Here is a 50,606-nt window from a genome sequence, read left to right as displayed (position 1 = left end):
CGCCGTCGGCCACGCCGGCACCGGCCGCCGCCGAGCCGGCGCCGCCGCCCGCGCCGGCCACGACGGAAGCGGTCGAGAATCCGTACGGCCTGGGCGCGCTATGGAAGAACGGCGACTTCGTCGCGCGTTTCGTGCTGATCCTGCTGGTGATCATGTCGATGGGAAGCTGGTACATCATGATCACCAAGTTCCTGGAACAGTTGCGCGCGAATCGTCGCGCAAAGCTGGCGGACGCCCAGCTCTGGACCGCGCCGTCGCTGGCGGAGGGCGCCAGGCTGCTCGACGAGGCATCGCCGTTCCGCTTCATCGCCGAAACGGCGATCGAGGCCGGCGAGCATCACGAAGACGCACTGCTGGAAGCAGTGGATCGCAACACGTGGATCGACGTATCGGTCGAGCGCTCGATCACGAACGTGTCAAACCGGATGCAGGACGGGCTCGCTTTTCTGGCCACGGTAGGCTCGACGGCCCCGTTCGTGGGGCTGTTCGGCACGGTCTGGGGGATTTATCACGCGCTGACGGCGATCGGCATCGCGGGCCAGGCGTCGATCGACAAGGTCGCGGGCCCGGTGGGCGAGGCGCTCATCATGACCGCAATCGGCCTTGCCGTCGCGGTGCCGGCGGTGCTCGGCTACAACTTCCTGGTCCGGCGCAACAAGTCCGTGATGGAACGCGTCCGCAACTTCGGCGCGCAACTGCACACGGTGCTGCTGGCCGGCAACCGGCGCCCGGTGCGCGCGTCGGCGCCGGCGGCATCGCTCGCGAACTGATCGGCTGACGGAGACGCGCGATGGCCATGAACGTCGGGCAGGACGATAGCGACGAGGTGATCGCCAACATCAACACGACGCCGCTCGTCGACGTGATGCTGGTGTTGCTGATCATCTTTCTGATCACGATTCCGGTCGTGACGCACACGATCCAGCTTCAGCTTCCGAAAGAGACGGTGCAGCCGCTGCAGACGACGCCGAAAAGCATCGAGATCGCGGTGAACCGCGATGGCGAATTCTTCTGGGGCGAGCAACTGGTGGATGCGTCGACGCTGCTCGCGAAGCTGAAGGGCGTGTCGCAGCAGCAGCCGCAGCCGAGCGTCCACGTGCGGGGCGACCAGAACACGCGCTACGAGTTCATCGGCCGGGTGGTCACGATGTGCGAGCGTGCGGGGATCGCGAAGCTGTCATTCATTACGGAGCCGCCGGCGCGCGGTGGCTAGCGTCGCACGGGAATTGCTGCGAAGCATGGGATCAGATGCGAAGCATGGGGCAGGAGTAAGTGCTGAAGCACCAACTCGGATCGACAGGAGTCGACGATGGGAATGAACGTGCCTTCGGGCGGAGGCAATGCGGAACCGGACGTGATGGTCGACATCAACACCACGCCGCTGATCGACGTGATGCTGGTGTTGCTGATCATGCTGATCATCACGATCCCGATTCAGATGCATTCGGTGAAGATGGATTTGCCGGTGGGCAATCCGCCGCCGCCGGCGACACCGCCGGAAATCGTGCAGATCGACATCGACTTCGACGGCACGACGACGTGGAACGGCGCGCCGGTGCCGGACCGCGCGGCGCTCGAGGCGAAGCTGACCCAGGTGGCGGCGGAACCCGTGCAGGCGGAGATCCATCTGCGGCCCAACAAGCTGGTGCCATACAAGGACGTGGCGGCCGTGCTGGCATCCGCGCAGCGCGTGGGTGCGACCAAGATCGGCCTGATCGGCAACGAGCAGTTCATGCAATGACGAAACGGACGAGCCGATGAACCAGCGACGATGGAAACGGATGATGGCGGTGACCGCGCTCGGCGCGGCATGCATGCTCGGCCGGCCGGCGCTGCCGGCGGACGCGCTGCGGCCGGACGTGGCGAAACCGCTGGCGGCAGCGCAGGAGCTGTACCGGGCGCACAAGTATCGCGAGGCGCTCGGCAAGATCGCCCAGGCCGCCGCCGTGCCCAGCCGGACGCCGTACGAAACGTACATGGTGGAAGAGATGCGCGGTGCGGCGGCGATGGCGGCCGGCGAGTCCGGCACGGCCGCGCAGGCGTATGAGACCGTGCTGAACTCGGGGCGGCTGTCGGGCGAGGACGAGCAGCGGACGACGGCGGCGCTCGCCGGCATCTACTTCCAGCAGAAGAACTACCCGCTGGCGATCCGGACCGCGCAGCGCTACCTGAAGGTCGGCGGGGCGGATCCGGAAATGCGCACGCTGCTCACGCAGTCGTATTACCTGTCGAACGATTGCGCGCCGGTCGTGAGCCAGTTGAAGGCGAGCACGGACGCGCAGGCGAATGGCGGACACGCACCGGATGAAGGGCAGTTGCAGATGCTCGCGACGTGCGCGCAGAAAGTGAAGGACGGCAGCGCATACCGTGGTGCGCTCGGGCTGCTGGTGGCCTACCACCCGAGCCCTGCGTACTGGGACGAAATGGTCACGGCCATTCGCGGCAACCCCGGGTATCTGTCGTCGCTCGACCTCGACATCTACCGGTTGCGCCGGGCGACGGGGTCGCTCGCGACGGCCGACGCGTACATGGAGATGACGCAGCTCGCGCTGGTTGCAGGGTCTCCCGCCGAAGGCAAGCAAGTGATCGACCAGGGGTTCGCGTCCGGCGTACTCGGCAAGGACGCGCAGGCGGACCGCGAGAAGCGGCTGCAGGCGCTCGCCGCCAAGCGCGCGCAACCGGGCGGGGACGCCGCCACGCCGGCGGCGCCGATCGACGCGGGCATGAACCTCGTCTTTGCGGGCCACGCGCAGCAGGGCTTGCCGATGATGGAGCAGGCGATCGCGAAGGGCGGGCTCGAGCATCCCGACGCGGCGCGGCTGCGGCTCGGCGAGGCGTACTACGTGGCCGGTCAGAAGGCGCGCGCGGTCCAGGTGCTGCGTACGGTCAAGGGAGCCGACGGTTCCGGCGACCTGGCAAAACTCTGGACGGCGGTGGCGTCCCGGTAACGCAACGGAAGGGGGCGACGGCGCGCAACACGGGCGAGGTCGAAAAGCGGCGGGCCGCCGCGGCAGTACGGCAGCACGAGTGCCTGACGGTCAGGTTAACGAAGAAAAGGGGCAGCCTTGTTAGTTAGTAAACCGAATGAAATATCCGAAGGCCGCTCGACCGTGCGGCGACGGTGCCGCGCTGCGCCGCGCGCCGCCTGCACGCAGCGGCAGCGCGCAGCCGGGTATCGCGCCGGGCCGATCGCGTCATCGCATCGGTCAAGGATCGCCGACATCAAATCGATTTCGACTGCGAGGCTCCGACTTTCCATGGTTTTGCCCCCTGATGAGTCGGTGCTCGTCGCCGTGTCGCTCGGCAACAAGATCCGGGCGCTGCGCCAGCGCCTGAAACTCACGCTCGACGAAACGTCCACGATCGCCGGCATTTCGAAACCGTTCCTGTCGCAGGTCGAGCGCGGGCGGGCAACGCCGTCGATCACGTCGCTGGTCCGGATCGCGAAGGCGCTGGGCGTGACGATGCAGTATTTCATCGACACGCCGACGGAAGCGCGCTCGGTGTGCCGCAGGAACGCGCTGCAGTATTTCCAGTTCGCGAACTCGGCCAGCCAGTTCGCCAGGCTGACGAATCTGGTGGATGGCCGCAAGCTCGAAGCGATTCTCGTCCGGATGCCGGCGGGGCAGTCGCCGTCCGAGATGACGACGCATGCGGGTGAGGAGTTCGTCTATGTGATGCGCGGGCAGGTCGCGCTGACCCTCGAGGATTGCACGCTCACGCTGAACGAGGGCGATACCGCGCATTACGAATCGACGATGCCGCATGCGTGGCGCAACACGGCCGATGAAGAGGCGGTAATCGTCTGGGTCGGCACGCCGAGGTTGTTCTAGCCGGGGGCGGCCGGCGCTGCGCGCCGCGATGAAGGAGAAGTACCCGATCGACAGTGGATGGCATGCGGTACGGCGCGCGAGACATGCTCGTCGCCAGCAGGATTCGCCGTCCATCGAATCGGGAGGTAGCAGGGAAGTGCGCTCAATGTAGGTAATAAGTATGACGAAACAAAATCATAAAAGACGGTGGTGCTGACAGGCACGGGTGCCCCGAGGCCGATCCGTTGGAGTCGTGGCAGTCGGAAGAGTGGCAATCGCGGGTTCCGATACACCGGCGCCCAGGACGCGCAAGGAATTCACAAGGTTCCGGCGCACTGCAGGTGGGGTCTTACTACGAGCGAGAGGGAACAAGATGAAGCAGAGAGTTTTGGCGTTGGCCATCAAGAGGATAGTCTGGGCGGAACTGGCGCTGACGGCCGCACTGGTGCCGCCGGCGTTCGCCCAGAGCCAGCCGGCGCCGGGCGCCGTCGCGATCGCGGATGCGGTCGCGAACGGCGCGCCCGTGACCGTCGCACAGGAAGCGGGCGGCACGCCGGATGCCGCCGCTGCAACGGGTGCCGCGGCGTCCGGTGCGGCACCCGAGGCGACGCCTGCCACACCCGGCTCGAACGGGCAGGGCAAGGTCGCGCAGATCAAGCGATTCGAAGTGACGGGTTCGCTGATCCGGCAGGCCGACAAGACCGGTTTCCAGCAGGTGCAGACGATCACGCCGAAGGAAATCCAGAGCAGCGGCGCGGTGACCGTCGCCGACTTCCTGCGCAATGCGACGGCCAACTCGGCGAACAGCTGGGGCGAAGGGCAGTCGGGCAACTTCGCGGCCGGCGCGGCCGGCATCGCGCTGCGCGGCCTGTCCGAGAAATACACGCTCGTGTTGATCGACGGCCAGCGTGTGGCACCGTATGCGTTCTTCTCGAACAGCGTCGATTCGTTCTTCGACCTCAACACGCTGCCGCTCAACGACATCGAGCGCATCGAAATCGTGAAGACGGGCGCGGTGTCGCAATACGGGTCGGACGCGATCGGCGGCGTCGTCAACATCATCACGAAACACAATTTCCGCGGGCTGCAGCTCGACGGCAGCATCGGCAGCGCAATCAACGCCGGCAACGGCGACGGCACGACGAAGTTCGGCGTGCTCGGCGGCTTCGGCGACCTGAACGCCGACCGCTTCAACGTGACGGCGGCGCTCAGCTACTACAAGTCGAACGGTTTTACCCTTGCTGATCGCGATTCGACCCGCAACCAGGACTTCACGGGCAAGCCGGGCGGCTTTTCGCTGCTCGCACCGTCCTACTGGAACATGCCCGACGGCAGTGCGCAGGCGCTGAGCGGCTGCCCGTTCGGCGGGGCGGTCCGACCGGCCGCGCCGAACTCGCTGTCGGCCGGCCTGCCGGGCACGATCTGCTCGTACAACACGGCCGAAAGCACGTCGATCCTGCCGATGACCGAACGTCTGAATGCGAAGCTGCATGGCGACTTCAAGATCAACGACACGACGACGGCCTTCGCGGATTTCCTCGAGAGCTACAACACCACCACGACCAACAACGGCCTGTGGAACAACGTGATCGGCAACCCGCAGAATCCGGCGCTGGTGTGGAATCCGCAGACGCAGTTGCTGTCGCCGTTCAACACGGTCGTACCGGTGACCAACCCGTACAACACGACGGGCGCGGCGACGCCGTTGACCTACGCGTTCCCGAACACGGTCGCGCAGAAGACCTGGGCCAACTACTGGCGCGCGTCGGCCGGTATCAAGGGTTCGTTCACGCTACCGTACGGCGACTGGGACTGGGCGACCTCGGTCAGCCATTCGCAGAGCACCGTATCGAACGTGTTCACGAACCAGCTGAACGTGAACGCGTTGAACAACATCTACCAGAACGGCACGCTGAATTTCGCGAATCCGGCGGCGACGCCGAACGCGTTCAACGGCCTGTACCAGGAAGCGAACAACCTCGGCATCTCGAAGCTCGACACGATCGACGCGACGCTGTCGACGCCGAACCTGTTCCACCTGCCGACCGGTGACGTCGGCATCGGCTTCGGCGCGCAGTTCACGCACCAGAGCGAAACGCTGACACCGGGCTCCGAATACCTGAGCGGCGCGGTGATCTCGCCCGATCTGCAGACAGTGAACGGCGCGCGCAACGTCGCGGCCGTCTATTACCAGATCAACGTGCCGATCCTGGAGAACCTGACGTTCAGCCAGGCAGGTCGCTACGACCACTACACGGACGTGGGCGGTGCGTTCTCGCCGCGCTTCGCGCTGCGCTACCAGCCGATCAAGGCGCTCACGCTGTATACGTCGTACAACCGCGGGTTCCGTGCGCCGACCTTCGTCGAGGACAGCAAGTCGCAGACGCTCGGCATCCAGATCGACCCTGCCACCGGCCAGAACTACACGTCGATCACGGTCGGCAACCCGAATCTCGCGCCGGAGCGCACGCGCAACTTCAACATCGGCTTCCAGGTCTCGCCGGCCCGCTACACGGATATCGGCTTCGACTGGTACAAGATCCGCATCGACAACGTGATCGGCCAGGGCAAGCCGTCGCAGGTCGTGACCGATCCGACGACCGGCCAGCTGCTGTACAAGGTGATTCCGTACCAGAACCTCGGCTACCTCGACACGAACGGCTTCGAAGGTACGTTCCGCCAGGGGTTGCCGCTCAAGGGCTGGGGCATGCTCACGCTGTCGGGCGACTGGGCGTACATCAACAGCTACAAGATCGGCTTCCCGGGCGGCGCACCGATAAACGGCGCGGGCAACAACTTCACGATCACGCAGCCGTTCGGCGGCAGCTTCCCGCGCTGGCGCGGCAACACGACGCTGGACTGGAACTATCGCAAGTTCGATGCGGCGCTGACGTGGCAGTTCACGGGCCCATACGCGCAGAACCTGCTGCCGGAGCCGCCGAAGGTCGGTTCGTACAGCCAGTTCAACCTGATGCTGACGTACACGGGCTTCAAGAACTGGACGATCTACGGTGGCATCGACAACATCTTCAACCGCACGCCGCCGTACGATCCGATCTTCGCGAACGGCACGCTGAGCCAGAGCGGGTACGACACGTCGGTGTATTCGTACATCGGCCGGTTTGCGCAGATCGGCGCGACGTACAAGTTCTGACGGCGATCGCGATGCACTGACAGGCTTTAGACCGGCCGCTCCACGTCCACACCCCCCTTTCTTTGGAGCGGCCTTTTTTCGCCTGGCGCCACGACGGTCTGCGAACGGGACTGCGACGGCGCAGCTTGACGAATCGTTTGCAGCACGAATTACCAGCGGGACGCGGGCGGCATGCCGTGTCCGGCACAGGCATCGACCGCGCGCAGGCATTGCGCCCGCACGCTTCCGGACAGACTGACCATGACACTGTTGAAATGGCGAGGGGCACATGTGCCGCGCCATGCATACCTGATGGGCAACGGCACGCGCGCCGCGCTGCTCGCATGTGCTGTGCTGCTCGCGTCGGCCGGCGCCATGCCGCGGGCCGCGTTCGCGGTGTCGGCGATTTCGCAATACGACCAGCCGAAATATCCGCCGGACTTCACGCATTTCGATTACGCGGATGCGGATGCGCCGGACACCGGCACGCTGAATTTCGAAAACTACGACGAAGCGCAAAGCTACGATTCGCTGAATCCGTTCCTCGTGCGCGGCTCGCCCGCGCCGGACATCAAGAACCTGATGTTCGACACGCTGATGCAGCGCAGCTGGGACGAACTCGCGTCCGAATACGCGCTGATCGCCGACGATGTCGAGGTCGCACCGGACCGGCTGTCCGCGACGTTCCACATCAACCCGGCCGCGCGCTTCTCGAACGGCGACGCGATCACCGCGGCAGACGTCAAGTATTCGTTCGACACGCTGACGAGCCCGCAGGCGTCGCCGATCTACAACGCGCAGTTCTCGATCATCAAGCGTGCGGTCGTGGTCGACAGTCATGCGATCCGCTTCGAATTCAAGCACGCGGAGCGCGACGCGGCGCTGATCGCGGGCGACCTGCCGGTGTTCTCGCCGAAATGGGGGCAACGCGCGGACGGCACGCGGCCGCCGTTCGACCAGCTCGCGACCGTGCCGCCCATCGCGAGCGGTCCGTACCTGATCGAGCAGCGCAAGAACGACAAGCAGATCCGCTACGTGCGCAACCCGCACTACTGGGCCGCGAACCTGCCGTCGCGGCGCGGGATGTTTCGTTTCGCCCACGTGTCGTTCAAGCTGTACCTGGACCAGTACACGTCGCTCGAGGCGTTCAAGGCCGGCGATGTCGACGCGCGGATGGAATACAGCTCGACGCAGTGGGCGCGCAAGTACGTCGGCAAGAATTTCCGCAACGGCATGCTGAAGAAGGGGGAATTCCCGGACGGCCCCGCGCAGATGCAGGGTTTCCTGATGAACATGCGCAAGCCGATGTTCCAGGACGTGCGTGTACGGCATGCGCTCGCGCTGGCGTTCGACTTCGACTGGATGAGCCGGATGATGTTCTACGGGCAGTATCGCCGCACCAGCAGCTTCTGGGAGGCGAGCCCGTTCGCGGCGTCCGGCGTGCCGAGCGCCAAGGAGCTCGCGCTGCTCGAACCCTTCCGGTCGACGCTGCCGCCGGCGGTGTTCGGGCCGATGGTCGGCCAGCCGTCGACGCTGCCGCCCGGCTCTCTGCGCGCGAACCTGAAGGAAGCGCGCGACCTGCTCGCGCAGGCCGGCTGGCGCTACCGCGACGGCGCGTTGCGCGACGCGAACGGCACGCCGATGACGATCGAGATCATCGACGACCAGCCCGGCATGGACCGCCTGATCCTGCCGTACACGCAGGCGCTCGCGACGCTCGGCATCCACGCGTATCTGCACGAGATCGACAGCGCGCTCTACCAGAAGCGGCTCGACAATTTCGAGTACGACATGACGACGTACATCTACTTGCCCGTGACGATCCCTGGCGCGGAGCTGACGCGCCGTTTCGGCAGCGCGGCCGCATCGCAGCCGGGCTCGGAGAACTATCCGGGCGTGAAGTCGAAGGCCGTCGATGGGCTGATCCGGGCGGCGCTCGCGGCCGACACGCTAGACGATCTCGAAACGGCCACGCACGCGCTCGACCGCGTGCTGATCAACCTGTACGCGCTGATCCCGCAGTACTACCTGCCGAACGCGCGGATCGCGTACAAGGCGACGCTCGGCCACCCGGCAATCGTGCCGGACTCCTATCAGTACGAGGACTGGATCATCGACTACTGGTACGTAAAGAAGCCGGCGGCACAACCCGCTCCGGCGGCCTGACGGGGAGCAACGATGCTGGCATACATATTCAGGCGGCTGCTGCTGATGATCCCGACGCTGATCGGGGTGGTGACGATCACGTTCGCGGTCACGCAGTTCGTGCCGGGCGGCCCGGTGGAGCAGGTGCTCGCGCAGTTGCGCCACGGCAGCGCGCATGGAGGCGAGGCGGGCGGAGGCGGGGGCGGCTACCACGGCAGCCAGGGCGTCGACCCGCAGCAGATCGAGCAGATCCGCAGGCAGTTCGGCTTCGACAAACCGCCGCTCGAGCGCTATCTGCTGATGCTGAAAAGCTATGCGACCTTCGACCTCGGCCAGTCGTACTTCGCGCACCGCAGCGTGTGGGCGGTGATCCGGTCGAAGCTGCCGGTGTCGATCACGCTCGGGCTGTGGACGGTGATCCTCACCTATCTCGTGTCGGTACCGCTCGGCATCGCGAAGGCGGTGCGCAACGGCTCGCGGTTCGACACCGTGACGAGCGTGCTGGTGCTGACCGGTTACGCGGTGCCGGGTTTCGTGCTCGGCGTGCTGCTGCTGATGCTGTTCGGCGGCGGCACGTTCTGGCAGGTGTTTCCGATGCGCGGGCTCACGTCGGACAACTTCGACGACCTGACGCTGATCGGCAGGACGCTCGACTATCTGTGGCACATCGCGATGCCGGTGACCGCGGCGGTGATCGGCAATTTCGCGATCGTCACGATCCTGACGAAGAACACGTTCCTCGAGGAAATCGGCCGGCAGTACGTGCTGACCGCGCGCGCGAAGGGAGCGCCGGAGCGCGACGTGCTGTGGAAGCACGTGCTGCGCAATGCGGCAATTCCGCTGCTCACCGGGCTGCCGGCGGCATTCGTCGGCGCGTTCCTGAACGGCAACCTGCTGATCGAGACGCTGTTCTCGCTCGACGGGATGGGGCAACTGTCGTACGACTCGGTGATCCGCCGCGACTATCCGGTCGTGCTCGGCTCGCTGTTCCTGTTCACCCTGATCGGTCTGCTGACCAAGCTCATCGCGGATATCTGCTATGTCGTCGTCGACCCCCGTATCCAGTTCAGCCGCCTGGACCACTGATCCCGCGTGCGCGCCGTCGCCGTCGCCGTGGCGGCGCACGTGGCAGCGCTTTCGCGCGCAGCCGCTCGGCTATGCAAGCCTCGTGATCTTCGCGGCGCTGTTCGTGCTCAGCCTGTGTGCCGACGGCCTGTCGAACGACCGGCCGCTGCTCGTGCGCTACGACGGGCACTATTACTTTCCGATCGTGAAGGACTATCCGGAGACCGCGTTCGGCGGCGACTTTCCCGCGAAGACGAACTATCTCGATCCCTACATGCGCGCGAAGCTCGAGTCGCACGGCAATTTCGCGGTCTATCCGCCGAACCGCTACCGCTACGACACGATCGACTACTTCGCATCGCAGCCGTATCCGGCGCCGCCGTCGGCGAGCAACTGGCTCGGCACCGACCAGTTCGGGCGCGACGTGCTCGCGCGGCTGCTGTACGGGTTCCGGCTGTCGGTGCTGATGGCGTTCGCGCTGACCGTGTCGGGGGTGCTGATCGGCGTGCTGACGGGCGCGCTGCAGGGCTTCTACGGCGGCCGCGCCGACCTGGTCGGGCAGCGCCTGATCGAGATCTGGAGCGCGTTGCCGGACCTGTACCTGCTGATCATCTTCGCGTCGATCTTCACGCCGTCGCTGTGGCTGCTGTTCATCCTGCTGTCGATGTTCGGCTGGCTCGTGCTGTCCGACTACGTGCGCGCGGAGTTCCTGCGCAACCGCGCGCTCGACTACGTGAAGGCCGCGCGCACGATGGGGCTATCGAACTGGCAGATCATGTGGCGGCACGTGCTGCCGAACAGCCTGACGCCGGTGATCACGTTCCTGCCGTTCCGGATGAGCGCGGCGATCCTGTCGCTGACGAGCCTCGACTTCCTCGGCCTCGGCGTGCAGCCGCCGACGCCGAGCCTCGGCGAGCTGCTGCAGGAAGGCAAGAACTACCTCGACGCGTGGTGGATCTCGATCTCCGCGTTCGCGGCGCTGGTCGTCACGCTGCTGCTGCTCACGTTCATGGGCGACGCACTGCGCAACGCGCTCGATACGCGCTCGCGCGGCTCGGCGTTCGGCGGGGGGCGATGATGGCGAACGCGTTGCTGCAGATCGACGGGTTTTCGGCACGCTTCGGCGCGAAGGCGGCCGTACAGGACCTGAGCCTGTCGATCGGGCGCGGCGAGCGCGTGGCGCTCGTCGGCGAATCCGGGTCGGGCAAGAGCGTGACGGCGCTGTCGATACTGCGCCTCGCGCAGCACGCAACGCTGTCGGGACGGATGCTGTTCGACGGCGAGGACCTGCTCGCGAAGTCCGAACAGCAGATGCGCGGGATTCGCGGCGCCGACATCGCGATGGTGTTCCAGGAACCGATGACCGCGCTGAATCCGCTGTATACGATCGGCAAGCAGATCGCCGAGAGCCTGAGGCTGCACGAGGGGCTGCGGCCGGGCGACGCGCGCGAGCGGGGGATCGCGCTGCTGCGGCGCACCGGTATCCCGGAGCCGGAGCGGCGTATCGACAGCTTTCCGCATCAGTTGTCGGGCGGGCAGCGGCAGCGCGCGATGATCGCGATGGCGCTGGCGTGCCGGCCGCGGCTGTTGCTGGCGGACGAGCCGACGACGGCGCTCGACGTGACGGTGCGCCAGCAGATCGTCGATCTGCTGATCGAATTGCAGGAGCAGGAGGCGGCCGCGCGCGGGATGGCCGTGCTGCTGATCACGCACGACCTGAATCTCGTGCGGCGCTTTGCACAGCGCGTGGCCGTGATGGAGCAGGGCGTGCTCGTGGAGACGAACACGACCGACGCGCTGTTCGCCGCGCCGCAGCACGTCTATACGCGCCGGCTGCTCGACAGCGCGCCGCAGCGGAACGTCGAGCCGGTCGCGGCTGGCGCACCGACGATCCTCGACGTGCAGGACCTCGCCGTCGACTACCGCATCGCGGCGAAGGGCTGGCGCGCGGTGCTCGGCAAGACGACGTTCCGCGCCGTGCATGACGTGAAGCTGAACCTGAGGCGCGGCGAAACGCTCGGGATCGTCGGCGAGTCGGGCTCGGGGAAATCGACGCTTGCGGCGACGGTGCTCGGCCTGCAGCGGCCGGCGGCCGGCTCGATCGAGATCGACGGCATGCCGCTGGACGCGCTGCGGACGACGGGGGGCAGGCGCGCGCTGTACGGCAGGATGCAGGTCGTGTTCCAGGACCCGTTCGGCTCGCTGTCGCCGCGGATGACGGTCGAGCAGATCGTCGGCGAGGGGCTCGCCGTGCACCGGCCGCAGGTGGCCGGGGAAGCACGCCGCGCGCGAATCGCCGTGCTGCTTCAGGAGGTCGGCCTAGCGGCCGAGTCGATGCTGCGTTATCCGCACGAATTCTCCGGCGGCCAGCGGCAGCGGATCGCGATCGCACGTGCGCTGGCGGTGGAGCCCGAATTGCTGGTGCTGGACGAACCGACGAGCGCGCTCGACGTGTCGATCCAGAAGCAGGTGCTGAATCTGCTGACGAATTTGCAAAAGAAGTACAAATTGAGCTACCTGTTCATCACGCACGATCTCGCGGTGATGCGTGCGATGGCCCACCGGGTCGTCGTGATGAAGGCGGGGCGCGTGGTCGAGGAGGGCGATACGCTCGACGTGCTGCATGCGCCGTCCCATCCGTATACACGCGCGCTGCTTGCGTCGTCGATGCTGGCACCGGAACCGGGGCCGCAGCAGAGGGAAGGGGACGCAGATGATTGACGTGAAGCGGGCGCGGGGCGCCCGTGCCGCCCGGGCGTCGTGCTGCGACGCCGGTTCGATGCGGTGCGACGACGCTTGCCGCCGGCCGTTTGGCCGCGCGGCAAGCGCAGTCGCGCCGCTGGCTGTTCGCTGACGCACCGCGATGCCATCGTTCTTCATCGATCGTCCCGTCTTTGCGTGGATCGTTGCGCTTGCAATCGTCGTCGCGGGCGTGCTCGCGATTCCGCAGCTTCCGATCGCGCAATATCCGCGCCTTGCGCCGCCGCGGGTCGTGATCACGGCCGCGTATCCGGGCGCGTCGACCGAGACGGTCGACGGCGACGTCGGCAGCATCATCGAGGAAAGCCTCGACGGCGCCGACGGGCTGCTGTACTACGAGACGAGCAGCGACGGTCACGGCAACCTCGAGATCGACGTGACGTTTTCGCCCGGCACCGATCCGGACATCGCGCTCGTCGACGTGAACAACCGGCTGAAGCAGGTCGAGTCACGGTTGCCGCAGCAGGTCGTCCAGCAAGGGATCGGCGTATTCAAGGCGGCGAACACGTTCCTGATGCTCGTCACGCTGACGTCGACCGACGGCACGCGCGATTCCGCGCAACTCGGCGATTACCTGAACCGCTACGTGCTGCGCGAACTGAAGCGTGCGCCGGGCGTCGGCGCGGCCGAACTGTGGGACGCCGACGAGGCGCTGCGGGTCTGGCTCGATCCGCACAAGCTGCGCGAATACGGTGTCGGCGCCGACGACGTGATCGCGGCGATCGGCACGCAGAACGCGACGGTGACGGCCGGCGCGATCGGCGATGCGCCGTTCCCGGGCGGCCAGCAGCTCACCGCGTCGATCGTCGTCAAGGGGCAGCTCGCGTCGCCGGACGAGTTCGGCCGGATCGTGCTGAAGTCGAAGACGGACGGTTCGGCGGTGCGCGTCGCCGACGTCGCGCGCGTCGAACTCGGCCGCGACGACTACTCGTTCTATTCGCGGCTGAACGGCCGGCCGGCGGCCACGGTCGGCATCCAGCTCGGCCCGCGCGGCAACGCGCTCGAAACGTCGAACGCGATCCGTGCGCGGCTCGCCGAGTTGTCGAGGGTGTTGCCGCCAGGCGTGGCGATCGAGATTCCGTTCGACGGTGCGCATTTCGTGACGATCGCGATCCGGGAGGTTGTGCTGACGCTCGTCGAGGCGGTCGTGCTGGTGTTCTGCGTGATGTGGCTGTTCCTGCGCGATCTGCGTTACACGCTGGTGCCGACCGTCGTGATTCCCGTCACGCTGATGGGCGCGTTCGTCGCGATGTGGGCGTTCGGACTGTCGATCAACGTGTTCACGATGTTCGGTCTCGTGCTGGCGATCGGCATCCTCGTCGACGACGCGATCGTCGTCGTCGAGAGCGTGCACCGGGTGATGGAGGAGGGCGTGTCGCCGCGCGACGCCACGCGCCGCGCAATGAAGCGGATCGGCGGTGCGATCGTCGGCGTGACCGCGGTGCTGACCGCCGTATTCGTGCCGATGGCGTTTTTTCCAGGCACCGTCGGCGGCATCTACCGGCAGTTCGCGGTGGCGATGATCGCATCGATGCTGGTGTCGTCGTTCATGGCGCTGTCGCTCACGCCCGCGCTGTGCGCGAACCTGCTGAAGCCGGTCGCGCGACACGATGGCGGAACCGGCCGCGCGCGGCGACGCGGCATCGGCGCGCGTCTGGCCGACCGGTTCGGTGCGGCCTTCGCACGCGTCGAAACGGGTTATCGCCGCATCGCCGTGTTCGCCGTGCGCCGCACCGGCATGGTCGTGGCAGTGTACGCGGCGCTCGTGATCGCATGCGGGCTGCTGTACTGGATGATGCCGGGCGGCTTCCTGCCGACCGAGGACCAGGGGCAACTGCAGGTGATGATCCAGTTGCCGGCGGGCGCCATGCAGGCGCGCACGCTCGCGGTCGTCGAGCGTGTCGAGGCGATCCTGCGCGCGGAGCCGGCGATCGCGAACGTGACGAGCGTGATCGGCTGGAGTTTCGCGGGCAGCGGACAGAACCGTCGGCATGGCGTTCGTGGAGCTGAAGGACTGGGGGCAGCGCGACGTCGATGCGATGGCGTTGCGCGACCGGTTCAACGGGCGTTTCGGCACGATCCTCGACGGCGACGTCGAGGCGTCGCTGCCGCCGTCGGTGCGCGGCATCGGGCATTCCGACGGATTCACGTTCCGGCTCGAGGATCGTGGGGGCGTCGGGCTCGACGCGTTGAAGGCGGCTCGCGAGCAGCTGTCCGAACGCGCGAAGGCGGATCCATTGCTCGCCGCCGTGCATTTCGAAGACCTGCCGGACGCGCCGCGTATCGAACTCGATGTCGATCGCGCGAAGGCGTATGCGCTCGGCGTACCGTTCGAGCGGATCGCTGGCCTCCTGGGCGGCACGTTCGGCTCGAACTACATCAACGATTTTCCGGCGTCGGGCCGGATGCGGCGGGTGATCGTCGAGGCCGAGCCGGTCGCACGCGCGACCGATGCGCAACTGATGGCGCTGACGGTGCCGAACCGCACCGGGGACATGGTTCCGCTATCGGCCATCGCCGCGCCGCACTGGACGATCGGGCCGGCGATGCTGAATCGCTACAACGGCTATCCGTCGCTCGACATCAGCGGCCGGGCGGCGACCGGCACGAGTTCGGGCGCGGCGATGGCGGAGATGGAGCGGCTCGCCGGCGCGCTGCCGGCCGGGATCGGCTTCGACTGGGTCGATGCGGCGCGCGAGGAGCAGGTAGCCGCGCGGCAAACGCCGCTGCTCGTCGGGCTGTCCGTGCTGGCGGTTTTCATGGCGCTTGCCGCGCTGTACGAAAGCTGGTCGATTCCGCTGTCCGTGCTGACGATCGTGCCGCTCGGCATGATCGGCGCGATCGCGGCGGCGCTCGCGTGCGGCATGCCGAACGACGTGTACTTCAAGGTCGGGATGATCACCGTGGTCGGGCTGGCGGCGAAGAACGCGATCCTGATCGTGCAGTACGCGCGCGATCTCGCCGGGCGCGGTGTGCCGCTGCGGCAGGCGGTGATCGACGCGGCCGCGGCGCGATTCCGGCCGATCGTGATGACGTCGATGGCGTTTTTGCTCGGGGTCGTGCCGCTCGTGCTGGCGACTGGCGCCGGTGCGGAAAGCCGGCGTTCGATCGGCACGGGCGCGTTCGGGGGCGTGCTCGCGGCGACGATGTTCGGGCTTGTGTTCGCGCCGGTGGCGTTTCGCGTGGTGGTGTCTGTCGGCCGGCGTGGGCGGCACGCTGCGATGACGAGGCGCGACGCGCGGCGGCCGGAAACGGTTGGGGATCTGGAGGTGGATTGAGGGTCGCGGTGGGTTGTTGGCGGTGGGATCGGGGGTTTGCGGATGTGGATATCATATTTGACATAATCATAATTAGCGCACAAAAATCTTGTAGTAGCTTTTTAGAAATGTCGTGTTCGGGGGTGCGGCGGAATTCTTGGACTGGTTTATGTCGTCAGCCCGAGGCTCTCCCGGTATTCAATCGGACTGAGTGCGCCAAGCGAGATCTTGATCCGTTTTTCGTTGTACCAGCGAATGTACGAGTCAACGACCTCAATGAACTGGTCGGTGCTGACGGCCTGCCAGTCCCGAGAGTAAAACAGTTCCGTTTTCAGCCGTCCAAAGAAGCCTTCGCACGCTGCGTTGTCGGGCGAGCAACCTGACTCGAATTGCGCGAATGCTGACGGTGGTACCGCAAGGAGCGATGCAATGAGCCGCCCGAGCAGCGCGACCGTCGCGCGGCAACGCGCCGGCAATCCCGCTCGCCAGCGGGGCAGCCACGACGATCTATCGGCAACTCGGCGGCCAATCGCATACGGAATCCATTTAATCAGTGCCCTGGCCATCAAAACGCGGCGCTTTTCAACAGCCTGCTAGAAATGGTTCTAAAGGCCCATGTCGCACCATGCCCAACCCGGACCCAGGAGCCGCCGACCGGGCGCTCTCCATCATCCGCGATCGCTACGCCGATTTCGGCCCGACGCCGGCCTGCGAGAAGCTGTGGGAATGCCACGGCTTTCGGTTGGCCGCGGCCGAACGACTGGGCCTAACGGTCCGGCAGATCGAACGGCTAGTGATTCGGTACCGGGAATCTGGTGCGGCTGGACTGACGTCGCGCAAACGTGGTCGTTCGGGGAACCGGCGGTTGGACGAGGAACTGGCTCGGCGAGCGCGTGCCGGCGTTTGACCTGCATCAATCGCCGGCTCGGGGCAACGCATAAACTGAGTCGGACTACTTGCCGGACACCGCGCGATGACTACCGCTCCAATGACACGCTGAGACCGGGCGGCCGCGCGCACCGGGGCGATACCGCGATGCCGCTGCCCGCCGAGCACGGCGGCCCGCTGTGCTCCGAGCATGCGCTGATTCGCCGGGTCATGAGCCAGTAAAAGCCGCGACCGCCGGTGACGGCGACCGCCCTCCTTCGTCGATTCGGAGCCCATCGTGCGGATCACGCTGCATCTCGATACTTTCGCCTGCGACAACCCGTCGGCCTATGCCATTCTCTGGATCGACACGGCCATGCGTCGCTGGTCGCGCGAAGGTCATGCAGGGATGGACCTGCCCGTGTGGGGGACGCTCGTCCGCGAAGACGGCGCCACCGTAATGACGGGCCCCGACAACGCGGGCGCCCTGTTCTGGCTCGACGATTTCGATCTCGACGCACCGTCCGGGCCGTTCGAAGGCCAGGCCGGCGTCGCGCGCTGGTTGCGCGATGCCCGGCAGGCGCCAGTGCCTGGCGCATGGCGGGTGCAGTGTGTCGACGATACGGCGGAGATGCCGGAGCACGAGGTCTTCACGGGCGACGAAGAAAGCTAGCCGGACCAGGGCTGCCGACCGCACCGTCTCCCTTGCTGCGGCGGACCGGCACACGCGTCGCGAACCGCCGGGAACTGCTGTGAACCGCGGCGGGTCGGCGCAGCGGGCCATGGCGAATCGCGCCCGACGGGCAGGACGTGTCAGTGCGGGTTCTCATGGGTTCCTGTGGCCGCGGTCGTGGCGAGTTGCCGCTCGGCAAGGTCGAATGCCCGCTCCAGCGCGTCCATGGGGTCCACGCCCGTCATATGCGGAACGGGGCGGAATTCCCCCTTGCGCGTGATCAGATCGAGTCGCACGTCATACCTCGGCTGGCGAGTCGACGCACCCATGGCCTCGATCGCGAGATGGCAGCCGGCCAGTTGCGTACCGAACGGCTCGAGACGCATCAGCTGGATGCTCGCTTCCGCCTCCAGCTGAGTCGACCCGGCGAAGCCGAAGTAGGCGATTTGCATCCAGATTCCCATGTTCCGCTCCTGTTGATTGCGCCGATTGATGGCCAGAGCCGGTTCATCAGTGTGGTGCGCTCGCAATACTTGATTTCGTACTCGTACGTCCATCTTCCGTGGCGACGGCCCTGCGTTGTTGATGTGCGTCAACCGACGGACATCGGCGCGCGCTGCCCGACAACCGGAGCCGGTCGCGCGACGAACCGGCGGCTCGCGTCGACCGTGGTCAAGCAACGAATCGCACGCTTTCGCCGTGAAACCGGACAGGCCGGAGTGCCGCGGGAGCCGCGACGAAGAAACCCGCATCGACCGCTGCGTCGCAAGCGCCCCGGTCCGGCGGCACCAGGCGGGGCCGGGGCGCTCAAGCGCACGCCGGCCCGCTCGGTGCGCGTGACGGGCAACTGAGTCTTCGGCGACACGCAGGGATGGATCCGCACGAACGTCAGGGCGTCACGATGAAGCACGGACGGACTTCACCTGATGCAGGAATTTGTCCGCGTGATCGAATGAACGCGCGTACCGGGGTTCGGATGCTTCACGATACGTGCCCGACGGAATCGGCGAGCCGGTTCTTCACTCCGCCGTCAGCATTGCTCTGATCCGCACCTTGGTAACCAGCGTCGCGCGAGGCCTCATCGGTCCACGAACATGCTTACGAGTTCGTTGCCGTGCGCCCGCGAGCCGGGCGGCAGCCAGTCTCACGTTTTCCTGCTGCGCGGCGGCGGTCATCGCCTCGCCGCGTCGCAGCAGCGCGTTGCCACCCAGAGCGACCACGATACGCATCGGTTCACCCCTCCCCTAGCTCGCCAGCGTCGCGACCTGCATGGCCTTGATCGTATGCAGCCGGTTCTCGGCCTGCTCGAAGACGACATCCGGCTTCCGAACGCGCCGCGCTGGTCGGCTCCGCGCACCACGTGCGCAAGCCCTGGTGTCGACTGTATGTGGGTGCCGACGGGCGCGGTTGACACACATCAAGCCCGCGAAACGGAGCGCCCCGCATGCCGGACGGCGGCTCGCCGCCATTCTCCTGTCGAATCGCCACGGTCGCGCGCGTTCCCTCGCACGCGGACACGGCAATCCCTGACTTCCGTCAAAGCTATTGCACGCACACGCGATGTAATCGGAACACCGAACTCCTCAACTCCCGGCGGGGCAAGCCATGAAACTGACTTTTCTCGGTGCGACCGAGACCGTGACCGGATCGAAGTATCTGGTCGAGCATCGCGACCGGCGCCTCCTGGTCGACTGCGGCCTGTTCCAGGGCACGAAGAACCTGCGGCTGCGCAACTGGAACCCGCTGCCGGTCGCGCCCGACACGCTGGATGCGGTGGTCCTCACGCATGCGCATCTCGACCACACCGGCTACCTGCCGGTGCTCGCGCGCGACGGGTTTCGCGGCCCGGTGTACTGCACGCAGGCCACGGCCGAACTCTGCGGCATCATGCTGCGCGACAGCGCGCGGCTGCAGGAGGAAGAAGCCGATTTCGCGAACCGGCACGGTTATTCGAAGCACCACCCGGCCCGGCCGCTCTACACGACCGACGATGCGCAACGCGCGCTGCGCCTGATGAAACCCGCCGCATTCGACGAATGCGTCGCACTGGGCGGCAGCCTGTCGTTCCGGCTGCTGCCCGCCGGTCACATCCTCGGCGCGGCCAGCGTCGTCATGCACTGGGATCACAAGGTACTGGCGTTCTCCGGCGATCTCGGCCGCTATCACGACCCGATCATGCAGCCGCCGACGCCGCCGGCGCATGCGGATTACCTGGTCGTCGAATCAACGTACGGCGACCGGCTGCATCCGGCATCGGACCCCGAGACCGAGCTGGCGGCGCTGTTCGAAAACACCTTCTCGCGCGGCGGCGTGGTCGTGATCCCCTGCTTCACCGTCGGCCGCGCGCAGGAGATCCTGCACTACATCGCGCGCCTGAAAGCGGCCGGCCGCATGGCGCGCGTGCCGGTGTTTCTCGACAGCCCGATGGCGACGGACGTGACGGAGATCTATCGCCACCACGTCCTCGAGCACCGGCTGACCTTGTCGGCAGCGAACGCGCTCGGCCACGCGGCGACGATGATCCGCACGGTCGACCAGTCGAAGGCGATCGCCGACCATCAGGGACCGATGGTCATCATTGCGGGAAGCGGCATGGCGACGGGCGGACGCGTGCTGCATCACCTGAGCCGCTATGCTCCCGATCCGCGCAACACGATCGCGCTGGCGGGTTACCAGGCCGCGGGCACGCGCGGCGCGGCGCTGGCGGCTCATGAGCCGACGCTGAAGATTCACGGGGAGTACGTGCGCGTGCGTGCCCGGGTCGAGTCGATCGCGACGCTGTCCGCGCATGCCGACTACGAGGAAATCCTGCGGTGGCTCGGCACGATGCAGCGCGCACCGTTCCGAACCTTCGTCACGCACGGCGAGCCGGCGGCGGCCGATGCGTTGCGGCGGCGCATCGCCGAGACCCTGCACTGGCCGTGCGAGGTGCCGACCTACGGGCAGACCGTCGATCTCGACGAAGCCGAGCGCGACGACACGCGCGAACCGGCGGCGCTGTCATCCTGACGACGCCGCGCGGCGCACGAACGCCGCACGCATCGCGTCATCCGGCGCGGCGGGCGCCCGCTCCCGCCGCGCCGCGCGCCGCCATCACGCCACTTCGATGAGGACCTTCAGCGCATGCGTTTCCGCGGCGCGGCCGAACGTGTCGTACGCGCGCTCGACGTCGTCGAGCGAAAAACGGTGCGTGATCAAACGCTTCGGATCGAGCCGCCCCGCGCGCACGGTCTTCAGCAGCATCGGCGTGCTGACCGTATCGACGAGCCGGGTCGTGATCGCGATGTTGCGATCCCACAGCTTCTCGAGATGCAGGTCGGCCTTCACGCCATGCACGCCGACGTTCGCGACGACGCCGCCCGGCGCGACGAGCGACGTGCACATCTCGAACGTCGCCGGAATCCCGACCGCCTCGATCGCGCAATCGACGCCGACGCCGTCGGTCAGCTTCATCACGTCCGCGACAGGGTCGCCATTGGCGCCGTCGAAGCAGTCGGTCGCGCCGAAGCGCCGCGCGACGTCGAGCCGGTTGCGGTCCGGGTCGATCATGATGATCTGCGCGGGCGAGTAAAACTGCGCGGTCAGCAACGCCGCCAGCCCGATCGGTCCCGCGCCGACGATCGCGACCGAACAGCCCGGCTGCACCTTGCCGTTCAGCACGCCGCATTCGAATCCGGTCGGCAGGATGTCGGACAGCATCACGAGCGCATCCTCGTCCGCGCCGGGCGGAAGCCGGTACAGGCTGGTCTGCGCGTGCGGGATGCGCACGTACTCGGCCTGCGTGCCGTCGATCCGGTTGCCGAGGATCCAGCCGCCCGTCGTGCAATGCGAGTACAGGCCGCGCCGGCAGTATTCGCACCGGCCGCACGACGTGATGCACGAGATCAGCACGTGGTCGCCCGGCTGCAGCGTGTCGACCGCCGCGCCGACCTGCTCGACGATCCCGACGCCCTCGTGGCCGAGGACGCGGCCGGGCTCGCACGACGGCACGTCGCCCTTCAGGATATGCAGGTCGGTGCCGCAGATCGTCGTGCGCGTCACGCGGACGATCGCGTCGGTCGGCGCCTGCAGCTCCGGCATCGGCCGCCGTTCGAGCGCCTTGCGCTGCGGCCCCTGGTATACGAGTGCTTTCATTGCGTTATCTCCGTCGAAAGGGAGGTTCGTTCGTTGATCGGGCCCGGCGTGCGCGTTGCGGGCAGGCGTCGCATGCGCCGGCAGCGCTGCCGATGCGCAGGCCCGATCCCGCCGCGACGACGAGCGGCGCGATCGAGAACGCCGCCGGTCAGGCTCTTCATGTTTCGAGCACGTAAGCGCCGGGCGCCGCCCCCAGGCCGGCGTCCGGCGTGCGTGCCGGCACGTCGCCCGACGCGTGCGCGCGCAACCAGTCGCGCCAGCACGTCCACCACGACCCGTCGACGGCGCGCGTTTCGTTCACGAAGTCGTGCTGGCTGCGGTAAGGCGCGCCCGGTTCGCGGGCGGCGCGGCGATAGTGGCGGCCCGGATGGCCGGGTTCCGACACGATGCCTGCGTTATGGCCGCCCGAGGTCAGCACGAAAGTCAGCGCGTTGTGCGTGAGCAGGTGGAGCTTGTAGACGGAATGCCACGGCGACACGTGATCGCGCTCGGTTCCGACCACGAACATCGGCACGTCGATATCCGACAGCGCGACCGGCCGGCCCTCGACGCAATAGCGGCCTGCCGCGAGGTCGTTGTCGAGGAACAGCCGCGTCAGGTATTCCGTGTGCATGCGGTACGGCATGCGCGTGACGTCCGCATTCCACGACATCAGGTCGTTCGGCTTCGTGCGCTTGCCGAGCAGATACTCGCTCATCATGCGCGACCAGATCAGGTCGCGCGCATTCAGCAGCTCGAACGTGGCGGACATCTGCGAGCCGTCCAGGTAGCCTTGCCGCCACATCAGCGCGTCGAGCGCGGACAGCTCGCTCGCGTCGACGAACAGGCCGAGTTCGCCGGGTTCGCTGAAATCGGTCTGGGACGCGAGCAGCGTGACGGAACGCAACGCGTCGTGCTGCCGCCCGTCGCGCGCGAGCGCCGCCGCGCCGATGGCCAGCAGCGTGCCGCCGAGGCAGTAGCCGACCGCGTGGACGGCTTCGCCGCACCGCTCGCGAACGGCGTCGAGCGCGGCGAGGCAGCCGTCGCGCAGGTAATCGTCGAGCCCGAGATCGCGCGACTCCGCGCCCGGATTGCGCCACGAGATCGCGAACACGGTGTAGCCCGCGTCGACCAGGAAGCGGATCAGCGAATTGTGCGGCTGCAGGTCGAGGATGTAGTACTTCATGATCCACGACGGCACGATCAGGATCGGCTCGCGTGCGACGCCGGCCGTCGTCGGTTCGTACTGCAGCAATTCGCACAGTGCGTTGCGCCATACGACCCGGCCCGGCGTGATCGCGACGTCGCGCCCGGGCAGATAGGCCCGGCCATCGCGCGGCCGGGCGCCGCCGGCGCGATCGATCAGCGCGCCGAGATCGTCCAGCCAGTGCCGCGCACCGGCCGCGAGATTGGCGCCGCCGCTGCGTATCGTCGCGTCGAGCACGACCGGATTGGTCGCGATGAAATTACCCGGCGAGCATGCGTCGAGCCATTGCCGCGCGGCGAACCCGACGAGTGCCTCATGATGGCGCTCGACGCCCCGCACGCCGTGTGTCGCATCGCGCCACCAGTGCTGGATCGACAGGAAGTTGTCGCGATACGCGCAAAACGGCCAGTTCGACCACGCCGGTGCGGCGAAACGCGGATCGGCCTGCCCGGCATGCACCGTCAGCCCGGCCTCGTCCGGGTCGTCGGACGCGCCGTTCGCCGCCGGCAACGGACCGGCCGCGCGCCATGCCTGCCACGCCAGTTCGACGCATTTTCCGGGCGACACGGCGAGATGCGCACCCCAGTCGATCATGGCCAACGCCAGCGACACGGGCGACAGGCCGAGTGTCATCGCGGCCAGGCTCGCCCGCGCCGCGCGATCCCATTGTTCGGCCGGCGACGCTTCAGGCCGCGCGCAGGTGTCCGGACGCGAGGCCTGCGCGAGTTCACCGGCGGCGGCCGCCGGACGGCGCGTGACCGGCACGCGGATGACGGAATCATTCATCGCATGTGCATGCCGCCGTTGACGTCGAATTCCGCGCCGGTCGCGAATGCGCCCGCGTCCGAGCACAGCCACGCGACGAGCGCCGCGATCTCGTCGGGGTTGCCGAGGCGCCCCACCGGAATCTGCGGCAGGATTTTCGTGTCGAGCACGTCCTTCGGCACCGACTCGACCATCGCGGTCGCGAGGTAGCCCGGCGACACCGTGTTGACCGTCACGCCGTGTCGCGCGAGTTCGAGCGCGAGCGCCTTCGTGAAACCGTGAATGCCCGCCTTGGCGGCCGCATAGTTGGCTTGCCCGTACGCGCCTCTCGAGCCGTTCACGGAACCGACGTTGACGATGCGGCCGAAGCCTGCTTCGATCATGCCGGGCACGAACGGCTTCGTCATGTTGAACATGCTGTCGAGATTGGTGCGCAGCACCGCGTCCCACATGCTCTTGGTCATCTTCACGAAGCTGGCGTCGCGCGTGATGCCGGCGTTGTTGACGAGCACGTCGACATGTCCGAATTGCGCGAGCACGCGCGCCGCGCAGTGCTGGCACGAGTCGTAGTCGGCGACGTCGACCTCGAACGCATGGAAGGTGCGCCCTGCTTCGCGTTCTTGTACCAGCCAGGTCGCGATATGGTCGTTGCGCTCCGTGTGCGACACGGCGACGGTCATGCCCGCGGCATGCAGGCGACGGCTGATCGCGGCGCCCAGGCCGCCCGTGCCGCCCGTCACGAATGCGACACGGTCAGCGCACATGATCGTGCTCCTGCGTCGCATTCGCGCCGGCCATGTCCGTCATGCCGCGTCCGAACGCCGCCATCCATTCGTGCCACGGCATGCTCGCTTCGTTGACCACGGCCAACCGGCTCATGTCGGGCAGCCAGTCGGTCTGGTAGCGAGACAGCATGTCCGCGCCATACTCGCGCAGCCACGTGCGCCAGACCCCCGCCTCCTCGTATTGCGTGCGCATGCTCCATTCGACGGCGTCCTGCCAGATCGCGGCGCTTGCGATCGCGTAATCGCGCATCACGCGCTGTGCCGCCGCGCCGAACTCGGTCCATTCCCGCGTTTGCGCGAGCGCCTGCTGCAACTGCCGCGCCGCGTCGCGATCCCGCTCGATGCGCCGTCCCGTCAGCGCATGCCATTCGTGCTGCCAGTCGCGATTCAGCGCGAACAGGCGCAGCGCGATGTCGCAGGCTGCCCGGCACGCGCCGTCCGGTGTCGTCAAAGCGTCGGTGGTCATCGTCTTCCCTCTGTCGATTCGGTCGAAGGGTCGGCACCCCTGCTGCACCCCGGGCGGCACCCGTCTTGCGCCGCCTGCCGGTACCGGCCGCGACCGCTTCACTGTGCGGCTGTGCGGCACGGCGGCCGTTGATCTGCGTCAAGCGCGCGGGAAGCCCGCTTCGTAGACTGAATTGCACTGGCGGATATACCGTCGATGGAGCGATCCCGATGAGCTACAAGAGCATGGTCGTGCATCTCGATACGAGCGTTCGCGCGCATTCGCGCCTCGAGCTCGCGTTGCGTCTCGCGCGGCGCTTCAAGGCGCACCTGACCGGGGTGTTCGCGATCTACACACCGGAGCCGACTTCGTTTTACGTGATGGCCGGTTCCGCCGATTACTTTCGCGAACAGCGCGACCGGCGCGACGAGCGTCTCGCCGCGCTCGAACGCCTGTTTCATGCCGAAACGGCACGGGCCGGCGTATCGTCGGCCTGGATTCGCGCCGATGAGCGCGCCAACGTCGCGGTGCCGCGTCTCGCGCGTCTCGCGGATCTCGTGATCGCGGGCCAGAGCGACCCGAACGATCCCGAAACCTATATCGACGACCAGTTTCCGGAAACGCTCGTGCTGTCGGCGGGGCGTCCGGTGCTGTTCGTGCCGTATGCCGGGGAATTCCCGTCGCTCGGCGAACGCGCGCTGGTGGCGTGGGACGGCAGCCGCGAGGCCACGCGCGCCGCGCACGACGCGCTGCCCTTTCTCGAGCACGCGAAACGCACGACGGTCGTCGCGGTGGTCGACGGCGATTCCGAAGCGGCGACTACCCGCATTCCGGCCGCGGATGCCGCGCTGATGCTTGCGCGCCACGCGCCGGACGTCAACGTGCTCGACGTCGATAGCGGCGCCGGCACGTCCGTCGGCGACACGCTGCTGTCGCGCGCGTACGAAACGGGCAGCGATCTGCTCGTGATGGGCGCGTACGGCCATCCGCGCTGGCGCGAACTGCTGATGGGCGGCGCCACGCGCACGGTGCTGGCGTCGATGACGCTGCCGGTACTGATGTCGCACTGAGCGCGCCGATGCGTACGCTCGCGCTGCTCGTCGTCGAGCCGGCCGACGAAGCGTGGATTGCGGCACGCGATGCGGTGCGGCTGCTGCGACGCGACGGCGCCGCTTGATCCAGATCAGCGCGATCGGCGCGCGTGCGCCGATGATGAAATCGTTGACACGCGTTCAGAGGGAACCGCCATGTACTCGAACATTCTGGTCGCGCTCGACGGCAGCGAACCGTCGTCCCGCGCGCTCGACGCCGCACTGACGCTTGCGTCGGAATCGGGCGCGCGGCTCACGCCGGTCTACGTCGTCGATTTCCTGGTGCCGGCCTACGACATGTACGGCTACGATCCGTCGATCCTGATCGACGCGTTCCGCGAGGAAGGGCTGCGCGTCACCGACGGCGCGGCGAAGCGCATGGCTGCGCGCGGCGTAACCGGCACGCCGCGGATCGCCAATGTCGATCCGGGCGGCGAAGACGTCGCGCAGCGGCTCCTGATCGTTGCGAAGGAAGCCGGCGCCGACCTGATCGTGATGGGCACCCACGGCCGGCGCGGCTTCAGCCGCCTCGTCCTGGGCAGCGTCGCCGAGCGCTTGCTGCGGCGCGCCGCGTGCCCCGTGCTGATGATTCCGGCGAGTTGCGCGCCGGTGCCCGTTGCGGCGCCCGCCGCTGCATCGACCGAAAAGGAGCCGTCATGAGCTACAAGACCCTGCTCGTCCATCTCGACGACAGCGATCGTTGCGCGACGCGCGTCGAACTGGCGCTCGAACTCGCAGGACGCTGGAACGCGCACCTGATCGGCCTGTACGTGGTCTGCCAGGATCTCTTCGAACCGCTGCGGCGGCCTGACGAGCCGCTCAAGCTCGCGGTGTACGAGCGCCTGTGCGAACAGCGGTGCAAGGACGCGGAGGAGAAATTCCTCGAAGCCGCTGAGCGCGCGGGGCGCAGCGTCGAATGGCAGGCGCCCGCCGGCGCCGCGACCGACGCCGCGATCCTGCATGCGCGTCATGCCGACCTGCTCGTGCTCGGCCAGGAAGATCCCGACGACCGCCTGACGCACGTCGCGCGCCATTTCATCGAGGACGTCGTGATGGGCAGCGGACGTCCGGCGCTCGTCGTGCCGTACGCGGGCGACGTGCGCAAGATCGGCGAGAACGTGCTGATCGGCTGGGACGGCGGGCGCGAAGCCGCGCGCGCGATGGCCGACGCGCTGCCGCTGCTCGCGCGTGCGCGCTTCGTCAACGTCGAGACGGTCAGCCACGGGCAACCCGATCCGGACAAGACGCCGGCAGGCGTGGACGTCGCCGCGTACCTGGAGCGTCACGGCATCCGCGCATCGTTCTCGACGACGACACGCCCAGGCACGGTCGGCGTCGGCGCGACGCTGCTGAACCGGGCCACCGACCTTCACGCGGACCTGATCGTGATGGGCCTGTACAGCCATACCCGGACGCACGAGCGCGTACTCGGCGGCGCGACGCGCACGATCCTCGAAACCATGACGGTGCCGGTGCTGCTGTCGCACTGAGCATGAACGCGAACGGGGCGGCCTCGGTCGGCCGCCCCGTCGTCCTGGCGGATCACGACGCGCCCGAATCGTCGCGGACCAGCAGCACGGGCCGGTCCGCGGTGCGCAGCAGCGACTCGGCGACGCTGCCGAGCAACGCCCTGCGAACACCCCGCCGGCCGTGCGTCCCCATCACGATCAGGTCGGCATCGCAGTCGGCGGCCGCGCGCGCCAGCACCGACGCCACGTTCTCGCCGCACGCATCGATCGTTTGCGCGGTGCCGCGCACCCCGCACAGCCGGAACGCGGTCTCGGCATCGGCGAGCGCCGTCGCCGCGAGGTCTGCCCCTACTCCGCCCGGGTCGCTCCGATCGACGTAGCCGCTGTCGATATTCGTCAGCCGCGGCGTATCCGACACGACGCACACGGCGACGACGAGGCCGCCCGACGCGCGGGCGAGCGTTATCGCCTCGTCGAGCGCGAGCCGTGCGCCGCGACTGTCGTCGAGCGCGGCGAAGATCCGTTCATACATGGCGCCTCCCGGTTTATCCATCCCGTTCCGGCCGGATCGGGATCTTCAGTCTGGGCCCGCCGCCGTCCGGCCCGTTGACACCGATCAAGCGGGCCTCGGGGCGGACATGGCGGCCCCGTGCATGCGCCCCGATTGGCGAACACCGGCAAAACGCGCACAATTTCGCTGCTCGTCCGCAAAGGCGGTTCGGCGCAAGGGGCATGTCACATGATCAGGGTACTCGTCGCCGACGACCACGCGCTCGTCCGGGATGGCCTCCGGCACATCCTGCAGAACGCAACCGGTTTCGAGGTCGCGGGCGAGGCGCGCGACAGCGAGTCGACCGTTACGCTGATCCGCGGCACCCCTGCCCACGTGCTGGTGCTCGATCTGTCGATGCCAGGCCGCAACGGCATCGAACTCATCCGGCAGATCAAGGACGAAAAGCCGGCCCTGCATATCCTCGTCCTGACGATGCATGCCGAACAGCAATATGCGGTGCGTGCGTTCCGCGCCGGCGCGTCCGGCTACATGACGAAGGAAAGCGCGAGCGCGGAACTGGTGGCCGCGCTGAGCAAGATTGCATCCGGCGGCGTCTACGTCAGCCTGGCGATGGCGGAGCAGTTTGCGCAAAGCCTCAACGAGCCGGCAGAACTGCAGCCGCACCAGCGCTTGTCCGATCGCGAGTTCGACGTGTTCCGGCGCATGACCTCCGGCGAATCGATCTCCGAAATCGCGCAGGCGCTGTGCGTCAGCGTCAAGACCGTGAGCACCTACAAGACGCGCATCCTCGAGAAAATGCAGATGCCGAACGATGCGTCGCTCGTGCGTTACGCCGTACGCCACAAGCTGTTCGACGACCCGGACGAACTCTGAGCGCGACAAGCTGCCGCACGCTTGTAGGAATTACCCTACAGCCCTTCTTCATCACCTACTTAATCTTCAATTTCCGCTGATTTCATTCGCGCGTCCGACTGTCCATACTCCCCGTCAAGAAAAAACAAACACGTGTGCCTTCCGGAGCGGCCCGGCGGCGCAGTCCGGCATCGACTGCATCGTCGTCCCGACGCCCCGGTGCGGCGCGTCCTTGATGAAGGCGGCGAAGATTCATGCCGCCCGTAGCGGCCAGCGCGACCGTGCCCACGCGATTCGCCGCCGCCCAACCAACCGGAGCAGATCATGCAGAGCCATGCCGAAGTGTCGACGCCGCCGCAGTCGCGCCCCTTTATTCCGCTGCACGCCGTCGAGCGGTCGGACCAGCCGAAGCGCGCGTCGTCCCGCTGTTCGTCGTGCGCGCTGCGCGCCGTTTGCCTGCCCCAGGAACTGACACCCGACGATTTCGCGCGGGTCGACGCGATGATCTGCACGACGCGTCATGTCAAGCGCGGCGACACCCTGTATCGGGCCGGCGATACGTTCAACAGCATCTACGCGGTGAGAACCGGATCGTTCAAGACCGTCGTCATGCATCGCGACGGCGACGAGCAAGTGACCGGCTTCCAGATCGTCGGCGAATCGCTCGGACTGGACGGCGTGCACACCGGCCATCACAACGGCGATGCGATCGCGCTCGAAGACAGCACCGTCTGCATCATTCCGTTCGGCCAGCTCGAGCAGATCTGCCGAGAAGTACGGACGATGCAGCACCACGTCTACCAGATGATGAGCGGCGAGATCGTCCGCGAGTCCGCGTTGATGCTGCTGCTCGGTACGATGAGCGCGGAACAGCGCGTGGCCGCGTTCCTGCTGAATCTCTCCACGCGCTTCAAGGCACGCGGCTACTCGGCCGCGGAGTTCGTGCTGCGGATGACCCGCGACGAGATCGGCGAGTATCTCGGCATGAAACTCGAGACGGTCAGCCGCATGCTGTCGAAGTTCCAGCAGAAAGGGCTCGTCGCGGCGCAGGGCAAGCAGATCCGCATCGTCGATCCGGAAGAGCTCGCGCGCATCTGACGCCGCGGATTTCCCGGCTCGTACGTCGCGCGGTTCAGCCGCGCGTGTCGAGTACGGCGGCGCCCGATAGATGCCCCATGCGCAGGTCCGAGAGCGCGCGGTTCGCATCGGTCAGCGCATAGCGCGTTGCTTCGACCCGCAGCGGCGTCGCGTCGGCGATCCGCATGAACGCGACGGCATCCGCGCGCGTCAGGTTGGCCACCGATGCGATGCGGCGCTCGCCCCACAGCCACGCGTACGGAAAAGCCGGGATGTCGCTCATGTGAATGCCGCCGCACACGACGATCCCGCCCTTGTCGACCGCCCGCAGCGCCGCCGGCACCAGTGCGCCGACCGGCGCGAAAATCAGCGCGGCGTCGAGCGTCTCGGGCGGCGCTTCGTCGCTGCCGCCTGCCCATGCCGCCCCCAGCGAAAGCGCAAGTTGCTGCGCAACGGTATCGCCGGGTTTCGTCAGCGCGAACACCCGGCGTCCTTCGTGGTGTGCGATCTGCGCGACGAGATGCGCTGCCGCGCCGAACCCGTAGATCCCGATTCGCCGTGCGTCGCCGGCCATGCGCAACGTACGGTAGCCGATCAGCCCCGCGCAAAGCAGCGGTGCGGCCTCCAGGTCGGCGTAGCGCCGCGGCAGATGCACGCAATAACGGTGGTCCGCAACGGTGCGCTCGGCATAACCGCCGTCGATCGTATAGCCGGTGAATCCGGGGCTGTCGCACAGATTCTCCCGTCCGGCGGCGCAATACGCGCAATGCCCGCAGGTCCGGCCGAGCCATGGCACGCCAACCCGGTCGCCGACCGCGAAACCCGTCACGCCTGCACCCAGCGAGCGCACCGTCCCGACGATTTCATGACCCGGAATCAGCGGCAGCTTCGGATGCGCGAGATCGCCGTCGACGACGTGGAGATCGGTACGGCATACGCCGCATGCGTGCACGTCGATCAGCAGCTGGCCCGCCGCGGGCCGTGGGGCCGGCACGTGTGCCTCGCGCAAATCCGGTGTCGTCCCGTCGAACATCATCGCAAGCATATGGGCCTCCCCCGCGCGATCGGCGCCGCGCGCTTCGCTTGTTCCAAGCGTAGGCGCCTGGAACCGTGTCCGTACGACTCGCTCACGCGGGCTTGACGTGGGTCAACGGCCGCCGGCCGGTTGCTGACAGGATGAAATGGCGTTCCGCCGCTGGCCGGCTCCCTGGAGATTGCCGAATGACATCCGTTACCCCCGTTGCTGCAAGCCCCCGTCTCGACGATCGACTGCGGTCGCTGCTGGGCTACGCGGTGCTGGCGCCGTCGAGCCACAATTCCCAGCCGTGGCGGTTCATCGTCGACGGCGCGACGATCGCGGTCTGCGCGGACCGGGTTCGCGCGCTGCCCGTGGTCGATCCGTTCGATCGCGAACTGATCATCAGTTGCGGCGCGGCGCTGCTCAACCTGCGCGTCGCGCTCGATCATGCCGGGATCGCGCATACGATCAGCGCGTTCCCGTCCGACGTCGATCCCGACGTCCTGGCACTCGTGCGCGTGTGCGACGACGGCTACACCGATGCGGAGCTGGGTACGCTGTTCGCCGCGATCCCCGAGCGCGTCACGACGCGCGCCCCGTTCGAATCCGAACCCGTTCCGGACGCGCTCCAGCACGAGCTGATCGCGGCGGGCGCCGCGGAAGGCGCGGACGTGGCCTGTGCCGACTCGATCGCGCGGCGCGCGCGGGTGGCCGAGGTGATCGCCGACGCGGATCGCCAGCAGTTTGCCGACCCGCGGTTCCGGCGCGAACTGGCGAGCTGGATCGATCCGCGCCGGCGCGTCGACGGCATGCCCGCATTCGCGGCCGGCGTGCCGGCGCTGCTGGATTTCGCGGCGCCGCTCGTGACGACCGCGGTGCGCACGTTCGATCTCGGCAACGGCCTGGCCGCGCTGCACCACCAGCTCGTCGGTGCGTCGCCGCTGATCGTCTGCATCGCGACGGCTCGCGACGATCGCGAGGCCTGGCTCGCCGCCGGGCAAGCGCTCGAGCGCATGCTGCTCGTCGCGACGCGTGCGGGCTACACGGCGTCGTACCTGAACCAGCCGATCGAGACGGCCGGACTGCGCGCGCAGCTGTGCGACATGCTCGCGCTTCGCGGGCATCCGCAACTGCTGCTGCGCATCGGGCGCGGCCCGCATGCGCCGCATTCGCCGCGCCGACCGCTCGACGAAGTGATTTCCTGATCGCGCGCTGCGCCAGCTTTCGTCCTGACGAGGAAAAAAACCATGAACGTCACGCGCCTACTCGCCGCCTGCATGCTCGCCGCGACGGCCGGCATCGTGGCCGCCCAGACGGTGGTGCCCGAACCGACCGCGCTCGTCGATGCCCAGCACTGCATGTTTTGTCATACATCCGACATGCCGTTTCTCGCGCCATCGTTCCACCAGATCGCGGAACGTTACCGGGGCGTGCCGCACGCCCAGGAGCAACTCGAAATCAAGCTGCGCCTCGGCGGCCGCGCGCATTGGGGCGATACGCCGATGCCGTCCGCCGCCGAGCGCGGCGGGCCGCTCACGCGCGACGACGCCCGTCAACTGGTGCAATGGGTCCTGAGTCAGTAACCGGCCTTGTCAGCCCCCCCTTCCACCATGAGCGCCGTCAAACCGACCGCTGTCAGGGTCCGGCAACGTCGCACGCGGCCCTCGCGCCCGCTGTCGCCGCGGATACGGCGCCGGGCCGACACCGCGAACTGCATACAGGCCGATGAAGACACGACGCTCCTGAAGCGCCCCGGCATGCGGGGCATCCGGCTGCAACTCGACTACTGGAAAGCCGAGGAGCGCCTGCAGCAGGAACGCATCGGCCACACGATCGTGATTTACGGCAGCACGCGCATCGTCGCGCCCGCCGAAGCCAATGCGCGGCTGCGCGAAGCGAGCCGTGCGCTGGCGGAGCGGCCGCACGATGCTCGCCGGCGCCGCGCCGTCGCGGTCGCGAGTCGTCTGGTCAAATACAGTACCTACTACCGCGTCGCGCGCGAATTCGGGCGCATCGTCGGCCGCGCCGACCGGCGCACCCGCGCGACAAGGCTCGCCGTGATCACCGGCGGCGGCCCGGGCATCATGGAGGCCGCCAATCGAGGCGCCTACGAAAGCGGCGCACCGAGCATCGGCTTGAACATCGAACTTCCGCGCGAACAGGCGCCCAATCCCTACCTCACGCCGGCTTTGTGCTTTCGCTTTCACTATTTCGCGATCCGCAAGCTGCATCTGCTCGAACGCGCGAAAGCCGCCGTGTTCTTCCCGGGCGGGTACGGCACCTGCGACGAGTTGTTCGAGGTGTTGACGCTCCTGCAAACCCGGAAGATCGCGCCGCTTCCGGTCATACTCGTCGGCGAAGCATACTGGCGCCGCGTCGTCGATTTCGCTTTTCTCGCGGACGACGGGATGATCGATCGCAGCGATCTCGACTTGTTCGCCTATTGCGAATCCGCGCAGGACATCTGGCACGCAATCGGCTGCTGGTATGCGCAGCGGCGATCGCGGCCGCCACGGCGCGTGACTTCACGGGCGAGCCGCGCGATGTAGGAATCGGCCGATTTCATCTGCCCGTTTCCTACACGCGGTTCGGGGCTGCCTGATTGAATCCTGCGGGAGCGGAAACGATACTGGATGCACGACGACCGCTTGTACCGCACATCGATTCCCGGCCGTTCGCCCAGGAGAGCCGTCATGCCACATGCGATGTCTTGTTTCGAACCGGGCAGCCGGGCAGCCGGCCGCACCGGCACCTCCAGGTCCGCTGCGCAAGGATGCACGGTACCCGATACGCAGACGCTCCTCGCACTTGCGCGCGAAGCCGGCATGATGGTCATGCTCGATGCCCGGATCGGGCGCGAACGCTACGAAAGCGTGACGGGATCGCTTGCGTCGCTGGCCCGTTTTGCCCAGGCGCTGCAGCTTTCGGCGCTCCACGCTGCGTGATGTCGAGCGCCGTCGTGTCGCGACGCCGGTATCCGGTCAGGCGGCCGCGCTCCCGTCATCCGGCGCAATGGCGCTTCCCGCTCTTGCGTTTCGCGCGCCTGTTACGGTCCGGCGGCATCCCGTCGAATGCACGCTTGCCGGAGCAAGCCATGTCCGTCGCCCCGGCTTTTCCGTGACGAAACCGCGATGAACCGGCCTCTTTCCGGACGCATCGCACGCATGCTCCCGGGAATCGCGCTGCTCGCGAACTACCGGCGTGCGTGGCTCTCGCGCGACCTGTATGCGGGCCTGGCGCTGTCCGCGGTGCTGGTTCCGGTCGGCATGAGCTACGCGCAAGCGGCCGGCCTGCCCGCCGTCACCGGGCTCTACGCATCGATCGCCGCGTTGCTCGCCTATGCGGTGCTCGGCCCGAGCCGGATCCTCGTCCTGGGCCCGGATTCCGCGCTGGCCGCGTTGATCGCAGCGGCCATCGCGCCGCTCGCCGACCATGATCCGCAGCGGGCCGTCGCGCTGTCCGGCGCGCTGGCACTATCGGCCGGAACGATCTGCATCCTGCTCGGTGCGCTCCGCCTCGGGTTCGTCACCGATCTGCTGTCGCGCCCGATCCAGTACGGTTACCTGAACGGCATCGCCATCGCGCTTGCAGTCGGCAGGCTGCCAGAGCTGTTCGGCATGTCCGTGCCGGGTAACGACGTGTTCTCCGGCCTGTCGCACGTCGTGCGGGCTCTCGTCGAGCATCGGTTTTCCATCGATGCGTGTGTGCTGGGCGTGGGCGTTCTGGCGGCGATTGCGGCCATGAAACGCATGACGCCCCGTTGGCCCGGCGTGTTGATCGCCGTGCTGGCGGCGACCCTGGCCGCACGCGTATTGCCGTTGCACGGGGTCGCGACGGTCGGCGCGTTGCCCGCCGGCGCGCCCACGCCCCATCTCCCGGTCGTGTCGCTCGCCGACGTGACCGCGCTCGCGTCCGGCGCGGCCGCCGTGGCACTGGTGTCGTTCGCCGACATCAGCATGTTGTCGCGCGCCCTTTCCGCTCGTGCAGGCGACACGCCGGACCGCAACCAGGAGCTGGTCGCATTGGGGGCGGCCAATCTGCTGGCCGGCGTGATGCAGGGCTGCGCGGTCAGCAGCAGCGCGTCCCGCACGCCCGTCGCGATTGCCGCGGGCGCGCAAAGCCAGGTCACGAATCTCGTCGCGGCGGCCTGCATCGTGTTGCTGCTCATTGTCGCGCCGGCGCTGCTGACGCTCGTCCCGCGTGCGGCGCTGGCTGCCGTGGTGATTTACGCCGCGTTCGGCATCGCCGACGTCCGCGGCGTGGTACGACTGTATCGAATGCGCCGCGGCGAATGCCTGATTTCGGTGCTGTGCCTTGCGGGCGTCGTCGGCATGGGTGTCGTACCGGGTGTCCTGCTCGCGAGCGCGCTGTCGCTGCTGTCGTTCGTCTGGCGGGCCTGGCATCCGTACGATGCGGTGCTTGGCCGGCTGGCGGGCGTTCGCGGTTATCACGACATTGCGCGACATCCGGACGCCGTGCAAACACCCGGGCTCGTGCTGTTCCGCTGGGATGCCCCGCTCTTCTATGCCAATGTCGAGATTTTCTGCGAGCATCTGCACGCTGCGCTCACGCAAGCGGCGGGCCCGGTCGATCGAGTCGTCGTCGCGGCAGAACCCGTCACCGATATCGATGTCAGCGCGGCGGACCGGCTCGTGGCGCTTCGCGAGGAGCTCGGCGAGCAAGGCATCGCGCTGAATTTCGCGGAAATGAAGGGCCCGGTGAAGGATCGCCTGCGCGCTTACGGCTTGTTCGACGTATTCGGATCGGCCAGCTTCTTTCCGACCGTGACCGACGCGGTCGCGCATCATGTCCAGCGGCAAGGCGAACCCGTCGCGCGTCCGTCGTCACCGAGTTCCGCACGAGATCCAGCGGACGAGTAGTCACACGAATGGCGCGTGTCGTCTTGCGTGACCCGGAGAATCATCGTCGATGCGACACGCCCGAGACAGCCGGCGATTCAGACCGTGAACGTGTTCGATTTCCTCATCTCGACCCACGTCATCCCGGCTCGCAGCCCTTCGACCGCGGCCTCGCGCTCGGTGGCGTGGGCCCTGTTATGCGCGAACGTGTGTTCGCATGCGGCATCCGGCGACGTGAGCGTCACATGGATCCTGCAACGATAGCCGCCCGTTTCGGCGGCGATCGTCTCGATCGCCACCGACCAGTCCGTGTCATGTACCTCGCCTGACACTGTCATCTGAATCCCCTCCTTCATCCGTGCGGACGCCGTATCCGGCCGCCACTGGCCGGGTTCACTCGACGACCAGGTCGTCGACGACGGCACGCACGCCTCGTGCGGACCACGCGGCACCGCGCACGGCCTTGCGTTCGGAGAACGAGCCGACCTTGCCGGAGAGCCGCACGGTGCCGTCGCGCACCTCGATCGCGATGTGCTTCGCCTCGCGTTCCGCGTGACGCATGATCGCGCGCTTGATGTTGCTGCCGATGTCGGCCGATCCGATCGCCCCCTGCACGCCGATGTGGTCGGTCACGCCGGTCACGCTGCGCATCTGCGAGATCGCGCGCACGGCCAGATGGCTCTGGTATGCCCAGTCGACCTTGCCGGACAGCGTGATCCAGCCGTGCTCGACCTGCACCTTGAGCGCATCGTCGTTCAGCCCGACCGTCCAGTGCAGGACCGACCGCACGGCGTTGGCGATGTCCTCGTCGGTGCGGACGTCGTCGTTCGGCAGATGCACGGTCATGTCGACGACGAGCGCCTTGACGCCGGCCACGCGGTTCGCCGCGCGCTCGATCGCCAGTTTCTCCGCGTAGCTTGGCGGGTGACCCGAAATCGTCACGATCCGGTCGGCTACCTCGACACCGATGCGGGTCGCGTCGATCGCCGGGTCCGACTCCAGTTCATCCTGAACGTCCTGCTTCAATTGCTTGTCGGTTTTCATCGCGTGCACTCCTGTGAGCCGCGGCGCGCCTGTCCGCCGCATGCAGCCAGATTTGCACATGCGCGGCGCCGGCTCGCTGATGCAGGTCAACGGATATCTCGCGCCGCCGGATCACCCGATCGTCAGTTTCTTCTGTCCGGCCGGCGTCTTCTTCGGCAGCGTCAGCGACAGCACGCCGTCCTGATACGCCGCCGTCGCGTTCGCGTCGTCGATCTCGCCGGGCAGCGAGAACGAGCGGCTGATCGCGCCGCTGTAGCGCTCGCGCCGGATCACGCGCTCGCCTTCCTTCTGCTCGTTGTTGCGTTCGATCTTTGCGCTGATCGATACGGTCCGGCCCGTCACCTGGACATCGATGTCGTCCTTCGCGACGCCGGGCAATTCCGCGTTGAGCTTGTAGGCGTTGTCGCTTTCCGTGACGTCGATCTTCATCGACGCGAGATCGGGTTCGTCCGTCAGCGTCATGCCTCGCAACGGCCTGAACAGCCCCTGAAACAGGTCGGAGACGGGATCGATCGAAAACGGATCGTAGCGAGTCAGGTTGCTCATGATATGTACTCCTCGAACGGTTGAATCGACCCGGCGCGTTCGTCCTGACGGTGCCGGACCGGAATGCGGGACGCGTCGCTGCGACATACGCCTGTCGCGCGGAGAACGAACCGTCCTGTCAGGAATCCAGCGTAGACAGGCGGGCCGGCTGCGGCTTGATACGCGTCAACGGCGCGAGCCGGTTACGTGCAGAACCGGAAAAATCCGCTGTGGAGCAGGATCGGCCGGCCGCCGAGTTCCTCGAGCATGCGGCGTGCCGCGCTTTCGATGGCGGGACGATTGCACGAGAACGCGGCCACGAGATCCGGCTCCCGAGGCGACGCGGCGACGAAATGATCTTCCAGTGCCGCGGCCGTGAAGTTGCGCTATCCGGCCGCAACGGCTGCACGCGTCGCGTCGTCGCCGCGCACGAGCAGTACCGGGCAACTCGACGTGCGCAGGAAGCGTTCCGCGACACTGCCAAGCATCGCGCGCCGGATGCCGCGCCGGCCATGCGTGCCGAGTACGGCCAGATCGATCGCATGTTCGGCGACATAGCGCTGCAGGCGTTCCGCAACATCCTGACCGAGGTCCGTTTCGACGATTTCCGTATCGCCGTTCACCCCGGCGTGCGCGATCGTCCGCTCGGCGTCTCGCAGCACCGCTACACCGTCGTGTCTGACCTCCTCGATCAATGCATTCGGGTCGAGTCGTCCGGCGTAGCCGAGAAAAATGGATTTGTCGACGACGAAAACGGCAAACAGACGGGCCTGGTGCAGGCGGGCCATCTTCAGGCCTTCGTCAAGTGCTTGTCCGGACGAAGCACTACCGTCTACGGCGACCATGATATTCGTGTACATACGGACCTCGCGGGATGGACAGGCGTGCATGCGACGTTTGGACTTTTCTCCATCATCGGCGCGCGACGGGATCGGACGTTGACCGAAATCAACGGTGCGAAAACCGACAAAATGGATTGAGGTTCGCGAAACGATGCAGGGCTACCAAACGAGATGCGGCACCCCGCGGGGATCGGCCTTGATGAAGGCAGGTTGGCGATAGCCGGCGAGGCAGGCCGTGAGTTTCAGGAGGAACCGACCCGCTTTCGCGAACGCCCTTCGGCATCGGTTTCCCGCGTTGCGGATCATGCGGATGGATGCGGCCCGACTCGACATGACGGGCGACTTCTTCGGCGGGGGGCACGCACGTGTTATCGTGAGCGGCTTGCCACATCGTCGCGATGCCGGTCGAACCGGCCGCCGCGATCGTTCCCTGCGCCTTCGCGCGCCACCTGGCTGCCGGTGGCGCGTTCCATCGATTCACGTATGTGCCGCGCTGCCCGAACCCGGCGCGCTATCTGGAGGCCATGCGCATCCGCGCCGTCCGAGTCGGCATCGCGTGGATGAACTTTCCGCCCGCCATCATGTATCGCTTCGAACGTCGGATCGAAGCGGTCGGCCATCATCGGTCCGGCGCGCGGCCGCCGTCAGACGCGGTCGCGCAAGCGCCTGCCTTGCACGGTCTCGACACAACCCGATTTCCCCGTACCCCATCACTCGACTCGAGCGGCGCCGGGCAGTCATCAGACGGAAGTCCATCATCATCATGAACGCTCTCGGGTATTGGCTGCTGTTCGGCCTCCTACGGTTCCTGTCCATTCTTCCGTACTCGCTGGTCGCGAGAACCGGCAGCGGCATCGGCGCTGCGCTCTACCGGATCCCGAGCCGACGCAAGCACGTGGTGCATGTCAACCTGCAACTCTGCTTTCCGCTGAAGACCGACGAGGAGCGCGACGTGCTCGCGCGTGCCCATTTCGAACATGTCGTCCGGAGCTACCTGGAGCGCGGATTCCAGTGGTTCGGCAGCGCGCGGTCGCTCAATCGCCTGGTCGAGCTGGACAGCCGCATCGATCTCCACGATCCGGATGCGCCGCCGACGATCTTCATGGGTTTTCACTTCGTCGGCATCGAGGTGGGCTGCATGCTCTATTCGTCGTCGCTGCCCGTGGCGGCACTCTATACGCGTATGTCGAACCGTCGCGTATGCGATCTCGCCAAACGTCAGCGCGGGCGCTTCGGCGCCGAGATGATCGAACGCAGTGCGAGCGCGAAACACCTCGTCAGGCTACTGCGCGCGGGCACCCCGGTGATGCTTGCCGCGGACATGGATCACGGCACGACGGGTTCGGTGTTTGCGCCGCTGTTCGGCGTGCAGGCCTGCACGTTGACGTCGGTATCGCGGCTGGCGAAGCTGAGCGGCGCGCGGGTCGTACCGTTCGTGACCGAAGTGCTGCCGGAATTCCGCGGCTACAAGCTGACCATCTTCGAGCCGCTCGACAGCTATCCGACCGGCAGCGAGTCGTTCGACGCGCGCACGATGAATTCCTTTCTCGAGGAGCAGATCCTTCGATTTCCCGAGCAGTACTACTGGGTGCACCGACGGTTCAAGCATCGTCCGACAGGCGAGCCAGGCGTCTATTGACGGCTGCCTGAGCGGCAGAACCCGGCGCTGACGCACAGATGCGAATTTGAATGTTATTTGTCGTGCCATGACGAGCCGACTTCTCTCTGCCCTGCGACCGGGGCGGTAAATCCGGCGGCAGCGGCTGCCATGCCCCGCCGTTCTTGCCGACCAGCGCCGAGGCCTGCCGATCGATGCAGCGCCGTTGATCGCCTGCGGCACGACCACCGCGGCAATCCGAAACGCGATGCCTCCATGACGTCGGCTTGCGAAATGCGCGCGCCGGGAACCCACGGGGCCGCATCCGCGACACCGCGGTCGATCTTCGACGGTGTGCCGAGCACGCATCCGGCGCGACGCAAGCGCCCGGCAACTACCACTACTGCCAGTACCCCTGCTGTCCGTGCCCCCGTAATCTTGTCGACATCGCTGGCGCGCCGTCGAAGGCCGCGCCGCTTCGACCGGAGACACGACAGATGCCATTTGACTGGACGCAGGAACAGCATGCGACGCTCGCGCGTTTTCGCGGGATCGGCGCGGAGATCGCCGCTGCCGCGGAGCACGACGGCAGCGTGCCTGCCGGCTTCGACGCAGCCGGCTGGGCGCGGCTCGGGCAGGAAGGACTGTGGGACATGATCGTGCCGGAGACGTACGGCGGCGACGGTCACGGCTGGTGGCACTTTTCTGCGGCGCTCGAGGGGCTTGCGTCGGCGATCCGCCGCCCGGCGCTGCTGCTGTCGGTGATCGCGCAGGCCGGCATGGTGCGCGCGCTCGAACGATACGGCACGGCGCCGCAGCAGGACCGCTATTTCGGCGCGATCCTGCGCGGCGAGCTGAGCGCGACTGCGATTGCCGAACCGGGCACCGGCACCGACGTGCGCAGCATTGCGACGAAGTTCGTCGAGCACGGCGACGGCTACCGGCTGACCGGCAGCAAATTCAATATCGCGCATGCGCCGCTCGCGCACTTCATCCTCGTCGTCACGCGCATCGATACGCCCGGCCGGCGCAATACCGCGCTCGTGATCGTCGATCGCGACCAGCCGGGCATGACCGTCGCCGCGCCCGACCGCAAGCTCGGCCTCGACGACCTGCCCACCGGCGCGCTGCATTTCGACGACTGCCCGATCGCGCGCAGCCAGTTGCTGGGCGAGCCCGGTGCGGGGCTCGGCAACCTGATCGACATCATTTCGCTCGGCCGCCTCTACTACGGCCTCGTTGCCGCGCAGGTGACGACGCCGTATCTGCGCGACGCGATCGGCTATTGCCGCGACCGGCGCAGCTTCGACAGCACGATCGACGCGCATCAGTACGTGCAGGGCCGTCTCGTGGACCTGCAGATCGGCATCGAGCGCGGCACGTGGCTCGCGCGCGGCGCGCTCGCGCAGCTGCTGACGGATCACCCGCACGCGTTGATGACCTGCTCGATCGCGAAGCTGGTCGGCGCGCAGGATCTCGTCGACGGCGCGCTCGGCCTCGTGAGGCTGTACGGCAGCCTCGGCTATCAGGCCGGGCCGGTGGCCGTGTTCGCGTCGGATGCGCTCGGCTTCATGAGCGTCGGCGGGACCGAGGAAATGCATCGCAAGAACATCTTCAACCAGATGATGCGCGCCGGCTGAACGCTCGCGCCATCGATACGCGTAACACGCGCCCTACAGGAAACCACGCATGACACCGACGAACCGACGCCCTTCCCGCCTGCGCCGCTCCTGGCTGTTTCTCGCCGGCGCCGATCACGATGCGCTCGTTGACGGCGCCGCGAGCGGCGCTGACGTCCTGATCCAGGAACTCGAAACCTTTACGCCGCCCGACCGGCGTCCGGCCGCGCGCGAGCTCAGCGAGCGCGTGCTCGCGGGCTGGCGCGACGCCGGCATACTGGCGTCCGTGCGCGTGAATCCGCTCGACGCGGGCGGGATCGACGACCTGCGCGCCGCGATGCGCGGCCGCCCGGACATCGTGATGATGTCGTATGTCGCGACGCCCGAGCAGGTCGTCGCGCTCGACGAAGCCGTGACGCGTTTCGAGCGCGAATACGACATCGCGCCCGGTTCGACGGAACTGGTGCCGAACGTCGAGACGACGCTCGGCCTCGTGAACACGATGGCGATCGCGCGTTCGAGCCCGCGCGTGACGGCCGTGCTCGTCGCGACCGAGGACATGGTGGCCGACATGGGTGCCGAGCGCACGCGCGCGGGCCGCGAACTCGACTATGTGCGCTCGCGTTTTCGCGTCGAATGCGCGGCGGTCGGCGTCACGGCGATCGACTGCCCGTACAGCTATGCCGACAACGAAGGCGCGGAGCTCGACATGCGCGTGTCGCGCGGCCTGGGTTATCAGGCGAAAGCGATCGTCAACGCGCAGTTCGTGCCGGTCGTCAATCGCGTGCTCACGCCGACGGCCGACGAAGTCGCCCTCGCCCGCCGCGTGATCGACGCGTTCGACACTGCGCGGCGCGAATCCGGCGGCCGCCGCGTCGCCGCGGCCGTCGTCGACGGTTTCCTCGCGGAAGTCCCCGACTATCTCGCCGCGCATCGGCTGATCGCCCGCGCGACCCGATTCGGCATCGCATGAGCCACGCCATGGATACGATCGCAACGCGCCTGAAGGCGCTGAAAACACTCGCGCACGCGGCGCCGCACGTGCCCGCCCAGGACTGGCCCGACACGCCGCACGCGCAGTTCGAGCGCTGGCTCGACGAGGCCGTCGCCGCCGGGGCACTCGAACCGCAGGTGATGACGCTGTCGACGGTCCGCCCGGACGGACGGCCCGATGCGCGCTCCGTCGTGCTGCTGAACGTCGACGCGCGCGGCTGGCATTTCGCGGCGAGCACGCGCAGCCCCAAGGGGCGCCAGCTCGAAAATCGGCCGTACGCCGCGCTGACGTTCTATTGGCCGGCGATCGCGAGCCAGGTCCGGCTGAGCGGCCCGGTCGAACGGCTGCCGGCCGCCGAAGGCCGCGCCGATTTCGCGGGCCGCCCCGAGCGGTCGCGCGCGAGCATCCTGGCCGGACGGCAAAGCGAACGGCTCGACGATCCCGCCGACCTGACGCGCGCGATCGACGCGCAGCTCGCGCGGCTGGCTGCCGATCCGGCCCTCGTGTCTGACGACTGGCACCTGTACGCGCTGGCGCCGGACGAAGCCGAATTCTGGCGCGCGGACAGCGCGCGGCGCTTCGCGCGGCAGGCCTACCGTCGCGCCGGTCAACGCTGGGAACGGTGCGCGCTATGGCCATGAAGTCCGCCGAGCACGCATCGCAGCCGCGCGACGGCATGCATGACCGACTGCACGAAGACACGCGGCTCGCGCACGCGGGCCGCGACAGCGCCGCGTGGCACGGTTTCGTCAATCCGCCCGTCTACCATGCGTCGACCGTGCTCAGCCCGACGGTGGTGGATCTGCTGAACCGCACGCAGCCGTATATCTACGGCCGCCGCGGCACGCCGACGACGGACGCGCTCGAACGCGCGGTGACGAGCCTCGAGGGCGGCGCCGGCGCGGTGCTGTGTCCGTCGGGGTTGTCCGCGTGCACGCTTGCGCTGCTGTCCTGCCTGAAACCCGGCGATCACCTGCTGATGACCGCATCGGTCTACGGCCCGGTGCGTCATGCGTGCGAAGGCGTGCTCGCGCGGCTCGGCGTCGAGACGACCTGGTACGACGCCGGCACGCCCGTCGCAGCCGCATTCCGCGCGAACACGCGGGCGCTGTACGTCGAAGTTCCGGGGTCCTATACGTTCGACATGCACGATATCCCCGCGCTTGTCCGGCTCGCGCATGCGCACGGCGCGCTGGTGATCGCGGACAACAGTTGGGCCACGCCGCTCTTCTTCCGGCCGCATGCGTTCGGCATCGACCTGTCGATCCAGGCCGGCACCAAGTACCTGGTCGGGCATTCGGATGCGATGCTCGGCACGGTATCGGCCAACGAGCGCGCGTGGCCCGCGCTGAAGCAACTGCACGGCGATCTCGGACTGTGCGCGGGCCCCGACGACGTCTACCTCGCGCTGCGCGGGTTGCGCACGCTCGGCGTGCGGCTGCGGCAGCACCAGCGCAACGCGCTCGCGGTCGCGAGCTGGCTTGCGTCGCGCGCCGAGGTGCAGCGCGTGCTGTATCCGGCGCTGCCCGGCGACGACGGCCACACGCTGTGGCGCCGCGATTTCGGCGGCGCATCGGGGCTGTTCTCGATCGTGCTGCGGCCTGCGCCTCGGCACGCGATCGAAGCGTTTCTCGACCACCTGACGCTGTTCGGGCTCGGTTACTCGTGGGGCGGCTACGAGAGCCTCGCGCTGCCGTTCGAACTGGGCGCGCACGGCCTCGCGGAGCGCTGGCCGCCTGGCAGCCGCGGCGTGCGCCTGCACATCGGGCTCGAGGATGCCGACGACCTGATCGCCGATCTCGCCGCCGGTCTCGACCGCTACGCGGCGTGCGCGGATGCCGGTGCCTGCGGGGATGCCGCGCGATGCTGACCGTCTGGGGCCGCCGCACGTCGTTCAACGTGCAGAAGGTGTTGTGGCTCATCGGCGAGCTGGGATTGCCGTACCGGCACATCCCGGCCGGCGGCGAGCACGGCTCGCTGCAGACGCCCGCGTTCGCGGCGCTGAACCCGACCTGCCGGATCCCGGTGATCGACTGGGACGGCGACGTCGTCTGGGAGTCGCACACGATCCTGCGTTATCTCGCCGCGCGCGTGCCGAACAATCCGTTCTGGTGCCGCGACACGTTCGCCCGTTCGCGCGCGGAGCGCTGGATGGACTGGTCGCAGACCTCGCTCGAGCCCGACGTGATGACCGGATTGTTCTGGGCGCTGGTGCGCACGCCGGCCGAGCGGCGCGACGACGCGATCGTGCGCGACAAGGCCGCACGCAGCGCCGCGCACTACCGGCTGCTCGACCGGCTGTTGTCGACGCAACCTTTTCTGGGCGGCGCGACGCCGGGCCTGGCCGACATTCCGGCCGGCGCGACGCTGTTCCGCTATTTCTCGCTCGACGTCGAGCGGCCGCCGTTGCCGCACGTCGAGGCCTGGTACGCCCGCCTGTGCCGACGGCCCGCCTACCGCGAACAGGTGATGGTCTCGTTCGACGCGCTGCGCGGCCAGCCGGGCTGACTTCCTACCCAATCACACGACATGACGCACTCAGCACTTCGTCCGATCCTGATCGTCCTGCATCGCGAACAGTCGAGCCCCGGCCGGATCGGGCGGCTGCTCGCGGCTCGCGGCCATCCGCTCGACATCCGGCGCCCGCCGCTCGGCGATCCGTTGCCGGCGACGCTCGCCGATCATGCGGGCGCCGTGGTGTTCGGCGGCCCGATGAGCGCGAATGACGGCGATCGCTGGATGCGCGACGAGATCGACTGGATCGGCGTGCCGCTGCGCGAGGCCGCACCCTTTCTCGGCGTCTGCCTCGGCGCGCAGATGATGATCCGCCATCTGGGCGGCCGCGTGAGCGCGCATCGGGACGGGCGCGCGGAAATCGGCTATTGGCCGATCGCCGCGACGCCCGCCGGCCGACGGCTCGGTTCATGGCCGTCGCATGTCTACCAGTGGCATCGCGAGGGCTTCGAGCGCGTCGCCGGGCTCGAGATCCTCGCGACCGGCGAGCATTTCGAGAACCAGGCCGTTCGTTACGGGCCGCACGCTTACGGCGTCCAGTTTCATCCGGAAGTGAGCTATTCGATGATGCGGCGCTGGAGCACGGCCGCCGCGCACAAGCTGTCGGCGCCCGGCGCGCAGGATCTCGCGACGCAGGCAAATGAGGGCCGGCGGCACGACCGCGCGACGGCGGCATGGCTCAGTGCGTTTCTCGATCGCTGGCTCGCGGGCGCGCCCGCATCAGGTGGGCACCGTCACGTCGGAGATGCTGATCAGCCCCCACTCGACCGCACGCAGCACGGCTTCGTGCCGACGTGACACGTTGAACTTGCAGCGGATGTTCATGAAGTGGAAATTGATGCACGACTCGGTCACGTTCAGGATGTGGCCGATTTCCCACGACGTCTTGCCGGCCGCGTGCCAGCGCAGGCATTCGACTTCCCGCCGGCTGAGCCGCGGCACGCTGTCGGGCGGTGCATGGCAATGCGTGCCGGCGATCGCTTCGCACGCGATGTCGCGCAGCAGCGTCAGCGCCGCGAGATGGCGGTCGCAACGCTCGCGCGTCCGGCCGAGGTCGTCCGCGCTTGCGCACGACAGCATGCCGACCTCCCCTTTCGCGCCGCGCACCGGCAGCACGACGCCGCTGCGCATGCCGTACGCGGACGCCGCTTCGTAGCACGGCCGCTGCTCGGGCAGCGCGAACAGCGCGTCGTCCCAGACGAGCGGCAGCGCCGAGCGGAAGCAATGCCGCAGCATCGGGTCGACGCGGTCGAACTGGCGCTGCCGGTACAGCGCCGTCCATCCGGGCACGCCGCTGCTCCACTTGCGCGCGAGATCGAACGACGCGCCGGTAAACGGCAACACGATCAGTACGACCTTGTCGAACCCCATCCCGGCGGCCGCGTCGGTCATCCGCTGCCATGACGCGTCCGTGTCGCCGGGTACCAACCATTTCAGACAATCCAGTCCATTCATACAAGCCACCCCGTTTAGTTGGAATCTGCATTCAGGCGGACTTGCGCAACCGGTTCGAGGCGTTGCGCGCGAACGGGCCGCGCTAGAGCGCCTCAGTCAGGCGTCGCCGGCCCGCCTGCTTCGCGTCTTCGAGCGAAGCCGTCACGTCGAGCGGAATCCCGAACGCCTTTTCGATGCCGGCCGCGTTCGCGATGGCCGCTTCGCGCTCCTTCGGGTCCGGTTCGATCGTGACGAGCGCGCGGCAGACCTCGGCGAGCGCGGCACGGTTCTGCTTGAGCCACATGCCGCGCTCCTTGCGGTCGTCGTGCGGTTCGTCCGGGCGGGCCGGCGGAAAGATCATGACAAACGGCTCGCCGTGCCGCATCAGCGTGTGCATGTCGTCGAGCCAGCGCTGCGCGTAGCCGGCCGCGATCGCATCGTTGCGCACGACGACGAGCGGAAATTCCGTGACGTCGAACACGGCAAGCGTCGCCAGGTCGGACGGCGTTTCTCCAGCGTGGTGGGTATGCATCGGGTCAACCTCCATCGAATTGAACAGCATGGGTCGGAACGGGCCGCGCAGCGCCCGCTTCATCGTTTCGCGGCGGCGCCGGGGCCGAACGGCGGGCGGGCGAGCCACACCACCGCGATCACGGCGAGATACACGCAGCCGAGCGCGAACGAAATGTCGTTGAACGAAATCTGGTAGGCCTGTGCATCGATCAGGTTGCCCAGCAGCGTCGCCGCACGCTGCGGATCGCCGCCGCCGAGCCGCGCGACTTCGGCCCGCACGGCCGGATCGAACGCGCTCACGTGCTCGCTGAGCTGTGCGTGATGCAGGATCGCGCGCCGGTCCCACAGGAACGACGTGATCGACACGGCGAAGCTCGCGCCGAGCGTGCGCAGGAACGTCGACAGGCCGGAGCCGGCGGCGATCTCGTCCGGCTTCAGGTCGGACAGCAGGATGCTGTTGATCGGCATGATGAACAGCGCGAGGCCGAGGCCCTGCAGCAGCTGGATCAGCGCGATGTGCGTGAAGTCGATGTCCGGCACGAAGCCCGCGCGCAGGAACGACGACGTGCCGAGGATCGCGAACGCGCAGCACACGAGCACGCGCATGTTGAAGCGCGGCGCATACTTGCCCATGAACGGCGTCATCAGCACCGGGATCACGCCCATCGGCGCGACCGCGAGCCCGGCCCAGAACGCGGTGTAGCCGAGCGTGCGCTGCAGCCACTGCGGCACGATCACGTTGACCGCGAAGAACGCCGAATACGCGAGCACGAGCGTCAGCGTGCCAGCCGCGAAGTTGCGATGCGCGAACAGCCGCAGGTTCACGATCGGGTTCGGTTCGTTGAGCTCCCAGATCAGGAACAGCGCGATGCCGAACGCGGCGACCACCGACATCACGACGATGAACGTCGAGTTGAACCAGTCGGCTTCGTTGCCCTTGTCGAGCACGATCTGCAGCGCGCCGACGCCGACCACGAGCGCGGCGAGGCCGACGTAGTCGACACGCGCGGCGACGGTCGTCTCGACGCGCGCGCGCATCTGCGCGAATACGCACATCGCGGCGAACACGCCGATCGGCAAATTGATCAGGAACGCCCAGCGCCACGAGTAATGCTCGGTGACCCAGCCGCCGAACACGGGGCCCGCGATCGGCGCGACGACGGTGACCATCGCGATCATCGACAGCGCGAAGCCGCGTCGCTGCGGCGGGTAGATCGACAGCATCAGCGCCTGCGTGGTCGGGATCATCGGCCCGGCCACCAGGCCCTGCAGCGCGCGGAATGCGACGAGCTGCGGCAGGTTTTGCGCGAGGCCGCACAGCAGCGACGCAAACGTGAACGCGAGCGTCGCCCACACGAACAGCCTGACCTGCCCGATGCGCTTGACGAGAAACCCGGTCAGCGGCAGCGCGATCGCATTGCTGACCGAGAACGTCGTGACAACCCATGCGCTTTGCGTCGTGCTCACGCCGAAGTTGCCGGCGATCGTCGGCAGCGACACGTTCGCGACGGTGCCGTCGAGCACCTGCATGAAGACCGCGAGCGCGAGGCCGAAGGTCGTCAGCGCGACGCTCGACGGACGAAAGCCGGCATCGGCGGCCGCCATCGGGCCGCTCATCGCACACGCTCCGTGCGCACCGCGGCGGGCTGGTTCGCATGCACGACGTCGGCGATCAGGCTGTCGGCGCGCGCGAGCTCGTCGCGGTACACGTCGGTGCGGAACACGGGCGCGCGTTGCTCGCGATGCGACAGCATCGCACCGCTGCGGTCGTGCTGGTCGACGCGTGCGTGCATCGACAGGCCGATCCGCAGCGGATGCGCGTCGAGCTGGGCCGGGTCCGTCAGTTCGATGCGCACCGGCAGCCGCTGCACGATCTTGATCCAGTTGCCGGTCGCGTTCTGCGCCGGCAGCAGCGAGAACGCGCTGCCGGTGCCGACGCCGAGGCTCTGCACGCGCCCGCTGTAACGCACCGCGTCGCCGTACAGGTCGGCGGTCAGTTCGACCGGCTGCCCGATGCGCATGTGCTCGAGCTGCTTCTCGGTGAAGTTCGCGTCGACCCACAGCTCGCGCAACGGCACGACCGCGAGCAGCGGCACGCCGGGCGACACGCGCTGCCCGACCTGCACCGTGCGCTTCGCGACATAACCGGTCACGGGCGCGACGATGTCGGTGCGGGCGCGCGCAAGGTACGCGGCGCGCAGCCGTGCGGCCGCGGCCTGCACGTCGGGATGCGACGCGACCGCGGTGTCGTCGACGAGCGCCTTGCTCGTCTGATGCTGCTCGCTCAACGTCGCGAGCGCGCTTTGCGCGGCCGCATACGCGCTTTGCGCGGACGTCAGCGTATCGCGCGCATGCGCGAGCTCCTCGCGCGAGATCGCGCCGGAGCGGCCGAGATCCTCGCGACGGCTGTAGTCGGCTTTCGCCTTGTCGAGCGCGATGCGTCGCGCGTCGAGTTCGGCGCGCGCGCCGTCGATGCTGTTCGCGAGCCCGCGCTCGTTGCTGTACAGGCCGCGCACCTTGCGTACCGTTGCCGCGAGGTCGGCCTGCGCGGCTGCGAGCGCGATCTGCGCGTCGCTCGCGTCGAGACGGACGAGCGGCGTGCCGGCGCGCACGAGGTTGCCGTCGTCCGCGTCGATCGACACGACGGTGCCCGTCACCTGCGGCGTCAGCTCGACGACGTTGCCTTGCGCGTACGCGTTGTCGGTGGCTTCGTACCAGCGGCCGACGAGCACGTACCAGATGCCCCAGCCGACGATGCCGAGCGCGAACACGGCGACGAGCGCACGCACGAGGTGCTTGCGTCGCGCGGGCGGCGGCGGTGTCGCGGGTGCGGCGCCGCCCGGTGCCGGTTGCGTGCGCGCGTCCGGGCCGCCCGGTGCGCGCGGCGCACCGGTATGGTCGGCCGCCGGGTTCTGGCGGGCGCTGGCGGGATCGGCGGCTGCGGGCCGCGCGGGAGTCTGCAGGGGGTTGTCGCTGCTCATGGTTCGATGTCAAGGACGGTGGGAAGGAGTGGCGGCGAGCGCGACGTCGTCCGGCTCGGCGCGGAAGCCGCCGCCGAGCGCGGCGACGAGCTGCAGCGACTGGTCCGCGCGCGGCGCGCGCCGCGCGGCGACCTCGCGGCTTGCGATCAGCAGTTGCTGGCGCACGACGAGCGCGTCGAGGTAGCTGCCGACGCCGGCCCGGTAGCGCGCGTCCGCGAGCCGCCACGCATCGGTGGCGGAGTCGAACGCAAGCTGCTGCGCATCGGCCTGCACGGCGAGCGAGCGCAGGCGGTGCAGATCGTCGGCCACCTCGCCGATCGCACCGATCAGCGTCTTGTTGTAGCCGGCGACCGCGAGGTCGTATTGCGCATCGCGCCTGCGCAGCACGCCGCGCCGCTCGCCGCCGTCGAAGATCGGCAGGCTCACGGCCGGACTGACGTTGTAGGTGCGCGACGCGGCCTGGAACAGCGATGCGCCGCCGCGTGTCGCGAGCCCGATCAGCGCGGTGAGACTCACGTTCGGCAGGAACTCCGCGCGGGCGGCTGCGACGTTGCGGCTCGCCGCCTCGACCCGCCAGCGCGCGGCGACGAGGTCGGCGCGCCGGCCGAGCAGCGCGGCCGGCAGATCGGCCGGCAC

47 protein-coding genes and 4 pseudogenes are annotated in these 50,606 nt (G+C 67.8%); 31 read left to right on the top strand and 20 right to left on the bottom strand.

From position 1 onward, the window contains the following. The 11 genes and pseudogenes from ACPUER_RS23780 to ACPUER_RS23730 form a co-directional block, all read left to right on the top strand. Positions 1 to 770 (top strand): MotA/TolQ/ExbB proton channel family protein (locus ACPUER_RS23780; RefSeq protein ID WP_425132281.1); only part of this gene is annotated, 770 nt, incomplete at its 5' end. Positions 771 to 790: 20 nt separating this feature from the next. Next, complete coding sequence (locus ACPUER_RS23775; protein ID WP_204423406.1) at positions 791 to 1,213, top strand: ExbD/TolR family protein; 423 nt, start codon at positions 791 to 793, stop codon at positions 1,211 to 1,213. 96 nt (positions 1,214 to 1,309) lie between these two features. Then, positions 1,310 to 1,741, top strand: a complete 432-nt coding sequence (locus ACPUER_RS23770) for an ExbD/TolR family protein (RefSeq protein ID WP_072441201.1) — start codon at positions 1,310 to 1,312, stop codon at positions 1,739 to 1,741. Between the two features lie 16 nt (positions 1,742 to 1,757). Then, on the top strand, positions 1,758 to 2,948 hold the full coding sequence (locus ACPUER_RS23765) for a tetratricopeptide repeat protein (protein ID WP_425132280.1): 1,191 nt from the start codon (positions 1,758 to 1,760) through the stop codon (positions 2,946 to 2,948). A gap of 309 nt (positions 2,949 to 3,257) precedes the next feature. Next, entirely contained in the window at positions 3,258 to 3,833 is a 576-nt protein-coding gene (locus ACPUER_RS23760) for an XRE family transcriptional regulator (protein ID WP_310143060.1), read from the top strand. A 352-nt stretch (positions 3,834 to 4,185) separates the two neighbouring features. Beyond that, entirely contained in the window at positions 4,186 to 6,966 is a 2,781-nt protein-coding gene (locus ACPUER_RS23755) for a TonB-dependent receptor (RefSeq protein WP_425132279.1), read from the top strand. A 240-nt stretch (positions 6,967 to 7,206) separates the two neighbouring features. Beyond that, positions 7,207 to 9,111, top strand: a complete 1,905-nt coding sequence (locus tag ACPUER_RS23750) for an extracellular solute-binding protein (RefSeq protein WP_425132278.1) — start codon at positions 7,207 to 7,209, stop codon at positions 9,109 to 9,111. A gap of 12 nt (positions 9,112 to 9,123) precedes the next feature. Next, complete coding sequence (locus tag ACPUER_RS23745) at positions 9,124 to 10,176, top strand: microcin C ABC transporter permease YejB (RefSeq protein WP_425132277.1); 1,053 nt, start codon at positions 9,124 to 9,126, stop codon at positions 10,174 to 10,176. Continuing rightward, a complete protein-coding gene (locus ACPUER_RS23740) occupies positions 10,130 to 11,233 on the top strand; it encodes an ABC transporter permease (RefSeq protein ID WP_425132276.1) in 1,104 nt (367 codons plus the stop codon). The genes ACPUER_RS23745 and ACPUER_RS23740 overlap by 47 nt, the downstream gene beginning before the upstream one ends. After that, a complete protein-coding gene (locus ACPUER_RS23735) occupies positions 11,233 to 12,876 on the top strand; it encodes an ABC transporter ATP-binding protein (protein ID WP_425132284.1) in 1,644 nt (547 codons plus the stop codon). Before ACPUER_RS23740 ends, ACPUER_RS23735 begins: the two co-directional genes overlap by 1 nt. A gap of 142 nt (positions 12,877 to 13,018) precedes the next feature. Continuing rightward, positions 13,019 to 16,193, top strand: a pseudogene (locus ACPUER_RS23730) (multidrug efflux RND transporter permease subunit). A 146-nt stretch (positions 16,194 to 16,339) separates the two neighbouring features. On the opposite strand, the pseudogene ACPUER_RS23725 reads toward ACPUER_RS23730, so the two are convergent. Then, positions 16,340 to 16,552: pseudogene (locus ACPUER_RS23725) on the bottom strand (IS3 family transposase); the annotation flags it as partial. A gap of 362 nt (positions 16,553 to 16,914) precedes the next feature. On the opposite strand from ACPUER_RS23725, the gene ACPUER_RS23720 reads away from it, so the two are divergent. Next, on the top strand, positions 16,915 to 17,079 hold the full coding sequence (locus tag ACPUER_RS23720; RefSeq protein ID WP_425132283.1) for a helix-turn-helix domain-containing protein: 165 nt from the start codon (positions 16,915 to 16,917) through the stop codon (positions 17,077 to 17,079). Between the two features lie 258 nt (positions 17,080 to 17,337). Further along, complete coding sequence (locus tag ACPUER_RS23715; protein ID WP_425132275.1) at positions 17,338 to 17,712, top strand: DUF3564 family protein; 375 nt, start codon at positions 17,338 to 17,340, stop codon at positions 17,710 to 17,712. Between the two features lie 140 nt (positions 17,713 to 17,852). Here the strand turns inward: ACPUER_RS23715 and ACPUER_RS23710 are convergent, their stop codons facing one another. Together ACPUER_RS23710 and ACPUER_RS23705 are read right to left on the bottom strand one after the other, a co-directional pair. Beyond that, positions 17,853 to 18,164 (bottom strand): hypothetical protein, encoded by a 312-nt coding sequence (locus tag ACPUER_RS23710; protein ID WP_175961585.1) that lies wholly within the window; start codon positions 18,162 to 18,164, stop codon positions 17,853 to 17,855. Positions 18,165 to 18,833: 669 nt separating this feature from the next. Beyond that, a pseudogene (locus tag ACPUER_RS23705) lies at positions 18,834 to 18,941 on the bottom strand (carbamate kinase); the annotation flags it as partial. A 376-nt stretch (positions 18,942 to 19,317) separates the two neighbouring features. Between ACPUER_RS23705 and ACPUER_RS23700 the strand changes: the two are divergent. Next, positions 19,318 to 20,721, top strand: coding sequence for an MBL fold metallo-hydrolase RNA specificity domain-containing protein (locus tag ACPUER_RS23700; protein ID WP_425132274.1), 1,404 nt, complete (start codon positions 19,318 to 19,320; stop codon positions 20,719 to 20,721). 84 nt (positions 20,722 to 20,805) lie between these two features. Here ACPUER_RS23700 and ACPUER_RS23695 read toward each other — a convergent pair whose 3' ends face one another. From ACPUER_RS23695 to ACPUER_RS23680, 4 genes are all read right to left on the bottom strand, one after another. Then, positions 20,806 to 21,846 carry a zinc-dependent alcohol dehydrogenase family protein gene (locus ACPUER_RS23695; protein ID WP_175961365.1) on the bottom strand — a complete coding sequence of 347 codons (1,041 nt, stop codon included), beginning with the start codon at positions 21,844 to 21,846 and terminating at the stop codon, positions 20,806 to 20,808. 157 nt (positions 21,847 to 22,003) lie between these two features. Then, the gene (locus tag ACPUER_RS23690; RefSeq protein WP_425132273.1) at positions 22,004 to 23,818 is read right to left on the bottom strand and encodes a PHA/PHB synthase family protein; all 1,815 of its coding nucleotides are present in this window, start codon (positions 23,816 to 23,818) and stop codon (positions 22,004 to 22,006) included. Next, positions 23,815 to 24,561: an acetoacetyl-CoA reductase gene (phbB, locus tag ACPUER_RS23685; RefSeq protein ID WP_425132272.1), complete on the bottom strand. Its 747-nt coding sequence runs from the start codon at positions 24,559 to 24,561 to the stop codon at positions 23,815 to 23,817. Before phbB ends, ACPUER_RS23690 begins: the two co-directional genes overlap by 4 nt. Continuing rightward, entirely contained in the window at positions 24,551 to 25,048 is a 498-nt protein-coding gene (locus ACPUER_RS23680) for a hypothetical protein (RefSeq protein WP_175961368.1), read from the bottom strand. The genes phbB and ACPUER_RS23680 overlap by 11 nt, the downstream gene beginning before the upstream one ends. A 209-nt stretch (positions 25,049 to 25,257) precedes the next feature. On the opposite strand from ACPUER_RS23680, the gene ACPUER_RS23675 reads away from it, so the two are divergent. From ACPUER_RS23675 to ACPUER_RS23665, 3 genes are all read left to right on the top strand, one after another. Beyond that, the gene (locus ACPUER_RS23675; protein ID WP_425132271.1) at positions 25,258 to 26,097 is read left to right on the top strand and encodes a universal stress protein; all 840 of its coding nucleotides are present in this window, start codon (positions 25,258 to 25,260) and stop codon (positions 26,095 to 26,097) included. Positions 26,098 to 26,274: 177 nt separating this feature from the next. Further along, positions 26,275 to 26,778 carry a universal stress protein gene (locus tag ACPUER_RS23670; RefSeq protein ID WP_425132270.1) on the top strand — a complete coding sequence of 168 codons (504 nt, stop codon included), beginning with the start codon at positions 26,275 to 26,277 and terminating at the stop codon, positions 26,776 to 26,778. Next, positions 26,775 to 27,608 (top strand): universal stress protein, encoded by an 834-nt coding sequence (locus ACPUER_RS23665; RefSeq protein ID WP_175961371.1) that lies wholly within the window; start codon positions 26,775 to 26,777, stop codon positions 27,606 to 27,608. Before ACPUER_RS23670 ends, ACPUER_RS23665 begins: the two co-directional genes overlap by 4 nt. A gap of 52 nt (positions 27,609 to 27,660) precedes the next feature. Here the strand turns inward: ACPUER_RS23665 and ACPUER_RS23660 are convergent, their stop codons facing one another. Further along, positions 27,661 to 28,119 carry a universal stress protein gene (locus tag ACPUER_RS23660; protein WP_175961372.1) on the bottom strand — a complete coding sequence of 153 codons (459 nt, stop codon included), beginning with the start codon at positions 28,117 to 28,119 and terminating at the stop codon, positions 27,661 to 27,663. A 207-nt stretch (positions 28,120 to 28,326) separates the two neighbouring features. On the opposite strand from ACPUER_RS23660, the gene ACPUER_RS23655 reads away from it, so the two are divergent. Together ACPUER_RS23655 and fnr are read left to right on the top strand one after the other, a co-directional pair. Then, a complete protein-coding gene (locus ACPUER_RS23655) occupies positions 28,327 to 28,974 on the top strand; it encodes a response regulator (protein ID WP_175961373.1) in 648 nt (215 codons plus the stop codon). Positions 28,975 to 29,277: 303 nt separating this feature from the next. Continuing rightward, positions 29,278 to 30,051: a fumarate/nitrate reduction transcriptional regulator Fnr gene (gene fnr, locus ACPUER_RS23650; RefSeq protein ID WP_175961374.1), complete on the top strand. Its 774-nt coding sequence runs from the start codon at positions 29,278 to 29,280 to the stop codon at positions 30,049 to 30,051. A gap of 34 nt (positions 30,052 to 30,085) precedes the next feature. On the opposite strand, the gene ACPUER_RS23645 is transcribed toward fnr, so the two are convergent. Beyond that, on the bottom strand, positions 30,086 to 31,075 hold the full coding sequence (locus ACPUER_RS23645; protein ID WP_425132269.1) for a zinc-dependent alcohol dehydrogenase family protein: 990 nt from the start codon (positions 31,073 to 31,075) through the stop codon (positions 30,086 to 30,088). A gap of 176 nt (positions 31,076 to 31,251) precedes the next feature. Here ACPUER_RS23645 and ACPUER_RS23640 point away from each other — a divergent pair, with 176 nt between their 5' ends. From ACPUER_RS23640 to ACPUER_RS23620, 5 genes are all read left to right on the top strand, one after another. After that, the gene (locus tag ACPUER_RS23640; RefSeq protein WP_310142424.1) at positions 31,252 to 32,253 is read left to right on the top strand and encodes an Acg family FMN-binding oxidoreductase; all 1,002 of its coding nucleotides are present in this window, start codon (positions 31,252 to 31,254) and stop codon (positions 32,251 to 32,253) included. A 42-nt stretch (positions 32,254 to 32,295) separates the two neighbouring features. After that, entirely contained in the window at positions 32,296 to 32,631 is a 336-nt protein-coding gene (locus ACPUER_RS23635; RefSeq protein WP_425132268.1) for a c-type cytochrome, read from the top strand. A 27-nt stretch (positions 32,632 to 32,658) separates the two neighbouring features. Next, positions 32,659 to 33,597 carry an LOG family protein gene (locus tag ACPUER_RS23630; protein WP_425132267.1) on the top strand — a complete coding sequence of 313 codons (939 nt, stop codon included), beginning with the start codon at positions 32,659 to 32,661 and terminating at the stop codon, positions 33,595 to 33,597. 144 nt (positions 33,598 to 33,741) lie between these two features. Further along, on the top strand, positions 33,742 to 33,993 hold the full coding sequence (locus ACPUER_RS23625; RefSeq protein ID WP_425132266.1) for a hypothetical protein: 252 nt from the start codon (positions 33,742 to 33,744) through the stop codon (positions 33,991 to 33,993). A 186-nt stretch (positions 33,994 to 34,179) separates the two neighbouring features. Further along, on the top strand, positions 34,180 to 35,928 hold the full coding sequence (locus ACPUER_RS23620) for a SulP family inorganic anion transporter (RefSeq protein WP_425132265.1): 1,749 nt from the start codon (positions 34,180 to 34,182) through the stop codon (positions 35,926 to 35,928). A gap of 77 nt (positions 35,929 to 36,005) precedes the next feature. On the opposite strand, the gene ACPUER_RS23615 is transcribed toward ACPUER_RS23620, so the two are convergent. The 6 genes and pseudogenes from ACPUER_RS23615 to ACPUER_RS23590 form a co-directional block, all read right to left on the bottom strand. Further along, positions 36,006 to 36,245: a hypothetical protein gene (locus ACPUER_RS23615; RefSeq protein WP_425132264.1), complete on the bottom strand. Its 240-nt coding sequence runs from the start codon at positions 36,243 to 36,245 to the stop codon at positions 36,006 to 36,008. A gap of 55 nt (positions 36,246 to 36,300) precedes the next feature. Next, entirely contained in the window at positions 36,301 to 36,951 is a 651-nt protein-coding gene (locus ACPUER_RS23610) for a BON domain-containing protein (protein ID WP_425132263.1), read from the bottom strand. Positions 36,952 to 37,062: 111 nt separating this feature from the next. After that, positions 37,063 to 37,497 (bottom strand): Hsp20/alpha crystallin family protein, encoded by a 435-nt coding sequence (locus ACPUER_RS23605; RefSeq protein ID WP_425132262.1) that lies wholly within the window; start codon positions 37,495 to 37,497, stop codon positions 37,063 to 37,065. A gap of 182 nt (positions 37,498 to 37,679) precedes the next feature. Continuing rightward, positions 37,680 to 37,853, bottom strand: a pseudogene (locus tag ACPUER_RS23600) (DUF1488 family protein); the annotation flags it as partial. A 9-nt stretch (positions 37,854 to 37,862) separates the two neighbouring features. Beyond that, positions 37,863 to 38,336, bottom strand: coding sequence for a universal stress protein (locus ACPUER_RS23595; RefSeq protein ID WP_175961589.1), 474 nt, complete (start codon positions 38,334 to 38,336; stop codon positions 37,863 to 37,865). Positions 38,337 to 38,686: 350 nt separating this feature from the next. Continuing rightward, positions 38,687 to 38,938 (bottom strand): hypothetical protein, encoded by a 252-nt coding sequence (locus ACPUER_RS23590; protein ID WP_425132261.1) that lies wholly within the window; start codon positions 38,936 to 38,938, stop codon positions 38,687 to 38,689. A 143-nt stretch (positions 38,939 to 39,081) separates the two neighbouring features. On the opposite strand from ACPUER_RS23590, the gene ACPUER_RS23585 reads away from it, so the two are divergent. The 7 genes from ACPUER_RS23585 (at position 39,082) to ACPUER_RS23555 (ending at position 45,840) form a co-directional block, all read left to right on the top strand. Beyond that, positions 39,082 to 39,957 carry a lipid A biosynthesis lauroyl acyltransferase gene (locus ACPUER_RS23585; RefSeq protein ID WP_175961380.1) on the top strand — a complete coding sequence of 292 codons (876 nt, stop codon included), beginning with the start codon at positions 39,082 to 39,084 and terminating at the stop codon, positions 39,955 to 39,957. A 455-nt stretch (positions 39,958 to 40,412) separates the two neighbouring features. Next, entirely contained in the window at positions 40,413 to 41,555 is a 1,143-nt protein-coding gene (locus tag ACPUER_RS23580) for an acyl-CoA dehydrogenase family protein (protein WP_425132260.1), read from the top strand. Between the two features lie 49 nt (positions 41,556 to 41,604). Next, positions 41,605 to 42,507, top strand: coding sequence for an HpcH/HpaI aldolase/citrate lyase family protein (locus ACPUER_RS23575; protein WP_034184225.1), 903 nt, complete (start codon positions 41,605 to 41,607; stop codon positions 42,505 to 42,507). An 8-nt stretch (positions 42,508 to 42,515) separates the two neighbouring features. Continuing rightward, the gene (locus ACPUER_RS23570; protein ID WP_175961383.1) at positions 42,516 to 43,169 is read left to right on the top strand and encodes a pyridoxine/pyridoxamine 5'-phosphate oxidase; all 654 of its coding nucleotides are present in this window, start codon (positions 42,516 to 42,518) and stop codon (positions 43,167 to 43,169) included. Continuing rightward, the gene (metC, locus tag ACPUER_RS23565; protein WP_425132282.1) at positions 43,166 to 44,398 is read left to right on the top strand and encodes a cystathionine beta-lyase; all 1,233 of its coding nucleotides are present in this window, start codon (positions 43,166 to 43,168) and stop codon (positions 44,396 to 44,398) included. Before ACPUER_RS23570 ends, metC begins: the two co-directional genes overlap by 4 nt. After that, on the top strand, positions 44,392 to 45,036 hold the full coding sequence (locus tag ACPUER_RS23560; RefSeq protein ID WP_310142444.1) for a glutathione S-transferase: 645 nt from the start codon (positions 44,392 to 44,394) through the stop codon (positions 45,034 to 45,036). Before metC ends, ACPUER_RS23560 begins: the two co-directional genes overlap by 7 nt. 21 nt (positions 45,037 to 45,057) lie before the next feature. After that, positions 45,058 to 45,840, top strand: a complete 783-nt coding sequence (locus tag ACPUER_RS23555) for a glutamine amidotransferase (RefSeq protein ID WP_425132259.1) — start codon at positions 45,058 to 45,060, stop codon at positions 45,838 to 45,840. Here ACPUER_RS23555 and ACPUER_RS23550 read toward each other — a convergent pair. The 5 genes from ACPUER_RS23550 to ACPUER_RS23530 all read right to left on the bottom strand — a co-directional run. After that, the gene (locus tag ACPUER_RS23550; RefSeq protein ID WP_425132258.1) at positions 45,763 to 46,497 is read right to left on the bottom strand and encodes an autoinducer binding domain-containing protein; all 735 of its coding nucleotides are present in this window, start codon (positions 46,495 to 46,497) and stop codon (positions 45,763 to 45,765) included. The two genes, ACPUER_RS23555 and ACPUER_RS23550, sit on opposite strands and share 78 nt — an antisense overlap. Before the next feature lie 82 nt (positions 46,498 to 46,579). Beyond that, positions 46,580 to 47,008 carry a hypothetical protein gene (locus ACPUER_RS23545; RefSeq protein ID WP_175961387.1) on the bottom strand — a complete coding sequence of 143 codons (429 nt, stop codon included), beginning with the start codon at positions 47,006 to 47,008 and terminating at the stop codon, positions 46,580 to 46,582. A gap of 59 nt (positions 47,009 to 47,067) precedes the next feature. After that, positions 47,068 to 48,606 carry a DHA2 family efflux MFS transporter permease subunit gene (locus ACPUER_RS23540; RefSeq protein WP_425132257.1) on the bottom strand — a complete coding sequence of 513 codons (1,539 nt, stop codon included), beginning with the start codon at positions 48,604 to 48,606 and terminating at the stop codon, positions 47,068 to 47,070. After that, positions 48,603 to 49,970, bottom strand: coding sequence for an efflux RND transporter periplasmic adaptor subunit (locus ACPUER_RS23535; RefSeq protein ID WP_425132256.1), 1,368 nt, complete (start codon positions 49,968 to 49,970; stop codon positions 48,603 to 48,605). Before ACPUER_RS23535 ends, ACPUER_RS23540 begins: the two co-directional genes overlap by 4 nt. 9 nt (positions 49,971 to 49,979) lie before the next feature. Further along, a partial coding sequence (locus ACPUER_RS23530; protein WP_425132255.1) for a TolC family protein occupies positions 49,980 to 50,606 on the bottom strand: 627 nt, incomplete at its 5' end.

Origin of the sequence: Burkholderia sp. DN3021, from assembly GCF_049805555.1 — a bacterium.
In the GTDB taxonomy this organism is placed as follows: Bacteria; Pseudomonadota; Gammaproteobacteria; order Burkholderiales; family Burkholderiaceae; genus Burkholderia; species Burkholderia pyrrocinia_C.
Note: the sequence above shows the minus strand (reverse complement) of the source record. Positions and strands in the feature narration are given on the sequence as shown.

Bases quoted from the DNA above. Each gene is read 5' to 3' on its own strand.
- ACPUER_RS23775 (WP_204423406.1), top strand. From the start codon at position 791: ATGGCCATGAACGTCGGGCAGGACGATAGCGACGAGGTGATCGCCAAC.
- ACPUER_RS23770 (WP_072441201.1), top strand. From the start codon at position 1,310: ATGGGAATGAACGTGCCTTCGGGCGGAGGCAATGCGGAACCGGACGTG.
- ACPUER_RS23765 (WP_425132280.1), top strand. From the start codon at position 1,758: ATGAACCAGCGACGATGGAAACGGATGATGGCGGTGACCGCGCTCGGC.
- ACPUER_RS23760 (WP_310143060.1), top strand. From the start codon at position 3,258: ATGGTTTTGCCCCCTGATGAGTCGGTGCTCGTCGCCGTGTCGCTCGGC.
- ACPUER_RS23755 (WP_425132279.1), top strand. From the start codon at position 4,186: ATGAAGCAGAGAGTTTTGGCGTTGGCCATCAAGAGGATAGTCTGGGCG.
- ACPUER_RS23750 (WP_425132278.1), top strand. From the start codon at position 7,207: ATGACACTGTTGAAATGGCGAGGGGCACATGTGCCGCGCCATGCATAC.
- ACPUER_RS23745 (WP_425132277.1), top strand. From the start codon at position 9,124: ATGCTGGCATACATATTCAGGCGGCTGCTGCTGATGATCCCGACGCTG.
- ACPUER_RS23740 (WP_425132276.1), top strand. From the start codon at position 10,130: ATGTCGTCGTCGACCCCCGTATCCAGTTCAGCCGCCTGGACCACTGAT.
- ACPUER_RS23735 (WP_425132284.1), top strand. From the start codon at position 11,233: ATGGCGAACGCGTTGCTGCAGATCGACGGGTTTTCGGCACGCTTCGGC.
- ACPUER_RS23710 (WP_175961585.1), bottom strand. From the start codon at position 18,164: ATGCAAATCGCCTACTTCGGCTTCGCCGGGTCGACTCAGCTGGAGGCG.
- ACPUER_RS23700 (WP_425132274.1), top strand. From the start codon at position 19,318: ATGAAACTGACTTTTCTCGGTGCGACCGAGACCGTGACCGGATCGAAG.
- ACPUER_RS23695 (WP_175961365.1), bottom strand. From the start codon at position 21,846: ATGAAAGCACTCGTATACCAGGGGCCGCAGCGCAAGGCGCTCGAACGG.
- ACPUER_RS23690 (WP_425132273.1), bottom strand. From the start codon at position 23,818: ATGAATGATTCCGTCATCCGCGTGCCGGTCACGCGCCGTCCGGCGGCC.
- phbB (WP_425132272.1), bottom strand. From the start codon at position 24,561: ATGTGCGCTGACCGTGTCGCATTCGTGACGGGCGGCACGGGCGGCCTG.
- ACPUER_RS23680 (WP_175961368.1), bottom strand. From the start codon at position 25,048: ATGACCACCGACGCTTTGACGACACCGGACGGCGCGTGCCGGGCAGCC.
- ACPUER_RS23675 (WP_425132271.1), top strand. From the start codon at position 25,258: ATGAGCTACAAGAGCATGGTCGTGCATCTCGATACGAGCGTTCGCGCG.
- ACPUER_RS23670 (WP_425132270.1), top strand. From the start codon at position 26,275: ATGTACTCGAACATTCTGGTCGCGCTCGACGGCAGCGAACCGTCGTCC.
- ACPUER_RS23665 (WP_175961371.1), top strand. From the start codon at position 26,775: ATGAGCTACAAGACCCTGCTCGTCCATCTCGACGACAGCGATCGTTGC.
- ACPUER_RS23660 (WP_175961372.1), bottom strand. From the start codon at position 28,119: ATGTATGAACGGATCTTCGCCGCGCTCGACGACAGTCGCGGCGCACGG.
- ACPUER_RS23655 (WP_175961373.1), top strand. From the start codon at position 28,327: ATGATCAGGGTACTCGTCGCCGACGACCACGCGCTCGTCCGGGATGGC.
- fnr (WP_175961374.1), top strand. From the start codon at position 29,278: ATGCAGAGCCATGCCGAAGTGTCGACGCCGCCGCAGTCGCGCCCCTTT.
- ACPUER_RS23645 (WP_425132269.1), bottom strand. From the start codon at position 31,075: ATGCTTGCGATGATGTTCGACGGGACGACACCGGATTTGCGCGAGGCA.
- ACPUER_RS23640 (WP_310142424.1), top strand. From the start codon at position 31,252: ATGACATCCGTTACCCCCGTTGCTGCAAGCCCCCGTCTCGACGATCGA.
- ACPUER_RS23635 (WP_425132268.1), top strand. From the start codon at position 32,296: ATGAACGTCACGCGCCTACTCGCCGCCTGCATGCTCGCCGCGACGGCC.
- ACPUER_RS23630 (WP_425132267.1), top strand. From the start codon at position 32,659: ATGAGCGCCGTCAAACCGACCGCTGTCAGGGTCCGGCAACGTCGCACG.
- ACPUER_RS23625 (WP_425132266.1), top strand. From the start codon at position 33,742: ATGCCACATGCGATGTCTTGTTTCGAACCGGGCAGCCGGGCAGCCGGC.
- ACPUER_RS23620 (WP_425132265.1), top strand. From the start codon at position 34,180: ATGAACCGGCCTCTTTCCGGACGCATCGCACGCATGCTCCCGGGAATC.
- ACPUER_RS23615 (WP_425132264.1), bottom strand. From the start codon at position 36,245: ATGACAGTGTCAGGCGAGGTACATGACACGGACTGGTCGGTGGCGATC.
- ACPUER_RS23610 (WP_425132263.1), bottom strand. From the start codon at position 36,951: ATGAAAACCGACAAGCAATTGAAGCAGGACGTTCAGGATGAACTGGAG.
- ACPUER_RS23605 (WP_425132262.1), bottom strand. From the start codon at position 37,497: ATGAGCAACCTGACTCGCTACGATCCGTTTTCGATCGATCCCGTCTCC.
- ACPUER_RS23595 (WP_175961589.1), bottom strand. From the start codon at position 38,336: ATGTACACGAATATCATGGTCGCCGTAGACGGTAGTGCTTCGTCCGGA.
- ACPUER_RS23590 (WP_425132261.1), bottom strand. From the start codon at position 38,938: ATGGCCGACCGCTTCGATCCGACGTTCGAAGCGATACATGATGGCGGG.
- ACPUER_RS23585 (WP_175961380.1), top strand. From the start codon at position 39,082: ATGAACGCTCTCGGGTATTGGCTGCTGTTCGGCCTCCTACGGTTCCTG.
- ACPUER_RS23580 (WP_425132260.1), top strand. From the start codon at position 40,413: ATGCCATTTGACTGGACGCAGGAACAGCATGCGACGCTCGCGCGTTTT.
- ACPUER_RS23575 (WP_034184225.1), top strand. From the start codon at position 41,605: ATGACACCGACGAACCGACGCCCTTCCCGCCTGCGCCGCTCCTGGCTG.
- ACPUER_RS23570 (WP_175961383.1), top strand. From the start codon at position 42,516: ATGGATACGATCGCAACGCGCCTGAAGGCGCTGAAAACACTCGCGCAC.
- metC (WP_425132282.1), top strand. From the start codon at position 43,166: ATGAAGTCCGCCGAGCACGCATCGCAGCCGCGCGACGGCATGCATGAC.
- ACPUER_RS23560 (WP_310142444.1), top strand. From the start codon at position 44,392: ATGCTGACCGTCTGGGGCCGCCGCACGTCGTTCAACGTGCAGAAGGTG.
- ACPUER_RS23555 (WP_425132259.1), top strand. From the start codon at position 45,058: ATGACGCACTCAGCACTTCGTCCGATCCTGATCGTCCTGCATCGCGAA.
- ACPUER_RS23550 (WP_425132258.1), bottom strand. From the start codon at position 46,497: ATGAATGGACTGGATTGTCTGAAATGGTTGGTACCCGGCGACACGGAC.
- ACPUER_RS23545 (WP_175961387.1), bottom strand. From the start codon at position 47,008: ATGCATACCCACCACGCTGGAGAAACGCCGTCCGACCTGGCGACGCTT.
- ACPUER_RS23540 (WP_425132257.1), bottom strand. From the start codon at position 48,606: ATGAGCGGCCCGATGGCGGCCGCCGATGCCGGCTTTCGTCCGTCGAGC.
- ACPUER_RS23535 (WP_425132256.1), bottom strand. From the start codon at position 49,970: ATGAGCAGCGACAACCCCCTGCAGACTCCCGCGCGGCCCGCAGCCGCC.